Source organism: Streptomyces sp. NPDC036813, assembly GCF_055609245.1.
Map to the genome: position 1 here is coordinate 337,418 of NZ_JBVJPV010000003.1, position 55,056 is coordinate 392,473.

At 71.8% G+C, this 55,056-nt stretch carries 55 protein-coding genes and 1 pseudogene (1 of these 56 running past the window's edge); 20 read left to right on the forward strand and 36 right to left on the reverse strand.

The window, feature by feature from the left end; genetic code table 11:
- Positions 1 to 595 (forward strand): annotated as a pseudogene (locus tag ACZ67Q_RS09070) (DEAD/DEAH box helicase); the annotation flags it as partial.
- A 332-nt stretch (positions 596 to 927) separates the two neighbouring features.
- Positions 928 to 1,749, forward strand: coding sequence for an alpha/beta fold hydrolase (locus tag ACZ67Q_RS09075; protein ID WP_471178944.1), 822 nt, complete (start codon positions 928 to 930; stop codon positions 1,747 to 1,749).
- On the opposite strand, the gene ACZ67Q_RS09080 is transcribed toward ACZ67Q_RS09075, so the two are convergent.
- The gene (locus tag ACZ67Q_RS09080; RefSeq protein ID WP_471178947.1) at positions 1,746 to 2,642 is read right to left on the reverse strand and encodes an NYN domain-containing protein; all 897 of its coding nucleotides are present in this window, start codon (positions 2,640 to 2,642) and stop codon (positions 1,746 to 1,748) included. The genes ACZ67Q_RS09075 and ACZ67Q_RS09080 overlap by 4 nt on opposite strands.
- 231 nt (positions 2,643 to 2,873) lie before the next feature.
- Between ACZ67Q_RS09080 and ACZ67Q_RS09085 the strand changes: the two genes are divergently transcribed.
- Positions 2,874 to 3,026: a hypothetical protein gene (locus ACZ67Q_RS09085; RefSeq protein ID WP_155060754.1), complete on the forward strand. Its 153-nt coding sequence runs from the start codon at positions 2,874 to 2,876 to the stop codon at positions 3,024 to 3,026.
- 94 nt (positions 3,027 to 3,120) lie between these two features.
- Here the strand turns inward: ACZ67Q_RS09085 and ACZ67Q_RS09090 are convergent, their stop codons facing one another.
- The 3 genes from ACZ67Q_RS09090 to ACZ67Q_RS09100 form a co-directional block, all read right to left on the reverse strand.
- Positions 3,121 to 3,726 carry a MarC family protein gene (locus ACZ67Q_RS09090; RefSeq protein ID WP_471178428.1) on the reverse strand — a complete coding sequence of 202 codons (606 nt, stop codon included), beginning with the start codon at positions 3,724 to 3,726 and terminating at the stop codon, positions 3,121 to 3,123.
- A 58-nt stretch (positions 3,727 to 3,784) separates the two neighbouring features.
- Positions 3,785 to 4,642, reverse strand: coding sequence for a PHP domain-containing protein (locus ACZ67Q_RS09095; protein ID WP_471178432.1), 858 nt, complete (start codon positions 4,640 to 4,642; stop codon positions 3,785 to 3,787).
- A gap of 187 nt (positions 4,643 to 4,829) precedes the next feature.
- The gene (locus ACZ67Q_RS09100) at positions 4,830 to 5,471 is read right to left on the reverse strand and encodes a DUF6758 family protein (RefSeq protein WP_471178435.1); all 642 of its coding nucleotides are present in this window, start codon (positions 5,469 to 5,471) and stop codon (positions 4,830 to 4,832) included.
- Positions 5,472 to 5,651: 180 nt separating this feature from the next.
- On the opposite strand from ACZ67Q_RS09100, the gene ACZ67Q_RS09105 reads away from it, so the two are divergent.
- Positions 5,652 to 6,875 (forward strand): MFS transporter, encoded by a 1,224-nt coding sequence (locus ACZ67Q_RS09105; protein WP_471178438.1) that lies wholly within the window; start codon positions 5,652 to 5,654, stop codon positions 6,873 to 6,875.
- A gap of 53 nt (positions 6,876 to 6,928) precedes the next feature.
- Here the strand turns inward: ACZ67Q_RS09105 and ACZ67Q_RS09110 are convergent, their stop codons facing one another.
- A complete protein-coding gene (locus ACZ67Q_RS09110) occupies positions 6,929 to 7,513 on the reverse strand; it encodes a suppressor of fused domain protein (protein ID WP_471178440.1) in 585 nt (194 codons plus the stop codon).
- Between the two features lie 455 nt (positions 7,514 to 7,968).
- Between ACZ67Q_RS09110 and ACZ67Q_RS09115 the strand changes: the two genes are divergently transcribed.
- Together ACZ67Q_RS09115 and ACZ67Q_RS09120 are read left to right on the forward strand one after the other, a co-directional pair.
- Positions 7,969 to 9,093, forward strand: coding sequence for a magnesium and cobalt transport protein CorA (locus tag ACZ67Q_RS09115; protein ID WP_471178443.1), 1,125 nt, complete (start codon positions 7,969 to 7,971; stop codon positions 9,091 to 9,093).
- A gap of 34 nt (positions 9,094 to 9,127) precedes the next feature.
- Positions 9,128 to 9,640, forward strand: coding sequence for a hypothetical protein (locus tag ACZ67Q_RS09120; RefSeq protein ID WP_471178446.1), 513 nt, complete (start codon positions 9,128 to 9,130; stop codon positions 9,638 to 9,640).
- Between the two features lie 114 nt (positions 9,641 to 9,754).
- Here ACZ67Q_RS09120 and ACZ67Q_RS09125 read toward each other — a convergent pair whose 3' ends face one another.
- Positions 9,755 to 10,504 (reverse strand): hypothetical protein, encoded by a 750-nt coding sequence (locus ACZ67Q_RS09125; protein ID WP_471178449.1) that lies wholly within the window; start codon positions 10,502 to 10,504, stop codon positions 9,755 to 9,757.
- 202 nt (positions 10,505 to 10,706) lie between these two features.
- Between ACZ67Q_RS09125 and ACZ67Q_RS09130 the strand changes: the two genes are divergently transcribed.
- The 3 genes from ACZ67Q_RS09130 to ACZ67Q_RS09140 are packed head-to-tail and all read left to right on the forward strand — an operon-like array spanning position 10,707 to position 13,753.
- Positions 10,707 to 11,990 carry a magnesium transporter MgtE N-terminal domain-containing protein gene (locus ACZ67Q_RS09130; protein WP_471178451.1) on the forward strand — a complete coding sequence of 428 codons (1,284 nt, stop codon included), beginning with the start codon at positions 10,707 to 10,709 and terminating at the stop codon, positions 11,988 to 11,990.
- Positions 11,980 to 12,576, forward strand: a complete 597-nt coding sequence (locus ACZ67Q_RS09135) for a DUF1003 domain-containing protein (RefSeq protein WP_363262683.1) — start codon at positions 11,980 to 11,982, stop codon at positions 12,574 to 12,576. Before ACZ67Q_RS09130 ends, ACZ67Q_RS09135 begins: the two co-directional genes overlap by 11 nt.
- A 43-nt stretch (positions 12,577 to 12,619) precedes the next feature.
- Positions 12,620 to 13,753, forward strand: a complete 1,134-nt coding sequence (locus ACZ67Q_RS09140) for an Mrp/NBP35 family ATP-binding protein (RefSeq protein ID WP_471178453.1) — start codon at positions 12,620 to 12,622, stop codon at positions 13,751 to 13,753.
- A 24-nt stretch (positions 13,754 to 13,777) separates the two neighbouring features.
- Here the strand turns inward: ACZ67Q_RS09140 and ACZ67Q_RS09145 are convergent, their stop codons facing one another.
- The 6 genes from ACZ67Q_RS09145 to sigE all read right to left on the reverse strand — a co-directional run bounded on the left by ACZ67Q_RS09145 (position 13,778) and on the right by sigE (position 20,476).
- Positions 13,778 to 14,650, reverse strand: a complete 873-nt coding sequence (locus tag ACZ67Q_RS09145) for a DMT family transporter (RefSeq protein ID WP_471178456.1) — start codon at positions 14,648 to 14,650, stop codon at positions 13,778 to 13,780.
- A gap of 714 nt (positions 14,651 to 15,364) precedes the next feature.
- Entirely contained in the window at positions 15,365 to 16,030 is a 666-nt protein-coding gene (locus ACZ67Q_RS09150; RefSeq protein ID WP_471178459.1) for a hypothetical protein, read from the reverse strand.
- Between the two features lie 151 nt (positions 16,031 to 16,181).
- On the reverse strand, positions 16,182 to 16,628 hold the full coding sequence (locus ACZ67Q_RS09155; protein ID WP_471178462.1) for a sec-independent translocase: 447 nt from the start codon (positions 16,626 to 16,628) through the stop codon (positions 16,182 to 16,184).
- Positions 16,629 to 16,732: 104 nt separating this feature from the next.
- The gene (locus ACZ67Q_RS09160; protein ID WP_471178465.1) at positions 16,733 to 18,655 is read right to left on the reverse strand and encodes a S1C family serine protease; all 1,923 of its coding nucleotides are present in this window, start codon (positions 18,653 to 18,655) and stop codon (positions 16,733 to 16,735) included.
- A 130-nt stretch (positions 18,656 to 18,785) separates the two neighbouring features.
- Positions 18,786 to 19,772 (reverse strand): anti-sigma factor family protein, encoded by a 987-nt coding sequence (locus tag ACZ67Q_RS09165; protein WP_471178467.1) that lies wholly within the window; start codon positions 19,770 to 19,772, stop codon positions 18,786 to 18,788.
- The gene (gene sigE / locus ACZ67Q_RS09170) at positions 19,769 to 20,476 is read right to left on the reverse strand and encodes an RNA polymerase sigma factor SigE (protein ID WP_471178470.1); all 708 of its coding nucleotides are present in this window, start codon (positions 20,474 to 20,476) and stop codon (positions 19,769 to 19,771) included. Before sigE ends, ACZ67Q_RS09165 begins: the two co-directional genes overlap by 4 nt.
- A 235-nt stretch (positions 20,477 to 20,711) precedes the next feature.
- Here sigE and ACZ67Q_RS09175 point away from each other — a divergent pair, with 235 nt between their 5' ends.
- Positions 20,712 to 21,410 (forward strand): O-methyltransferase, encoded by a 699-nt coding sequence (locus ACZ67Q_RS09175; protein ID WP_471178950.1) that lies wholly within the window; start codon positions 20,712 to 20,714, stop codon positions 21,408 to 21,410.
- Positions 21,411 to 21,538: 128 nt separating this feature from the next.
- Here the strand turns inward: ACZ67Q_RS09175 and ACZ67Q_RS09180 are convergent, their stop codons facing one another.
- Both ACZ67Q_RS09180 and ACZ67Q_RS09185 read right to left on the reverse strand, forming a co-directional pair.
- Positions 21,539 to 21,706, reverse strand: a complete 168-nt coding sequence (locus ACZ67Q_RS09180; RefSeq protein ID WP_003966491.1) for a DUF3117 domain-containing protein — start codon at positions 21,704 to 21,706, stop codon at positions 21,539 to 21,541.
- A gap of 159 nt (positions 21,707 to 21,865) precedes the next feature.
- The gene (locus ACZ67Q_RS09185; protein WP_361631335.1) at positions 21,866 to 22,030 is read right to left on the reverse strand and encodes a hypothetical protein; all 165 of its coding nucleotides are present in this window, start codon (positions 22,028 to 22,030) and stop codon (positions 21,866 to 21,868) included.
- Positions 22,031 to 22,093: 63 nt separating this feature from the next.
- On the opposite strand from ACZ67Q_RS09185, the gene chcB reads away from it, so the two are divergent.
- Positions 22,094 to 22,897: a 2-cyclohexenylcarbonyl CoA isomerase gene (chcB, locus tag ACZ67Q_RS09190; RefSeq protein ID WP_471178473.1), complete on the forward strand. Its 804-nt coding sequence runs from the start codon at positions 22,094 to 22,096 to the stop codon at positions 22,895 to 22,897.
- Positions 22,898 to 22,980: 83 nt separating this feature from the next.
- Here chcB and ACZ67Q_RS09195 read toward each other — a convergent pair whose 3' ends face one another.
- The gene (locus tag ACZ67Q_RS09195; protein ID WP_471178475.1) at positions 22,981 to 23,565 is read right to left on the reverse strand and encodes a DNA-3-methyladenine glycosylase I; all 585 of its coding nucleotides are present in this window, start codon (positions 23,563 to 23,565) and stop codon (positions 22,981 to 22,983) included.
- Positions 23,562 to 23,918: a DivIVA domain-containing protein gene (locus tag ACZ67Q_RS09200; RefSeq protein WP_471178477.1), complete on the reverse strand. Its 357-nt coding sequence runs from the start codon at positions 23,916 to 23,918 to the stop codon at positions 23,562 to 23,564. Before ACZ67Q_RS09200 ends, ACZ67Q_RS09195 begins: the two co-directional genes overlap by 4 nt.
- Positions 23,919 to 24,046: 128 nt before the next feature.
- Here ACZ67Q_RS09200 and folP point away from each other — a divergent pair, with 128 nt between their 5' ends.
- The gene (gene folP, locus ACZ67Q_RS09205; protein WP_361631371.1) at positions 24,047 to 24,907 is read left to right on the forward strand and encodes a dihydropteroate synthase; all 861 of its coding nucleotides are present in this window, start codon (positions 24,047 to 24,049) and stop codon (positions 24,905 to 24,907) included.
- A 7-nt stretch (positions 24,908 to 24,914) separates the two neighbouring features.
- Here folP and ACZ67Q_RS09210 read toward each other — a convergent pair whose 3' ends face one another.
- The 4 genes from ACZ67Q_RS09210 to dapE all read right to left on the reverse strand — a co-directional run bounded on the left by ACZ67Q_RS09210 (position 24,915) and on the right by dapE (position 27,434).
- Positions 24,915 to 25,166 (reverse strand): type II toxin-antitoxin system RelE family toxin, encoded by a 252-nt coding sequence (locus tag ACZ67Q_RS09210; RefSeq protein ID WP_471178480.1) that lies wholly within the window; start codon positions 25,164 to 25,166, stop codon positions 24,915 to 24,917.
- Positions 25,163 to 25,429 carry a type II toxin-antitoxin system prevent-host-death family antitoxin gene (locus ACZ67Q_RS09215; RefSeq protein WP_471178483.1) on the reverse strand — a complete coding sequence of 89 codons (267 nt, stop codon included), beginning with the start codon at positions 25,427 to 25,429 and terminating at the stop codon, positions 25,163 to 25,165. The genes ACZ67Q_RS09210 and ACZ67Q_RS09215 overlap by 4 nt, the downstream gene beginning before the upstream one ends.
- 55 nt (positions 25,430 to 25,484) lie before the next feature.
- A complete protein-coding gene (locus ACZ67Q_RS09220) occupies positions 25,485 to 26,243 on the reverse strand; it encodes an LOG family protein (protein WP_471178486.1) in 759 nt (252 codons plus the stop codon).
- A gap of 111 nt (positions 26,244 to 26,354) precedes the next feature.
- Positions 26,355 to 27,434, reverse strand: coding sequence for a succinyl-diaminopimelate desuccinylase (gene dapE / locus ACZ67Q_RS09225; protein WP_471178488.1), 1,080 nt, complete (start codon positions 27,432 to 27,434; stop codon positions 26,355 to 26,357).
- Positions 27,435 to 27,530: 96 nt separating this feature from the next.
- Here dapE and ACZ67Q_RS09230 point away from each other — a divergent pair, with 96 nt between their 5' ends.
- Complete coding sequence (locus ACZ67Q_RS09230) at positions 27,531 to 28,514, forward strand: VldE C-terminal domain-containing protein (RefSeq protein ID WP_471178491.1); 984 nt, start codon at positions 27,531 to 27,533, stop codon at positions 28,512 to 28,514.
- Positions 28,515 to 28,850: 336 nt separating this feature from the next.
- On the forward strand, positions 28,851 to 29,291 hold the full coding sequence (locus ACZ67Q_RS09235; protein WP_471178493.1) for an ATP-binding protein: 441 nt from the start codon (positions 28,851 to 28,853) through the stop codon (positions 29,289 to 29,291).
- A 196-nt stretch (positions 29,292 to 29,487) separates the two neighbouring features.
- On the opposite strand, the gene ACZ67Q_RS09240 is transcribed toward ACZ67Q_RS09235, so the two are convergent.
- A complete protein-coding gene (locus ACZ67Q_RS09240; protein WP_471178496.1) occupies positions 29,488 to 30,588 on the reverse strand; it encodes a bifunctional succinyldiaminopimelate transaminase/glutamate-prephenate aminotransferase in 1,101 nt (366 codons plus the stop codon).
- A 109-nt stretch (positions 30,589 to 30,697) separates the two neighbouring features.
- Positions 30,698 to 31,018, reverse strand: a complete 321-nt coding sequence (gene fdxA / locus ACZ67Q_RS09245) for a ferredoxin (RefSeq protein WP_361628689.1) — start codon at positions 31,016 to 31,018, stop codon at positions 30,698 to 30,700.
- A 140-nt stretch (positions 31,019 to 31,158) separates the two neighbouring features.
- Between fdxA and ACZ67Q_RS09250 the strand changes: the two genes are divergently transcribed.
- The 3 genes from ACZ67Q_RS09250 to ACZ67Q_RS09260 all read left to right on the forward strand — a co-directional run bounded on the left by ACZ67Q_RS09250 (position 31,159) and on the right by ACZ67Q_RS09260 (position 34,512).
- Positions 31,159 to 32,244, forward strand: coding sequence for a GNAT family N-acetyltransferase (locus tag ACZ67Q_RS09250; RefSeq protein WP_471178499.1), 1,086 nt, complete (start codon positions 31,159 to 31,161; stop codon positions 32,242 to 32,244).
- 7 nt (positions 32,245 to 32,251) lie between these two features.
- Positions 32,252 to 33,115 (forward strand): transglutaminase family protein, encoded by an 864-nt coding sequence (locus ACZ67Q_RS09255; protein WP_471178501.1) that lies wholly within the window; start codon positions 32,252 to 32,254, stop codon positions 33,113 to 33,115.
- A 161-nt stretch (positions 33,116 to 33,276) separates the two neighbouring features.
- Positions 33,277 to 34,512, forward strand: a complete 1,236-nt coding sequence (locus ACZ67Q_RS09260) for an acyltransferase family protein (RefSeq protein ID WP_471178504.1) — start codon at positions 33,277 to 33,279, stop codon at positions 34,510 to 34,512.
- An 85-nt stretch (positions 34,513 to 34,597) separates the two neighbouring features.
- Here ACZ67Q_RS09260 and ACZ67Q_RS09265 read toward each other — a convergent pair whose 3' ends face one another.
- The 9 genes from ACZ67Q_RS09265 to ACZ67Q_RS09305 form a co-directional block, all read right to left on the reverse strand.
- Entirely contained in the window at positions 34,598 to 36,103 is a 1,506-nt protein-coding gene (locus ACZ67Q_RS09265; protein WP_471178954.1) for an MFS transporter, read from the reverse strand.
- A 275-nt stretch (positions 36,104 to 36,378) separates the two neighbouring features.
- Positions 36,379 to 36,993, reverse strand: coding sequence for a response regulator transcription factor (locus tag ACZ67Q_RS09270; RefSeq protein WP_363262704.1), 615 nt, complete (start codon positions 36,991 to 36,993; stop codon positions 36,379 to 36,381).
- A complete protein-coding gene (locus tag ACZ67Q_RS09275) occupies positions 36,990 to 38,180 on the reverse strand; it encodes a sensor histidine kinase (protein WP_471178957.1) in 1,191 nt (396 codons plus the stop codon). Before ACZ67Q_RS09275 ends, ACZ67Q_RS09270 begins: the two co-directional genes overlap by 4 nt.
- A gap of 5 nt (positions 38,181 to 38,185) precedes the next feature.
- Entirely contained in the window at positions 38,186 to 38,926 is a 741-nt protein-coding gene (locus ACZ67Q_RS09280) for an ABC transporter permease (RefSeq protein ID WP_469810379.1), read from the reverse strand.
- A complete protein-coding gene (locus tag ACZ67Q_RS09285; RefSeq protein WP_471178508.1) occupies positions 38,923 to 39,849 on the reverse strand; it encodes an ABC transporter ATP-binding protein in 927 nt (308 codons plus the stop codon). The genes ACZ67Q_RS09280 and ACZ67Q_RS09285 overlap by 4 nt, the downstream gene beginning before the upstream one ends.
- Before the next feature lie 163 nt (positions 39,850 to 40,012).
- Positions 40,013 to 42,235 carry a peptidoglycan binding domain-containing protein gene (locus tag ACZ67Q_RS09290; protein WP_471178511.1) on the reverse strand — a complete coding sequence of 741 codons (2,223 nt, stop codon included), beginning with the start codon at positions 42,233 to 42,235 and terminating at the stop codon, positions 40,013 to 40,015.
- 188 nt (positions 42,236 to 42,423) lie between these two features.
- Entirely contained in the window at positions 42,424 to 42,840 is a 417-nt protein-coding gene (locus ACZ67Q_RS09295; RefSeq protein ID WP_471178514.1) for a DUF6113 family protein, read from the reverse strand.
- Complete coding sequence (gene mshB, locus ACZ67Q_RS09300) at positions 42,840 to 43,709, reverse strand: N-acetyl-1-D-myo-inositol-2-amino-2-deoxy-alpha-D-glucopyranoside deacetylase (RefSeq protein WP_471178517.1); 870 nt, start codon at positions 43,707 to 43,709, stop codon at positions 42,840 to 42,842. The genes ACZ67Q_RS09295 and mshB overlap by 1 nt, the downstream gene beginning before the upstream one ends.
- 186 nt (positions 43,710 to 43,895) lie before the next feature.
- Entirely contained in the window at positions 43,896 to 44,090 is a 195-nt protein-coding gene (locus ACZ67Q_RS09305; protein ID WP_361628725.1) for a hypothetical protein, read from the reverse strand.
- A 156-nt stretch (positions 44,091 to 44,246) separates the two neighbouring features.
- Here ACZ67Q_RS09305 and ACZ67Q_RS09310 point away from each other — a divergent pair, with 156 nt between their 5' ends.
- A complete protein-coding gene (locus ACZ67Q_RS09310) occupies positions 44,247 to 46,358 on the forward strand; it encodes a S9 family peptidase (RefSeq protein WP_471178519.1) in 2,112 nt (703 codons plus the stop codon).
- Positions 46,359 to 46,488: 130 nt separating this feature from the next.
- Here the strand turns inward: ACZ67Q_RS09310 and ACZ67Q_RS09315 are convergent, their stop codons facing one another.
- Genes ACZ67Q_RS09315 through ACZ67Q_RS09335 form a run of 5 tightly spaced genes read right to left on the reverse strand, consistent with a single transcriptional unit; the run spans position 46,489 to position 52,092 of the window.
- Entirely contained in the window at positions 46,489 to 47,580 is a 1,092-nt protein-coding gene (locus ACZ67Q_RS09315) for an ABC transporter ATP-binding protein (protein ID WP_471178521.1), read from the reverse strand.
- Entirely contained in the window at positions 47,573 to 48,547 is a 975-nt protein-coding gene (locus ACZ67Q_RS09320) for an ABC transporter ATP-binding protein (RefSeq protein ID WP_471178524.1), read from the reverse strand. The genes ACZ67Q_RS09315 and ACZ67Q_RS09320 overlap by 8 nt, the downstream gene beginning before the upstream one ends.
- Before the next feature lie 7 nt (positions 48,548 to 48,554).
- The gene (locus ACZ67Q_RS09325) at positions 48,555 to 49,535 is read right to left on the reverse strand and encodes an ABC transporter permease (protein WP_471178526.1); all 981 of its coding nucleotides are present in this window, start codon (positions 49,533 to 49,535) and stop codon (positions 48,555 to 48,557) included.
- Positions 49,528 to 50,451: an ABC transporter permease gene (locus tag ACZ67Q_RS09330; RefSeq protein ID WP_471178529.1), complete on the reverse strand. Its 924-nt coding sequence runs from the start codon at positions 50,449 to 50,451 to the stop codon at positions 49,528 to 49,530. Before ACZ67Q_RS09330 ends, ACZ67Q_RS09325 begins: the two co-directional genes overlap by 8 nt.
- A 6-nt stretch (positions 50,452 to 50,457) precedes the next feature.
- Positions 50,458 to 52,092 carry a peptide ABC transporter substrate-binding protein gene (locus ACZ67Q_RS09335; RefSeq protein WP_471178531.1) on the reverse strand — a complete coding sequence of 545 codons (1,635 nt, stop codon included), beginning with the start codon at positions 52,090 to 52,092 and terminating at the stop codon, positions 50,458 to 50,460.
- A gap of 389 nt (positions 52,093 to 52,481) precedes the next feature.
- On the opposite strand from ACZ67Q_RS09335, the gene ACZ67Q_RS09340 reads away from it, so the two are divergent.
- Positions 52,482 to 53,018, forward strand: coding sequence for a hypothetical protein (locus tag ACZ67Q_RS09340; protein WP_471178533.1), 537 nt, complete (start codon positions 52,482 to 52,484; stop codon positions 53,016 to 53,018).
- Positions 53,019 to 53,379: 361 nt separating this feature from the next.
- Positions 53,380 to 55,056: the 5' portion of an ABC transporter substrate-binding protein gene (locus ACZ67Q_RS09345; protein ID WP_471178535.1), read on the forward strand. 210 nt of this gene lie beyond the right edge of the window; the window shows 1,677 of its 1,887 coding nt (coding positions 1-1,677); its start codon is at positions 53,380 to 53,382; its stop codon lies beyond the right edge, outside the window.

A 55,056-nucleotide genomic window follows, 5' to 3' on the forward strand; every position in this document is an offset into this window, starting at 1 on the left:
CAAGACCCGCCGCACCCGCAAGACCGCGGCGAGCAAGGCCACCGAGGCGACCGCCGAGATCCCCGCCCAGGCCACCGCCGAGCCGGAGACCGACGCCAAGCCCAAGACCGTGCGCCGCACCCGCAAGACCGCGGCCGCGACGGGGACGACCGCCACGGAGACGGCCGCCGAGGCAGCCGTCGACACGGCGGAAGCGACCGAGGCCAAGCCGAAGGCGCGCCGCACCCGCAAGACGGCAGCCGCCGCTCCCGCGGAGCCGGAGGCGACGGTGACGGCGGAGACCGCCGAGGCCAAGCCGCGCCGTACCCGCAAGGCCGCGGCGACCGCCGAGGCGGCCGTCGACACGGCCGAGGGCACGGAGGCCGAGCCCAAGGCCCGCCGCACCCGCAAGACCGCGGCGAGCAAGGCCACCGAAGCGACCGCCGAGATCCCGGCCCAGGCCACCGCCGAGCCGGAGACCGACGCCAAGCCCAAGACGGTCCGCCGCACCCGCAAGACCGCGGCCACCGCAGCGGAGTCGGAGCCGGAGGCCAAGCCGAAGGCACGCCGCACGCGGAAGGCAACGGCAGCGGCGCCGGAGTCGGCCGAAAGCTGACCCTCGCCAACGCGTAACCCGGCGGCCCGGTTCACCTCGAGTGGACCGGGCCGCCGGTGTGAGGGGTGACCGTCGGAGGTTGCGCAGCCCGGCGTTACGGGGTCCCCCCCGGCTGTGCGAAGCCGACCGCAGGGCCGCCGGCCCGGGGCCGCGGGCAACTGCGCGACCAGCCACGGGCCACCCGCAGACGCACGACACACCGTCATGCATATCCTCGGCTCGTGACCGATCCCCGTTCGCCCGAGTCCGCCGAAGTCCAGCCCCGGCCCCAGCGCCCGTCCCCCGCCGCCCCCTTCCCACCGCCCCCCGGTGCTCGCGCCTACTCCCTTCGCATCCCGCGAGGGGAGTTCGCCGTCGTCGACATGCCCGTGGCGCCCGGCGTCGCTCAGCGGGGCGTCGCGCTGCTGGTGCCCGGATACACCGGCAGCAAGGAGGACTTCGCGCTGCTGCACGCGCCGCTCGCCGAGCGCGGGTACCGGACGGTCGCCGTGGACGGCCGCGGGCAGAACGAGTCCGGCGGCCCGGCGGACGACGAGTCGGCCTACGCCCAGGGCGAGTTGGCGCGGGACGTGCTGGCGCAGGCGGCGGCCCTCGGGGAGCCGGTGCATCTGCTCGGGCACTCGCTCGGCGGTCAGCTGTGCCGGGCGGCCGTACTGCTCGACCACACGCCGTTCCGCTCCTTCACCCTCATGTCCTCGGGTCCGGCGCAGATCTCCGTCTCCCAGGAGCAGCGGGTGAAGCTGCTGCGGGACGCGCTGGCGGTGATGACGATGGCCGAGGTGTGGGACGTCATGCAGACGATGGGCCCGCCGGAGGAGGTCGGCGGCCCGGCGCGCGGCCCGGTGAGCCCGGAGCAGCTGCGACAGCGCTGGCTGAACACCCGGCCGGCGCAACTGCTCGCCACGGGACGGCAGTTGTGCGCCGAACCGGACCGGGTCGCCGAACTGGCCGCCCTCCCGCTGCCGTTCCACGTACTGTCCGGTGCCCACGACGACACCTGGCCGGTGCCGCTGCTGGACGACATGGCCGCACGCCTGCACGCCCGCCGCACGGTCATCGAGGGCGCCGAGCACTCCCCCAACGCCGACCAGCCGGCGGCGACGGCCCGGGCGCTCGCCGACTTCTGGGACACGGTCCCCGGCGTGGGCGGCTAGTACTGCGTCCGCAGATGCTCCCAGAACCCGTCCCGCAGGGCGCGCCGCAGGTCCGCCTGGCCGCGCAGGGAGTACTGGAGCAGGCCCTCGGCCTCGACGAGCAGGTCCTGGTCGACCGAGCCCGGCAGATAGGGATGGCCGGGCAGCAGCTCCACCAGGGCCTCGCGTCCCCGCGCCGCGAACCACTTCGCCGCGATCTGCGCGCCGACGAAGCGGACGTCCTCGCGGGTGGGCCGGGCGGCCTGCGCGCCTTCGTAGGTGGCGGCGGTGCGGCGGGAGACGTACGGCTTGAAGAAGTCGAGGTCGAGGGTGCGCTGGCTGTCGACCTCCCACAGCAGGGGTTCCGCCTGGTTGCGGCCCTCGGGTGCCTCGATGCCCCACAGGTGCACCCGGGCTCCGTAGCCCTGGGCCGCCTCGACCGCCGAGACCAGGTCCTCGTCGCCGCCGAGCAGGGCGGCGTCACTGATGGCGCGGTGCCGGGCGAGGGACTCCAGATCGCTGCGGATCAGCGAATCGACGCCCTTTTGCTGGTTGTTGGCGTTCAGGTTGCCCAGGCGGACCTTGACGTCGGGGAGTTCCGCGATGGACTGCTGCTCGGCGGTGTGGATACGGCGCCGGGCGCCGTCGTACCAGTAGACGCGCAGCAGGCGGCTGTCGGCGAAGACGGAGCGGGCGCGGTCGATGAGCGCCTCGATGAGACCTTCGGCGTCGAGGTCGAAGGCGCGGCGGTCCTCGGTGCCCGCGACCAGGCGTCCGGCGGCCGCGTAGAGGTAGCCCGCGTCCACGAAGATCGCATGGGTGGAGGGCGTCTTGGCCACCTCGGCGAGCATGCGCTGCAGCAGCTCGTTCGTGCGGTCGATGCGGGCGGCCAGGGCCGCCAGGTCGTCGTTCATCGTCTCCATTGTCCTGTTGGTCACGCTGTGAACACAACCGGTCCCGTTCGGTCCCGCAACGGACGTCTTACTCGTCAGTAATTAGTCGTTCGAAAAATTTCTTTAGCGTAGGGAATGTTCGTAACACGCAACGGGTTGACTAAGACGTACGGATCGCGGGCACCGACGCCCAGTGGTCCACTGATCAGTAGTTCTCCCCAGGAGGATGACCAGACGAAGGGGGAAGCCACCATGCGCTTCGAAATCATGCGACTCGACGACGTCGACGGTACGCCCGTGGACACGACTGTCGTGGACGCCGCCTCCGTCAACAGGATCGTTCAGCAGGCCGCCGCCATCGGGCAGCGCCTGTGGATCCGCCCGGCCGACACCACGGCCTCATAACAGGGCGGCTCCCCCACAAGAAGCTTCAGGGCCCCGCACGGCACATCGCCGCGCGGGGCCCTGCTGCGTGTACGGCCCCGCGCGTACGGCGGGGTCAGCCGCCCCGGATCACCTGGGTGACACCGTTGATGATCTGCTGCACCGCGATGGCGGAGAGCATCATGCCGGCGAGCCGGGTCACCAGGACCACGCCGCCGTCCTTGATGACCTTGATGATCAGCAGCGAGTAGCGCATCACCAGCCACAGCACGACGTGGATGGCGAGGATCGCCGCCCACACCGACACCTGCGAGGAGACACTGTCGGCCTTCTGCACGGCCAGGATGACCGACACGATCGCGCCGGGCCCGGCGAGCAGCGGCATGCCCAGCGGGACCAGGGCGACGTTGACGTCCTTGGTCTGCTTGGGCTCGTCGGTCTTGCCGGTGAGCAGGTCGAGCGCGATGAGCAGCAGGAGCAGGCCGCCCGCGATCATCAGCGCGGGCACGGAGACATGCAGGTAGTTCAGGATCTGGTGGCCGAGCAGACCGAAGACGGTGATCACGCCGCCGGCCACGCAGACGGCCTGCAGTGCCATCCGCTTCTGCACCCGTGCGGGCCGGCCGCCGGTCAGCGCGATGAAGATCGGGGTGATCCCGGGGGGATCCATGATGACAAAAAGGGTCAGAAAGAGAGAACCGAAGACAGCGACGTCGAACATGAGTGTGGTGCAAGCCTTGCGAAGAGTGAGAAAGAGAGAGGGGGCGTGAGCGGACGGCTCACGCTCCGCCGGCGCCGGGCACCGGGAACGCGCCGGTCGCGCGCCGCGTGATCTCGCCGTAGACCTCGGGGTCGGTGGTGTACGTCCCGAGCTCGACCGTCTTACGGCTGCCGTGGTAGTCGGAGGAGCCGGTGACCAGCAGGCCGAGGTCCTTCGCCAGGCCGCGCAGCCGGGCCCGGGTCTCCTCGTCGTGGTCCATGTGGTCGACCTCGATGCCGTCGAGACCGGCGGCCGCCATCTTGGCGATCGCGGACTCCGGCACGGTCCGCCCGCGCTTGCTCGCGGCCGGGTGCGCGAAGACCGTGACCCCGCCCGCGCCCTTGACCAGCCGGATGGCCTCGAAGGGGTCGGTCTCGTGCTTCTCGACGTACGCCCGGCCCCCGTCGGCGAGCCAGTCGGCGGTGAAGGCGTCGCTCACGGTGGGGACGACGCCCAGCTCGACCAGCGCGGTCGCCACGTGCGGCCGCCCGACCGATCCCTCGCCGGCGATCCGGGCCACCTGCTCCCAGGTGACCGGCACGCCCAGCGCGTTCAGCCTGGCGACCATGCCCTGGGCCCGCGGCACCCGGTCGTCCCGCACCAGCTCGCGCTCGGCGAGCAGCTCCGGCTCCTCGGGGTCGAAAAGGTAGGCCAGCATGTGCATCGAGACGCCGTCGACACGGCAGGACAGCTCGGCGCCGGTGACCAGCGTGAGCCCCTCGGGCAGCGCGGCGATCGCCTCGGCGTACCCACGGGTGGTGTCGTGATCGGTCAGCGCCACGACGTCAAGACCGGCCGCGGCGGCGTTGCGCACCAGCTCGGCCGGGGTGTCCGTACCGTCGGACGCGGTGGAGTGGCAGTGCAGATCAATACGCACGACGCGAACTCCAGCCGGTGCCGACACAGAAGGGGACGCTTCAGCATACCGGGATTCCGCTGCCGCATGTCACACCCCGAAGCGGGCGGCGTCTCTTACATTCCGGGCGCCGACAACGCCCTCGAAGGGCGCGGGGAACTGCGCGAGCGGCCGCGACGCACCCGCAGAGGACCACGCACCCCAAGCCCTACGGTTTGAGCAAGCGCGGCGACAGCGCCCCGCAGGGCACCAGCTCGACCTCCGCCCCCGCCTCCCGCACATCCGCCAGCACCAGCTCGTCGTACATCAGCAGCCCCGACTGCTCCGGCCACACCACCGCCCACAGCCACAACCCGAGCGCCTCCCCCGCGAAGGTGGCCCGGTCGGCCGGTCCGCCGGACACGTGCCACAGCGGGGTGGGCCGGCCGGCGGCCAGCACCTTGACCTCGGCGGGTTTCTCGACGTTCAGATACGGCCCCGGGTCGGGCCCCTCCAGACCGGCGTACCGCGCACCGAGCCCCACGCCCATCTCCTCGGCGACGAGGATCAGCTCGCCCATGCCGCCGAGCGGACCGGGACCCGTACACGCCACCGCGGTCGCGCGACCGCCGCTGCGGTCGTCGCCGGCGCAGGCCACACCCGTGAACAGCCAGCCGACCGGCAGCGGCCACGGCATCCACACCGGCACCTGGGTGCGGCGCACCACCGCATTGAGGGCCTCGACGCTGGGCGGGATCACAGGCTGCAACGGATACACCGTCCCGTGGACATCGCACTGCCAGGAATCGGCGAAGAGGCCGGGAGCCCTGACCCGGCCACCACACTTCGGGCAACTGGGTTCGCCCCTCATAGGGCTCCACGGTCCTACCCCGACCGCGCCACGTCAAGGACGATCACCCGTCCGGACTCCCCCCGCCCGCCGCCCCCACCAGCCAAAACTAGATGTCACTTGCATTAATTAGATCGCCTAACTTACTGTATGCATATTGCAACCATCTCTCGCCGGGCACTCGCCGGGATTGGAGAAGACATGGACCCCTTCGACGCGGGAGCCGGCGGCATCCTGCGGCAGCCCAAGGCGGTCTGGGCGACCGCGGGCGCGTCCGTCGTCGCCTTCATGGGCATCGGACTGGTCGACCCGATCCTGCCCTCCATCGCCCAGGGGCTGCGGGCCACCCCGAGCCAGGTCTCCCTGCTGTTCACCTCGTACTTCCTGATCACCGCGATCGCCATGCTGGTCACCGGCTTCGTCTCCAGCCGCATCGGCGGCCGCAAGACGCTGCTGGCCGGTCTCGCGCTGGTCGTGGTCTTCGCCGGCCTGGCCGGCACCTCCGGCTCGGTCGGCCAGCTGGTCGGCTTCCGCGCGGGCTGGGGCCTCGGCAACGCCCTCTTCGTCTCGACCGCGCTCGCGGTGATCGTCGGCGCTGCCGCCGGCGGCAGCGCGGCGGCGATCCTGCTGTACGAGTCGGCGCTCGGCCTCGGCATGGCCTGCGGCCCGCTGCTGGGCGCCCTGCTCGGTGACGCCAGCTGGCGCTACCCGTTCTTCGGCACCGCGTTCCTGATGGCGGTGGGCTTCCTGTGCATCACGGTGTTCCTGAAGGAGCAGCCGAGGCCCGCCCGCAAGACGTCACTCCTGGACCCGCTCAAGGCGCTCGGCCACGGCGGCCTCGCCTCCGCCGCCGTCTCGGCGTTCTTCTACAACTACACGTTCTTCACGGTCCTGGCCTTCACGCCGTTCGTGCTGAACATGACGCCGTACAAGTCGGGCGCGGTCTTCTTCGCCTGGGGCGTGCTGCTGGCCGTGTTCTCGGTGATCGTGGCACCACGGATGCAGGCCCGGTTCGGCTCGCTGAAGGTGCTGGGCGGCTCGCTGGTGCTGCTCGCGGCCGACGTGGCCGTCCTCGGCTACGGCGACCACACCACGGCGATCGTCTGCACGATCCTGTCGGGCGCGTTCATCGGCGTGAACAACACCGTCTACACCGAGCTGGCCCTCGGCGTCTCGGACGCCCCGCGCCCGGTGGCCAGCGCCGGCTACAACTTCGTGCGGTGGTTCGCGGCGGCGGCCGCGCCCTACCTGGCGCCGAAGATCGAGGAGTGGAGCGACCTCCACATCCCGTTCGTGGTGGCGGCGGTCACCGCGGTTCTGGGCGCGCTCGTGGTCCTCGTACGGCGCAACGCCCTCACCCACGACGCGCAGGAGCTGGAGCCGAAGCACGCCACCGAGGACGGCGTCACGGTCTTCGCCAACTGACCTCAGCGGCTCGGGGGTTGGTGACATCGGTCACTGCCCCGGGGCGCCCTCGGTCACTCCAGAGGGACGGACCTGCGGGACGGATCCCGCAGGTCCGTTCCCTGCGTCAGCCACTTCTCCTGGAGGGCCTGGGCGCCGTGCACACGCTTCCAGGCGGCCTCGTTCGCAGTCATCGGCAGCAACGGCAGGAAGCGGACCGGGTCCATCGGGTCGTCCAGCTCCAGGTCCTCCACCAGGCCGCCGGGCTCGGCGACGAGGACGGAGGTGAAGGGGGCGCCGGGCCACAGCGGCTCGCCGACGTCCAGCGACGCGCCCGGGGACACGACCAACCCCTCGACCTGCGGGGACGCGGCCAGCACGGCGAGCGGGCGGAGCACCTTGTCGGTCTCGGTGACACCCGCGCGCACCGACAGCACCAGCTCGGCGCGTGGGCCCTTGACGGGGTCGGCGAGCATCGCGGTGGGGTCGGTCATGGGCTGCGCGGACATGCCGAGGGTGGCGTAGCGCACGATGTCCCCCTCGTGGAAACGCAGCACCTCGATCCGTTCCGTGCCGAGGAAGGTGACCGCCGCGCGCGCGTCCGGCTCACCCAGCGCGGTGCGCAGGCGGGCCTCGACCAGAGGAAGAACATCTGCCATGCCGCGAGCATAGAACTCGTCAGCAGCGGGCAAAGCGGCGCCTTGACACACCGGTCGGCTGATACTCTTGGCCGGTCGGGCAGCACGCAGAAGCGTCGCGCATCCAGCCCGACGCCGAAGGAACTCCCTTACGAGGGACCGACCGGAGGAGGTGGGGCTGTCATGGATCGAAGTCGACCGTGCAGTACCACTCGCTCTTCCGGCCGCTGATGCGGTTGCCCTGATCCGGCCTGCTGCCGCCTTTCGCGCTCACGCCTTCACTCGGAAGAGCACTTCGTTTCGTTTTGCCTGATCTGTCTGATCTGAATCAGCAGCGAAGCTCGCCACCGCGACGGTGCGGTGCTCCCCGCTTTGTGGATGTGCCAAACATGCGCACCCAGGACGTCCTCATTCCGGGTAGTTCCACCCGCTGCGGGTGACGGGGTCTTCGCTGCCCGATGCGAAGGAGCCCGCCCATGTCGATGATCCGCGACCTGCGCGCAGTGGTCCGCCCCTCCCGTGTCTCCCTGCGCAAGGAACTGCCCAGGACCGGCGGCTACGACACCTCCCCCCGCCCCGCCCGCCCGTCGGCCGTCGTCGACTGCGCCGTGTACCGCGACGGCGCCCGGCTGCCCAGCGACCACCCGATCACCCCGCAGGAGGCCATGCGCCAGGTGCGGCGCGACGGCGGCTTCGCGTGGATCGGGCTGCACGAGCCGACCGAGGACGAATTCGCCGGTATCGCCACGGAGTTCGGGCTGCACCCACTGGCCGTGGAGGACGCGGTGCAGGCCCACCAGCGGCCCAAGCTGGAGCGGTACGACGACTCGCTGTTCACCGTCTTCAAGACGGTCCACTACGTCGAGCACGCCGAACTCACCGCCAACAGCGAGGTCGTCGAGACCGGCGAGGTGATGTGCTTCACCGGGCGGGACTTCGTCATCACCGTCCGGCACGGCGGCCAGGGCAGCCTGCGCGCGCTGCGCCACCGCCTCCAGGACGACCCCGAACTGCTCGGCAAGGGCCCCTCGGCGGTGCTGCACGCGATCGCCGACCACGTGGTGGACGGTTACATCGCGGTCGCCGACGCGCTCCAGGACGACATCGACGCCGTCGAGACGGACGTCTTCTCACCCGGCCGCAAGGGCACCCCGCGCGGCACGGACGCCGGCCGGATCTACCAACTCAAGCGCGAGATCCTGGAGTTCAAGCGGGCGGTGTCGCCGCTGCTGCGTCCCATGCAGCTGCTGAGCGAGCGGCCGATGCGGCTCATCGACCCCGACATCCAGAAGTACTTCCGGGACGTCGCCGACCACCTCGCCCGCGTCCAGGAACAGGTCGTCGGCTTCGACGAGCTGCTGAACTCCATCCTGCAGGCCAACCTCGCGCAGGCGTCCGTGGCGCAGAACGAGGACATGCGCAAGATCACCTCGTGGGCCGCGATCATCGCCGTACCGACGATGGTGTGCGGGGTGTACGGGATGAACTTCCAGTACATGCCGGAGCTGCACTGGCGCTACGGCTACCCGGTGATCATGGCGATCACGGGCGTGATCTGTCTGGGCATCCACCGCACGCTCAAGCGCAACGGCTGGCTGTGACGGACGCGGCAAAGGCGCTGGTTAGGCTGGGCGCATGACAAGCGAGCTGCTCGACCAGGCCCTCGTCGAGGAGGCCACGAAGAAGTCCGGCCTCATCTGGGTCAAGGCCGCCGGTGCCCCGGCCGCGCGTGCGGTGTGGCATGTGTGGCACGAGGGGGCGGTGTGCCTGGTCGGCGACGGTCCCGGGGAGCAGCCGCTGACCGGGCTCGCCGAGGGCGGCACCGCCGAGGTGACCGTCCGCAGCAAGGACAAGGGCGGTCGGCTGGTGAGCTTCCCCGCGAAGGTCGTCGAGCTGGCGCCGGGGTCACAGGCGTGGGAGGCGGCTGTCGCCGAGCTGAAGGGTAAGCGGCTCAACGCGCCGGACGGTGAGGCGATGGCGGAGCGGTGGGCGCGGGAGTGCAAGGTGCTCCGCCTCGAGCCTTCCGGTTCCGTGCTGCCGTTGCCGGACGGGTCGCTGGCCGCGGTGCCGGTTGCCTCGTCGGCGACTACGCGGGAAGCCGTCCCGGCGGGATTGCCTCGGTTGCTCTTCAAGAAGCGTAAGCGGTAGCGCTGCGCGGCTGGGGTGCCTGGTTCTGTCGTTTCGCGGCTGCAGCGCCGTCCTGGCCGGGCGCGCAGTTCCCCGCGCCCCTTTCGGGGCGCTCCTGCGGGCCCGCGTTCAAAGCTACGACGTCGGCAGTTGCTTGCCGTAGTCCACCGTGTCGCCCTTGGCCGGCTCGCTGAGGGCGAAGTCCTTGCCCCACTCCGAGAAGACCAGGGTGCCTGCGCCGCCCGCGCGGACCAGGCGCAGGGGATACGGCTTGCCTTCCAGGGAGACGTCGAGGGTGCCGCCGGAGCCCTTGTCGCCGGTGATGCGGATGGTGCGCACGCCGGACTGTTCGTGGTGGCCGTCCGTGGCGAGCGCGCCGTGCAGGGTCAGGACACTGTCGAGGAGGACGTCCTTGTCCGTGAAGCCGCTGAACCGCTGGTACGCGGGGTCGCGCTGCGGCACCTTCACGTACTTGCCGCCGAGCTTGTCCGCGGCCGCGGTGTCCGCCACCTTCGGCCCGCCCTTGGAGTCCTCGTGGTCCCAGAAGTCCGAGCCCGCCTTCAGGAACAGCTGCTTGTCCACGCGCAGCAGCTGGAAGGTGCCCGCCTCGGAGGTGACCGAGCCGGTGCCGCCGTCGCCCTTGAGGCGCATGTCCAGCTTGTACGTGTGGCCGCCCGCCACCACGTTCCCCGCGAGGTGGACGGCGTCGACGGAGTCCGCGGCCTGCTGGGTACGGCTCTGGATCTGCGCGGCCGGCAGCTTGCCGACCCCGTTGGTGTTCGCGTCCGGATCGTCGGAGCACGCCGCGAGCCCTGTCACGGCCAGCACGGTGAGCGCGCCGGCGAGCGCGTTCCGGCGGGTGAGGCCCAGGGCAGTCGCAGTCACGGAAGCAGGTGCCTTTCCGTCGGGGTCCACAGCGGCGTACGGCAGCGTACCGGGGCTCGGCCCACCGGGCGGAGCCAGTCCGTCCGGACCGTCCGCCGGGACGTATCCGAACGGGACGGGCTAGCCTGAAGCCCGACTGAGCGGGCAATTGGGGAAAGACTCACTGATACCGTCACGCACCCATGTAAAGGAGGCCCCGGTCATGGCAGGGGGCGCCCCCCGGATCTTCGTCTCGCACCTCGCCGCCGTCGCCGTGTTCGATCCGACCGGCGACCAGGTGGGGCGCGTGCGCGATCTGGTCGTCATGCTGCGCGTGGGACGCCGTCCGCCGCGGCTGCTCGGCCTGGTCGTCGAGCTGGCGACCCGGCGCCGCATCTTCCTGCCCATGACCCGGGTGACCAGCGTCGAGTCCGGCCAGGTCATCACCACCGGCGTGCTCAACGTGCGCCGCTTCGAGCAGCGGCCCACCGAGCGGCTCGTCTTCGGCGAGCTGCTGGACAAGCGCGTCACCCTCGTCGAGACCGGCGAGGAGGTCACCGTGCTCGATCTGTCGGTGCAGCAGCTGCCGGCCCGCCGGGACTGGGAGATCGACCGCGTCTTCGTCCGCAAGGGCAAGAAGTCCAGCGCCTTCCGCCGCGCCAAGGGCGAAACGCTGACCGTCGAGTGGTCCCAGGTCACCGGCTTCTCCCTGGAGGAGCACGGGCAGGGCGCCGAGAGTCTGCTCGCCACCTTCGAGCAGCTGCGGCCCGCCGACCTCGCCAACGTGCTGCACCACCTCTCCCCCAAGCGACGCTCCGAGGTCGCCGCCGCCCTCGACGACGACCGGCTCGCCGACGTGCTGGAGGAGCTGCCGGAGGACGACCAGATCGAGATCCTCGGCAAGCTCGCCGAGGAACGCGCCGCCGACGTGCTGGAGGCCATGGACCCCGACGACGCCGCCGACCTGCTCTCCGAGCTGCCGGAGGCGGACACCGAGCGGCTGCTGAGCCTGATGCAGCCCGCCGACGCGGCCGAGATGCGCCGCCTGATGTCGTACGAGGAGCACACCGCCGGCGGACTGATGACCACCGAGCCGATCGTGCTGCGCCCCGACGCCACCGTCGCCGACGCGCTCGCCCGGGTGCGCAACCCCGACCTGTCCCCGGCGCTCGCCGCGCAGGTGTACGTGTGCCGGCCGCCCGACGAGACGCCGACCGGCAAGTACCTGGGCACCGTCCACTTCCAGCGCCTCCTGCGCGACCCGCCGTACACCCTGGTCAGCTCACTGCTCGACCAGGATCTGCAACCACTGGCGCCGGACGCGGCGCTGCCCGTCGTCGCCGGGTTCTTCGCCACGTACGACATGGTCGCGGCGCCCGTGGTCGACGAGTCGGGGTCACTGCTGGGCGTGGTGACCGTGGACGACGTCCTGGACCACATGCTGCCCGAGGACTGGCGCGAGACCGAGTTCCACCTGGGAGAGGGGGCGAACGCACATGGCACCTGACCGCGACACCACCCGCGACCGCATGCCCGCCGGGGCGACCGCGACCAGCCGCCCGCGCGCCCGGCTCGACCAGCCGCGACCGCCGCGGCGGCGGCTGCTGCCGGAATGGGACCCGGAGGCCTTCGGACGGTTGTCGGAGCGGATCGCCCGGTTCCTGGGGACAGGACGGTTCATCGTCTGGATGACCGTCGTCATCATCCTGTGGGTGGTGTGGAACGTGGCGGCGCCGGTCCATCTGCGCTTCGACCGCTACCCGTTCATCTTCCTGACGCTGATGCTGTCGCTGCAGGCCTCCTACGCGGCGCCGCTGATCCTGCTCGCGCAGAACCGGCAGGACGACCGCGACCGGGTCAATCTGGAACAGGACCGTAAGCAGAACGAGCGGTCCATCGCCGACACGGAGTACCTGACCCGGGAGATCGCGGCGCTGCGGATGGGCCTCGGCGAGGTCGCCACCCGCGACTGGATCCGCTCCGAGTTGCAGGACGTGATCAAGGAGCTGGAGCACCGGCAGAACGGCCACCACGCGGAGGCGGTGGTATTCCCGGCAGAACGGCCGCACGGACGTGACGTAGACGACCGCTGACGGGCATCCCGGGTGATGGCTACCGGGCCGTACCATCGTCCTTATGGTTACGGAAGACGCGGTGCGCGAAGCGCTGGCGACGGTGAACGACCCCGAGATCAACCGGCCCATCACCGAGCTCGGGATGGTCAAATCGGTGGAGATCGGCGCCGACGGTGCGGTCGCGGTCACCGTGTACCTGACGGTGTCCGGCTGTCCGATGCGCGACACCATCACCCAGCGCGTCACGGACGCGGTCTCCCGCGTCGAGGGCGTCACGCGCGTCGACGTCACGCTCGACGTGATGAGCGACGAGCAGCGCAAGGAGCTGGCGGCGGCCCTGCGCGGCGGCCAGACCGAGCGCGAGGTGCCCTTCGCCAAGCCCGGCAGCCTCACCCGCGTCTACGCGGTCGCCTCGGGCAAGGGCGGCGTCGGCAAGTCCTCGGTGACGGTGAACCTGGCGGCTGCCCTGGCGGCCGACGGTCTGAAGGTCGGTGTCGTCGACGCCGACATCTACGGCCACAGCGTGCCCCGCATGCTCGGCGCGGACGGCCGTCCCACCCAGGTCGAGAACATGATCATGCCGCCGTCGGCGAACGGCGTGAAGGTCATCTCCATCGGCATGTTCACCCCGGGCAACGCCCCCGTCGTGTGGCGCGGCCCGATGCTGCACCGCGCGCTCCAGCAGTTCCTCGCGGACGTCTACTGGGGCGACCTCGACGTCCTCCTGCTGGACCTCCCGCCAGGCACCGGTGACATCGCGATCTCCGTGGCGCAGCTGGTCCCGAACGCCGAGATCCTGGTCGTGACGACCCCGCAGCAGGCCGCGGCGGAGGTCGCCGAGCGCGCCGGTTCCATCGCGGTGCAGACCCACCAGAAGATCGTCGGCGTCGTCGAGAACATGTCCGGCCTGCCTTGCCCGCACTGCGGCGAGATGGTCGACGTCTTCGGCACGGGCGGCGGCCAGACGGTCGCCGACGGCCTCACCCGTACGACGGGTACGACGGTGCCGGTGCTGGGGTCCATCCCGATCGACGTCCGCCTGCGCGAGGGCGGCGACGAGGGCAAGCCGGTCGTGCTGTCCGACCCGGACTCCCCGGCGGGCTCGGCCCTGCGCGCCATCGCGGGCAAGCTGGGCGGTCGCCAGCGGGGCCTGTCGGGTCTGTCGCTGGGCATCACGCCGCGCAACAAGTTCTGACGTTCACCTGGGCGGCGGCGGCCTCTACGGGCTGTCGTCGCCCACGAGTGTCTGCTGCGCGTTCGGCACGACCTGGGTGAGCCGCAGGACGCCCCAGACGATGCAACCGATGCCCAGCGCCTCGGGCAGCAGCCACCAGCCGGTGCGGATGTGCTCGCCGAACAGCGTGACGCCGAGCGCCAGGCTGACCGTGGCGTCCCCGATCGTCAGCGCGGGCTGGGACGCGGCCAGCGAGCCGGCCTGCAGCGAGTTCTCCAGAAGCAGCAGCGAAGCGCTTCCGACCAGCGCGAAGCCGTACGTCTGCCAGGTACTCAGGAAGACCGGCAGGCCGCCCTCGGAGAAGCTGTCGCTCGCGGTCTTCAGCAGGGCCGCGGTGAGGGCGTTGCCGGTGGCGGCCGCCGCCGCGAGCGCCGCGGCGCGGAAGAGGGGCGGGCGGCCCGGGCGGGCGACGACCACGACGGTCCCCATGAGCCCCAGACACAGCACGAGCACGGGCACCCAGCGGGTCATCGGCGCCTCGTTGCCGCCGCCGGAGGGCGCCGCGGAGGCCAGGATCAAGGCCAGTCCGACGACCACCGCGGCCACCGCCCGCCAGCCCGCGGCCGGCATCCTGCGGCCCATCAGCCGGGCGGCGATCAGCAGGGCGAACGGCAGCTCCAGGATGAACAGGGGCTGCACCAGCGCCATCGGCCCGTTCAGCAGCGCGAGCGCCTGACAGGTGGCGGACGCAAGCACGCCGCCGATGCCGATCAGCCAGACGGGACGCCGCGCCAGGGCCAGCAGCAGCCGCAGTCCTCCACCGCTCGGCACGGACGAGGCCGCCTTGCGCTGGAACGCCGTCCCCACGGCATTGCACGCCGCTCCCGCCACGGCGAAGGAGACGGCCACGAGGATCACACCTCCACCATGCCCGACCCCAGCCACGACGTCCTGCGGGAACCCTTACGCGAGCGAGCCCACCACGGGGACCACGACGCCGGGGCGCGCGGCGTCCTCGTCGGCGGGGCGCGGCCCAGCACCGGGAACGGCCCCGGCTCGGGGCACCTGCCCCGAGTCCCGCGATGGTCCCGGTGCACCACGCGGCCGATGGGCGCGCGGGAATCCCGTGGAGTGTGAGCGTCCGGGAACGGTCCGCAGCGGCGGGGCGCGCCGTACCGGGGACGGTCCCCGCCGGGGCGCCGGCCGAGTCCCCGCTCCTCGTCCTGGTGCGCCGCACGGTCGGCTGGCGCCACCGGGCCGGCCGACGCCGGCCGCAGCCGCCGGCCGCGGGGAGCGGCGGGTGGTGCGGCCGCCGCCGTAGCGCCGTCGGCGAGACAGCGCGCCGCTTGCCGGGCGAGGCGCGGAGGGGCCACGCGGCCCGTGCGCGCGCCGTCGGCGAGACAGCGCGCCGCCTGCCGGGCGAGGCGCGGAGGGGCCACGCGGCCCGTGCACGCGCCGTCGGCGAGACAGCGCGCCGTCGGCCGGCGGGGCGCGGAGGGGCCGCGTGGCCCGTGCGCGCGCCGGCGGGCGGGTGAGGGGCCCTGCGGGCCCGTGTGCGCGGTGTCGGCCGGGCGGGAGGGGCCGCTTTGCGCAGAGGGGTGCCGGTGGCTACCCCCGCAGACCCCCGGAGGGTCACGCGTAGGTGGCGATGTCCTTGATCATGGCGAAGCCGAGGCCGTACGCGCTCATGCCGCGGCCGTACGCGCCCACGTGCACGCCCTGCTGGGTGGTGCCGGCGAGGACCCAGCCGAACTCGGACTCCCGGTAGTGGAACGGCGTCGGCACGCCGTCCACCGGCAGGGACAGCGTGGACCAGTCCTCGCCGTCGAGGTCGTCGGCCAGCACCCAGGCCGTCTCCGTCTGCTGCTCCAGCCAGTCGTCGCGCAGGGTGTGGTCCATCTGCCCGGGCCAGGTGAACGACAGCAGCCCGACCCCGGCGAGCCATGCCGCCGAGGAGACGGACGTCGCCTCCAGCAGCCCCGTGCCGTCGGCGCTGCGCCGGGAGGGGTGCGCGGCGACGGTGACCACCACGGCGAACTTCTCGCGCGGCTCACCGGCCGCACCGGTCTCGCCCCGCACGGAGGGCTCGTCACCGTGCCCGATCGAACCGTGCTCGACGGCCCCGTCGGCCGCCGTACCGACCTGCATCAGCCAGCGCGGCCCGGTGAACGCCTCGTCGAGGCCGTACCACGGGAAGGGCGCGCGCAGGTAGCCGTCGACCGTGCGCCGTGCGGTGGGGACCTGCTGTCCACCCTCCGCGGCCGGCGCCTGTGCGACTGCCCGACTCGTCGTCTCCATCTGCCCGGACGCCTCCTCGCTCTCGTCGGACCGAACGGCCCGCCCCCCTTCGGGCGTACTCGTCCGATCCGCACAACAACTCGGCAGCATATCCATCTCGCCGCGGGCAGCCGGGAATCCGCCCGGCGCGTGGGTCGCGCGGGCCGCGCTTTCAGGTCGCGTCGGCGTCGAACGGCGGGCGGTCGTCCTTGCCGCCGTCCTCGGGCTTCTTCGTCATGTCGATGCGGCCGGAGGCGGTGGCGGCCGGGGAGCCGTTGGCAGCGGCGATCTCGGTGTCGCGGCTGTGCACCGCGTCCGTGACCTCGGCCATCTCCTTCTTCAGGTCGAAGCCGTTGCGGATCTCCTTCAGCCCGAGGTCCTCGTTCTCCATCTGCTTGCGGATGAACGTCTTGGGGTTGAGGTCCTCGAACTCGAAGTCCTTGAACTCCGGGCCCAGTTCCTGCCGGATGTCCTGCTTGGCGCTCTCCGAGAACTCGCGGATCTTCCGGATCGTCCGCATGACGTCCTGGATGACCTTGGGGAGCTTGTCCGGACCGAAGACGAGCACACCGAGCACGATGATGGTCACCAGCTCGAGTGGTCCTATGTCATTGAACACCTGTAGCTCCTCGCGATGTCCTCGGCCGGGTCCACGGTACCTGTCCGACCTGTCCGACCGGTACCGTCCCGGGGTGAGGTTTACGTCAGTCGCCCGGCCGGGCCTCAGTCGCCGCCGGCCGAGCCCAGGACCAGCGAAACCCTCTGTTCATGTCCCCCTCGCTCGACCGTCAGGTCCAGACGGTCGCCGGGGCGGTGCGCGCGGGTCTTGACGATCAGCTCCTCGCCGGAGTGGACGATCTGGCCGTCGACCGCGGTGATCACGTCACCGGGCCTGATCCCCGCCTTGGCGCCGGGCCCGCCCGGAGTGACGGAGGGTCCGCCGCCGTCGCCCTGCGCGCCGACGCGGGCGCCCTCGCCGGTGTAGTCCATGTCGAGGGTGATGCCGATGACCGGGTGTGTGGCGTGGCCGGTGTTGATCAACTCCTCGGCGACGCGTCTGCCCTGGTTGATCGGGATGGAGAAGCCGAGGCCGATCGACCCGGCCTGTCCGCCGCCCTCGGTGTCGCCGGCGCTGTCGGCGGAACGGATGGCGGAGTTGATGCCGACGACCCGGCCACGGGAGTCCAGGAGCGGACCGCCGGAGTTGCCGGGGTTGATCGGAGCGTCGGTCTGCAGCGCGTCGACGTACGACACGTCGCTCCCGTCGCCCTTCTCCCCTCCGGCGGTGATCGGCCGCTCCTTGGCGCTGATGATGCCGGAGGTCACGGTGCCGGCCAGGTCGAAGGGCGCGCCGATGGCGACGACGGGATCCCCGACGCGGACGTTGTCGGAATTGCCGAGGGGCAGGGGCTTCAGGCCCTTGACGCCGCTGACCTGCACGACGGCGAGGTCGTAACCGCTGTCCCGGCCGACCACCTTGGCCTTGGCGGTCTGTCCGCCGTTGAACACGACGGTTATCTCACCGCCGGTGCCGGCCGGCTGCACGACGTGGTTGTTGGTGAGGATGTGCCCGCGGGTGTCCAGCACGAAGCCGGTGCCGGTGCCCTGCTCCTCGCTGCCGGTGACATGCAGGGTGACCACGCTCGGCAGCGCGCGGGCGGCGATCCCGGCGACGCTGTCCGGGGCGCGGCCGGCGGGCTCGTCCCCGGCCTGCGGCAGCTCGACGGTCGTCCCGACGCCGCCGTTGCGCTCCAGATACGCGCCGACGAGCCCGCCGACGCCACCGGAGACCAGCGCGACCGCGAGCACGAAGACCACGGCCGCCCGACGCTGCTTACGACGCCGCTGCTGCTCGGTGTCGACCGCGGCGCCGGTCTGCTGCAGGGGCGCGTGCCCGCCGGGCGCGGCCTGCGGGGACGCACCGGTCGCGGCCCACGGGTCGTAACGGTGCCACGGGTCGGCGGGAAGAGCGGCCTCTTGCAGGGCGGGGACGCCGGGGGCCGTGACCGCGGAGACGGGGGAAGGGGCGGCGAGGGGGGCGGGGACGGGGGCATCCTCGGGTACGGCCACGGCGGAGGCCGGGGCCGCCATGGACGCCGGGGCGCCCGGAACGACAGTGTGCGGCGGCGCGGTGGTCTGGGGCGCGGGGGTATGCGGCGGCACGGTGGGAGACGCTGCGGGGGCCTGCGGCGGTGCCGTGGGATGTGGGGCGGGGACCTGCGGCGGTGCCGTGGGCTGTGGTGCCGGTGCGGTCGGCGTGCCGTGTGCGGGAGTCGCCGCCGGTGCCGCCGGGTGCTGGACCGGCGGTGCCGGTGCCCACGGGCCGGGTTCGCCGTAGGGCGGGGTGCTGTAGGGGTCGGGATCGTGCAGTGGCGTGGGCCGCTCGGCCGGAGCGGCGGCCTCCGGCGCCGCGCCGGAGCCCGCGGGGACCGGCTCGCTCAGCTCGTAGTCCCCGTCGGCCGCCGCCGGACGCCGGCCGTCGGCCGGTCCCTCGTCGCCGTCGGTCTGCTGGGCCTGCGGCCGGGCCAGGGCGAAGTCGGTGCCGGGATCCTGGGACCCGTCGTCCTTCGCGTCGGCGGTCATGGCCGCCTCTGCCCCGGTGTTCCGTTCGTCGGACGGACCCTGCGTGGGCTTCCCCTCGTTCATGCTCTCCCCACGGGTGGCCGCGGCCCGGCTCGTCGGCGGCCGCGGATGGTCGAACTCCGCGCCGACGGCATGCCGGGGGCGCGGCTGATCTGGATTCAACCAGGTTCGCGGGCCCGCCGCGCAGAGGCCGTCAGGGGGAGGACGTGGCGGAAGGCGATGGGGAGGGGGATGTGGGGCCGCCGGAGGCCGACAGGGACAGCACGCCGGGAGTCGTCACCGCCGGCGCCGGGGACAGCGTGGTCAGCGCGACGGGCGCCGTGACGCTGAGCGGGCGTATCAGCGGTGACATGGCGGCCGCACCGGCCATGACGGGCGTGGTCAGCGTGCGCGCCACGTCCTGCAGGGTGGCGGGAGTGGGCAGGCCGGGCAGCAGGGGCGCGGACAGGGTCGTGGGCGCCACCGGGGTGCCCGCGAACGTGCTCTGGCCGCTCTGTGCCATCAGCGGTGTCCCACTGCGGCGGCGCTGGGACTCCGGGGCCGTCGCCGCGCCCGCGGTCGGGGCGCCGGCCGGGGTGACATTGCTGCCGGAACCGGCTCGGGTGTCCGTGGCGGCCGGGCTGCCGGTGGTGACGCCGCCCAGTGCGATCGCGGCCAGCGACACGGCCCCGGCCGCGACGAACGCGAACCGCAGCCCCCGGGAGGGTCCGGCCTCACCACGGCTGACGGGGTGGATACGGAAACCCGGCTCGGCGGGCACCGGCACCGCGGCGGCGTGCCCGTGTCCGGGCCCGCGGCCCGGCGCGTAGTCGAAGTCGAACGGCGCGCCGCCGCCCCGCTTCATGCCGAAGACCCCGGACGCCCCGGAGCGTCCCGGGAAGCCCCCGGAGAATCCGCCGAATCCTCCCGCGCCGAACGGCGGGCCGCCGCCGTCGAGGTCGTCTCCCCCCGGCAGCCCCTGGAGACGGGCCAGGAAGCTCTCGGACGGGGGTGGCGGCGCCACCTCAGCGAAGACGTTCTTCAGACGGCGCTGCGCGTCGACCTCCGCCTTGCATTTCGGGCAGGTCGCCACGTGCGCCAGGACGCGCTCACGCGTCTCATGACCGAGTTCGCCGTCCACCAGGGCGGAGAGTCGGTCTCCCAGGTGCTGCTCTGCCGGATTGGGACGTGATCCACTCACGCGGTCGCGCCCCCTCCCCCCAGCACGGGCACGCGGGGCATCAGGGAGCGGCGCTCCCGGGCCTCGGGCGAGCGGTGGGCGAGCGCCTTGCGCAGCTGGGAGCGGCCGCGGTGGATGCGCGAGCGGACCGTGCCGAGCTTGACGCCGAGGGTCGCGGCGATCTCCTCGTAGCTCAGTCCCTCGATGTCGCACAGGACGACCGCGGCGCGGAACTCCGGCGCGAGCGTGTCCAGGGCCTGCTGGATGTCTGCGTCGAAGTGGGCGTCGTTGAATACCTGTTGCGGGGTGGGCTCCTTGCTGGCCAGCCGCTCGGCCGCGTCCTCGCCGAGGGCGTCGAAGCGGATGCGCTGCTTGCGGCGCACCATGTCCAGGAAGAGGTTGGTGGTGATGCGGTGGAGCCAGCCCTCGAAGGTGCCCGGCGAGTACGTCGACAGGGAGCGGAAGACGCGGACGAAGACCTCCTGGGTGAGGTCCTCGGCGTCGTGCTGATTGCCCGTGAGGCGGTAGGCGAGGCGGTAGACCCGCCCGCTGTGCGTGCTGACGATCTCCTCCCAGGTGGGCGGAGTCCACGCCTGGCCGTCCGCGTCGGTGGAGAAGGTCGCGGTCTGGGCCGGGCCGGCGGCAAAGGCCGCGGCGTGGCTGGTGTCAGCGGTGTCGGTCACGGATTTCGGCCTGCCCGCCGATCCGAGGAAGCGCCGCAGCACTCCTCCCCGGTCCTCAGGCGCGGCCGCACCTCCCCTGTCAGCTCTGGTGGTGTCCAGTGGAGCCCCTACCATAGCCACCTCGCCCGTTAGGACCGGATAAGCGGTTTTACGAGAATTTGATCTGTGCTGATACGGCTCATGCGGCTGCGTCAGCACTTGCTCGGCGCCCCGCGCCCCGTCGTGATCCAACTGTGTCCCCCCGGTGCGTCTCCCACCCTTCTAAACGCCCGGTCCCATCTGCGGGTTCCCGGCCCCAACGGATACAGTCACGCCGAGGCAACCATGGGGACAGGAGAGGGTCATTACCGGCAACCGGCAGACGGACTGGGCGTTCGCCGACGCCTTTGTCGCCGAGGACGACGCGCTGCTGTGGGCCCGCGACCGGGCCCGTGAGGCGGGGCTGCGTTCGGTGTCGCCCGGCACGGGCGCGGCGCTGCGGTTGCTGGCCGCCACCGTGGACGCCAAGGCGGTCGCGGAGATCGGCACCGGTTGCGGCGTCTCCGGCATCCATCTGCTGCACGGCATGCGTCCCGACGGGGTGCTGACCACCGTCGACCCCGAGCCGGAGCACCAGCAGTTCGCGCGGCAGGCCTTCCGTGCCGCCGGGTTCGCCAGCAACCGGGCGCGCTTCATCCCCGGCCCCGCCCTCGACGTCCTGCCGCGCCTCGCGGACGCCGGCTACGACCTCGTCTTCTGTGACGGCGACCGGCTGGAGTTCCTCGACTACCTCGCTGAATCGTTGCGCCTGCTGCGCCCCGGCGGCCTGGTGGTGTTCGAGGGCGTCTTCGCGGCCGGGCGCACGGTGGACTCCGGTCCGCAGCCGACCGAGGTCATACGGATCCGGGAGCTGCTGCGCGCGGTGCGCGAGAGCCAGGATCTGGTGCCGTCGCTGCTGCCGGTCGGGGACGGCCTGCTGTGCGCGGTCAAGCGCTGATCCGCTGCCCCGCCGCCCTCGAACACATGGGTCCTCACCTGCCCAAACGGGCCCTCACCTGCGCAAACGGCCGCCCCGGCACCCACCTGGGGCGCCGGGGCGGCCGAAAGGATATGGTCGCTTGCGCGTCAGCCGACGACCTTCTTGAGGGCGTCGCCGAGGGCGTCGGCCTCGTCCGGGGTCAGCTCGACGACGAGCCGACCGCCGCCTTCGAGCGGAACGCGCATGACGATGCCCCGCCCCTCCTTGGTCACCTCGAGCGGGCCGTCGCCCGTCCGCGGCTTCATGGCCGCCATGCTCGTTCCCCTTCCTGAAACCAGCTCATCGTCAAGGCCGACGGCCCATGAAGGGCAGGCGCGGGCCCACCGCCCGGAAGGGCCCAGGACACGCGTCACCGGCATCGAACACATTGCTTCCAGGCCATTATCCCGCATCTCCGGACCCGATGACCAACATCAGTCCGCATCGCTTGGGCAACGCGCGCGAGCAAAACCACTCAATTCGGCGATGTGCCTGCGATACTGCTCGACCGCACGGACGGCATCCGAGTGCGCCGTGCGTGGAATTGTTTGACGCACCTCACATGTCCGGCCCGGTTCGCCGCCGGTGATCTCCGCCATGCTGTCCTTCGTACATCGGCGTACCGAGCGGTACGCCGTGCCTCGACACCGGAGGGATACGCCATGGCCGACACCGTGCTCTACGAGGTGAGCGACGGGCTCGCGACGATCACGCTGAACCGCCCGGAGGCGATGAACGCGCTGAACATCGCGACCAAGGTCGCCCTCCGGGACGCGGCCGAGTCCGCGGCGGGCGACAGCGCCGTACGGGCGATCCTGCTCACCGCGGCCGGGGACCGGGCGTTCTGTGTGGGCCAGGACCTCAAGGAGCACATCGGGCTGCTGGCCGCCGACCGGGAGTCCGGGGCGGGGCAGACGATGAGCACGGTGAAGGAGCACTACAACCCGATCGTGAGGGCGCTGGCCGGTGCCCCGAAGCCGGTGGTGGCCGCGGTGAACGGCGTCGCGGCCGGCGCGGGCTTCGGCTTCGCGCTCACCGCGGACTACCGGATCGTCGCGGAGACGGCCTCGTTCAACACATCCTTCGCGGGCGTCGCGCTCACCGCGGACTCCGGCATCTCCTGGACGCTGCCGCGCGTGGTCGGGCCCGGCCGCGCCGCCGACCTGCTGCTCTTCCCGCGCAGCATCACCGCCCAGGAGGCGTACGAGCTGGGCATCGCCAACCGGCTGGTGCCGGCGGCCGAGCTGCGCGCGGAGGCGGAGAAGCTGGCGCGGCAGCTGGCCGAGGGGCCGACGGTGGCGTACGCGGCGCTGAAGGAGTCGGTGGCGTACGGCCTGACGCACTCCCTGGCCGAGACGCTGGAGAAGGAGGACGAACTGCAGGCCCGCGCGGGGCAGTCCGAGGACCACGCGATCGCGGTGCAGGCCTTCGTCAACAAGGAGAAGCCGAAGTACCTGGGGCGGTAGGGAGCGTCTCGTCGATCAGGACGGGCTCGCGGCGCCTGGCACCGCTCCCTGGTCCGGCCCGTTCGACGAGACCCCCCAAGGACTCACGTGCGGCGGGCGACGCAGTCGGTCAGGTGGTCGTCGACCAGCCCGCACGCCTGCATCAGGGCGTACGCCGTCGTCGGGCCGACGAAGCGCAGGCCGCGCTTCTTCAGCGCCTTGGACAGGGCCGTCGACTCGGGGGTGATCGCGGGCACGTCCGCGAGCGTTCTGGGGGCCGGACGGGTGCCCGCGTCCGGGGCGTGGGACCAGATGAGGTCGTCCAGCTCGCCGGGCTGCCACTCGGCGAGCACGCGCGCGTTGGCGAGCGTGGCGTCGATCTTGGCGCGGTTGCGGATGATGCCGGCGTCGGCGAGCAGCCGTTCGCGGTCGCCGTCGTCGAAGGCGGCGACCTTGGCGATCTCGAAGCCGGCGAAGGCCGCGCGGAAGCCGGGGCGGCGGCGCAGGATGGTGATCCAGGACAGGCCGGACTGGAAGGCCTCCAGGGCGAGCCGTTCGAAGAGGGCGTCGTCGCCGTGGACCGGGCGGCCCCACTCCTCGTCGTGGTACGGCACGTAGTCCGGTGCGGACAGGGCCCACGGGCAGCGCAGGGCGCCGTCCGGGCCGGCGAGCGCGGTAGCCGTGGTCACTGCTCCTCCTGCTGCTCGGGCTTGTCCATCGGCACCCGGGTGGCCGCGGCCCGCGCCCCGGCCAGCGCGGACTCCAGGTCGGCGATGCGGGCGTCCCGCTCGGCGAGTTCGGCGGCGACGCGGTTCAGGGCGTCGTCCACGTCGGCCATGCGGTAGCCGCGGGCGGCGAGCGGGAAGCGCAGGCCGTCGATGTCGTCGCGGGTGAGGGGGCGGTCAGGGGGCAGCGGGTCGTGGAGCCGCTCGGGGGCGGCCTCCGGCAGCGGGCCGGTGCCCTCGCCGCCGCCCAGCACGGCGAGCGTCACCGCGGCGACCACGACGGCGAGCGCGATGACCAGGAACAGGAACATAACCATCGCCGGCTACCCCACGTTCGGTGTCTTCAGTGTCAGGGTCCGATCGTGCCATGCGACGCTGACAGTTAGGGTCACAGGCGGCGCAAGACCAGGAAGAACCCAGGATGTACGAGGAGAGGTCGCAGCGGATGCTCAGGCTGGGCAGGCGGGAATTCGGCGCGCACGAGCCGGTGATCATGGCGATCGTGAACCGGACGCCGGACTCCTTCTACGACCAGGGGGCGACGTTCCGCGACGAGCCGGCCCTCGCGCGCGTGGAGCAGGCGGTGGCCGAGGGCGCGGCGATCATCGACATCGGCGGGGTGAAGGCCGGTCCGGGCGAGGAGGTCGGCGCCGAGGAGGAGGCGCGGCGGACGGTCGGCTTCGTGGCCGAGGTGCGCCGGCGGTTCCCGGACGTGGTCATCAGCGTCGACACCTGGCGCGCGGAGGTCGGCGAGGCGGTCTGCGAGGCGGGGGCCGACCTGCTGAACGACGCGTGGGGCGGGGTCGATCCGGGCCTCGCGGAGGTCGCGGCGCGGTACGGCGTGGGGCTGGTGTGCACGCACGCGGGCGGGGTGGAGCCGCGGACGCGGCCCCACCGGGTGGCGTACGACGACGTCATGGCCGACATCCTGGACGTGACGGTGGGGCTCGCCGAGCGGGCGGCCGCGCTGGGCGTGCCGCGGGAGTCGATCCTGATCGACCCGGGGCACGACTTCGGCAAGAACACCCGGCACAGCCTGGAGGCCACACGGCGGCTGGACGAGATGGTCGCGACGGGGTGGCCGGTGCTGGTGTCGCTGTCCAACAAGGACTTCGTGGGCGAGACGCTGGACAAGCCGGTGAAGGAACGGCTGCTGGGGACTCTGGCGACGACGGCGGTGTCGGCGTGGCTGGGGGCGCAGGTGTACCGGGTGCACGAGGTCGCCGAGACCCGGCAGATCCTGGACATGGTGGCGTCCATCGCGGGGTGGCGTCCGCCGGCGGTGGCGCGGCGGGGGCTGGCGTAGGAGTGCATCACTCGCCGGTGCGGCCGATGTGCTCGATGTGCAGCGTCCGAGCCTCCTCGTCGATGCGGTACAGGATGCGCCACGGACCGCGGTGGAGACGACGGTGGTGCACCCCCCACGCTCGTGACCCCTCCGGCCTCGGGTTCTCCGTGAGTCCGTCGGTCGCCTGAAGAAGGGTGTCCACGCCCTGGGGATCGTCCTTGAGGAAGCCGGTGGCCTCGTTGAGCGCCGCCGGCTCCCACTGGACCTCCCACGTCACGCCGTGCTCCTCCCAGCGGCCTCAAGGAGTATCCGCCGCGCCTCGGCGTGTGGAACAGGCGTCTCCGTGCGACCGAGCGCCCGGTCACGCTCCAGCCGAGCCAGCGCGAGGGCGTCCTCCAGATCTTCCAGCTCCGCAGGGGAGATGAGGACCGCGGTGGGGATGCCTCGGTCGGTGAGAGTGATGTGCTCATGCTGGGCAGCCCGTCGGGCCAGCTCTCCTAGCCTGCCCCGCGCCTCAGCAATGGGATAGGTGTCAGCCATGCACGTAGTGTACAGCTGGATGACACTTGTGTTCAGTGGCTGAGCAGACCGAGCGTTACCGGCCCGCCTCCTTCGACACCAGGGCCACCGCCTCCTCCACGTCGTCCGTGACGTGGAACAGCAGCAGGTCCGCCTCGGACGCCTTGCCCTGGGCGACCAGGGTGTTCTTCAGCCAGTCGACCAGGCCGCCCCAGTACTCCGTGCCGAACAGGACGATCGGGAACTGCGTGACCTTCTGGGTCTGGACCAGGGTCAGCGCCTCGAAGAGTTCGTCCAGCGTGCCGAGGCCGCCGGGCAGGACCACGAACCCCTGCGCGTACTTGACGAACATCATCTTGCGCACGAAGAAGTAGCGGAAGTTGAGCCCGATGTCGACGTACGGGTTCAGCCCCTGCTCGAAGGGCAGCTCGATGCCCAGCCCCACCGAGGTGCCGCCCGCCTCGCACGCGCCCTTGTTCGCGGCCTCCATGGCGCCGGGGCCGCCGCCCGTGATCACCGCCCAGCCGGCTTCCACCAGCGCGCGTCCCAGCCGTACGCCGGCCTCGTACTCCGGCGAGCCCGCCAGCGTACGGGCGGAGCCGAAGACGCTGATCGCGGGCGGGAGTTCGGCCAGCGTGCCGAAGCCCTCGATGAACTCCGACTGGATGCGCAGGACCCGCCAGGGATCGGTGTGCACCCAGTCGGAGGGGGCCCGCTCGTCCAGCAGCCGCTGGTCCGTGGTGCTGGTCTCCACCTTGTCCCGTCGCCGGAGGACCGGTCCGAGTCGCTTCTCGTCCGGCGGGATCTTCTTCCCCTCGGGGTTCCCGGTCGGCATGTGCGCTCCCTCCGTCGTGCGGTCCGTACACCTCAGCGTAGATCTGCGCGGGTTACGTCTGAGGGACCTGAATATGTCCGCCGCGCTGCGCCGTAAACACGGCCGAACGGGTCATGACGTCAGCCAGGACCGCAGGCGCTCCTCCCCGGCGAGGATCTTCGCGGTCTCCACGCGCTCGTCCCGCTTGTGCGCCAGGAGCGGATTGCCGGGGCCGTAGTTGACCGCCGGGACGCCCAGCGCGCTGAAGCGGGCGACGTCCGTCCAGCCGAACTTGGGCTTCGGGGTGCCGCCCACCGCGTCGATGAAGGCCCGCGCGGCCGGGTGGGACAGGCCGGGCAGCGCGCCGCCGCTGTGGTCGTCGATCACGAACTCCTCCACCCCGCAGTCCGCGAAGACCTCCCGCACATGGGCGACGGCCTCCTCCTCGCTGCGGTCGGGCGCGTAACGGAAGTTGACCGTGACCACACACGCATCGGGGATCACATTGCCCGCGACCCCGCCGGAGATCGCCACCGCGTTCAGGCCCTCGTGGTACCGCAGGCCGTCGATGACCGGCCGGCGCGGCTCGTAGGCGGCCAGCCTGGCGAGGATCGGCGCCGCCGCGTGGATGGCGTTGGAGCCCATCCAGCTGCGCGCGGAGTGCGCGCGCTCGCCGCTCGTCTTCAGCAGCACCCGCAGGGTGCCCTGGCAGCCGCCCTCGACCTCGCCGTCGGACGGCTCCAGCAGCACCGCGAAGTCGCCCTCGAGCCACTCGGGGCGCGCCTCGGCGACGTGCTTGAGGCCGTTGAGGTCGGCGGCGACCTCCTCGTTGTCGTAGAAGACGAAGGTCAGGTCGCGGTTCGGCGCGGGCACGGTGGCCGCGATGCGCAGCTGTACCGCGACGCCCGCCTTCATGTCGCAGGTGCCGCAGCCCCACAGCACGCCGTCCTCGTCCAGCCGGGAGGGGACGTTGTCGGCGATCGGCACGGTGTCGATGTGGCCGGCGAGGACCACGCGTTCCGCGCGGCCCAGGTCCGTGCGCGCCACCACGTTGTTGCCGAGGCGGTCCACCGTCAGGTGCGGCAGGGCGCGCAGCGCGGCCTCGATCGCGTCCGCGAGCGGCTTCTCCGTACCGCTCTCGGAGGGGAAGTCGACGAGCTGCGCGGTGAGAGCCGCGGCGTCCAGCGTGAGGTCAAGCGGGGTTTCGGCCATGGCTCCGACCCTATCCCGCGCTCTCGTGCGCCCGCCGTTTCCGCGGTGTGCGAACCCCTGGCGACGCCCACGGCGCCCTCCAGTAACTTGTACGACGTGCCAGAGCCGTCCCCCACCTCTCCCAGGCGTCGCAGCCGTCTCCTGCGTCTCGGCGCGGCCGTCGTGGTGCTGTGTGCGGTCGCCGGTTACCTGCTGGTTCAGTACGTCACCGGAGGCGCCGGCGCCCCGGGCTGCAAGGTGGTCTCGGGCAAGGACGACGGAGCGACGTACACGTTCTCGCCGGAGCAGGCGGTGAACGCGGCGACGATCGCGGCCGTCGGCACCAACCGGGACCTGCCCGAACGCGCCGTGACGATCGCGCTCGCCACCGCGCTGCAGGAGTCCGGGCTGCGCAACATCGACCACGGCGACCGCGACTCCCTCGGCCTGTTCCAGCAGCGGCCCTCGCAGGGCTGGGGCACCGAGCGGCAGATCATGGACCCGACGTACGCGGCGGGCATCTTCTACGAGCACCTGGTCAAGGTCCGCGACTACACCGAGCTCCCGCTCACGGTGGCCGCGCAGCGCGTGCAGCGCAGCGGCTACCCGGAGGCGTACGCCAAGCACGAGCCGGACGCGGCCCTGCTCGCCGCGGCCCTGACGGGGCACTCCGCGGCCACGCTGACCTGCACCGGCCGCCCCGGCGCGGACGCCACGGCCGGCCCGGACGCGGTGCGGGCCGCGCTCGTGCGGGACTTCGGGCGGGGCGCGTTCCAGGAGACCGGCGCGGAGGTCGGCGCCAAGGGCCGGCCCGCCCCGTCGCCGTCCGTGAGCGCCGAGGCCGACGGGCAGGCGGTGAGCGTGCCGGTGCCCGCCGGGGACGGCAGGCGCGGGGTGCGCGAGCGCGGCTGGCAGCTGGCGCACTGGGCGGTGGCCAACGCCTCCGCGCTGCACATCCGGCGTGTGACGTACGCCGGGCGGGAGTGGAGCGCCGGGAACACCGACAGCGCGTGGCGCGAGACCGGCCGGGACACGGGTACGGCCGCCACGGACACGGCTGTCACGGACACCGGTGCGGTCCGGATCGTCACTGCGCAGTAGTGCGGGTATTCACTCGCAGGAGTTACCCGGCAGGGGTTCGGCGGGTGCGGTGCGCAGGTTTTCGCGCCGTCACCCACGTACGCGCGAAAACCCTTGGAAACACAGGGGCGGAAGGATTCGGCACACTTTCGCACCGGGCTCTCTTTGCCCGTGTTTATCCGCAGCCGATAATGCGACGCATTGCCAACTCTTTACGTTGCCGATCCGCAACCTTCGGGGGCTTCGAGCGGTAGTCACTGCGTCCGAGCCCGGACGATCACAGCCAGTCGATCGCCAACTCACGGGCCCGGACGGACAGTTCAGCGTTTCACCGATCTCTCCCGTCGAAGGAGCATCATGTCCCTCCCCCTGACCCGCCGGATCGCCCGTGCCGCGCTGCTCGTCGCTGCAGGAGCGGCCGCCGGGGTCGGTGCGGCCGGCTCCGCCAGCGCGGCCCCTTCCCTGCCCGCGACCCCCAACCTGGGCGGGCTGACGGCCCTGGACGGGGCGAGCGTCGCCAACCAGGCCGACAGCGCGCTGCAGCACTCCTCCGCCGCCGCCGGCGAGACCAGCGGCAAGGCGGTCCAGCAGGCGGTGCCGGCCGCGGGCAAGAGCGGTGGCAGCGCGGTGAAGAAGCTGACGCCGGTCGCGCAGAAGGCTGCCGGTGAGGCCGCCGGTTCGGCGGGCGGCCTCCTCGGCGACACGGCCAAGACCGCGACGCAGGGCGGCCTGCCGACGGACGCGCTCACCAAGGGCGCGCCGTCCCTGCCGGTGGGCGGCCTGCCGCTGGGCGGCTGACGGTTCGCTGCGCTTGCCTGCACGGCTGATACGGCCTTGAACGGCTGACACGACGACGGGGCCCGGGGATGTTCCCCGGGCCCCGTCGCTGTGCAGACTCACGTCGGCAGGGGCCGGCCCCTGTCCAGCGGCACCCGGCACTGCAGACCGTGCCCACCCGTTCCGCCCTGCGGAACACCTGCCCACGGCGGGACGGTCAGAGGCGGGCCACCGCCGCGGCCACGCGCTCGTCCGTCGCCGTGAAGGCCACACGGACGTACGTCTGGCCGGCCGTGCCGTAGAAGTCGCCAGGGGCGACCAGGATGCCCAGGTCGGCGAGGTGGGCGACCGTGTCCCAGCAGGACTCGTCGCGGGTGGCCCACAGGTAGAGGCTGGCCTCGCTGTGCTCGATACGGAAGCCGTGCTTCAGCAGCGCGGTGCGCAGGGCCTCGCGGCGGGCCGCGTAGCGCTCGCGCTGCACGCGTACGTGCTCGTCGTCGCCGAGGGCGGCCACCACGGCCGCCTGGGTCGGGGCCGACGTCATCATGCCGCCGTGCTTGCGGATCTCCAGCAGCGGGGCGAGGACGGCCGGGTCGCCTGCGAGGAACGCGGCGCGGTAGCCGGCCAGGTTGGAGCGCTTGGACAGCGAGTGGACGGCGACGATGCCGTCGTAGGAGCCGCCGTTGACGTCCGGGTGCAGGACGGAGACCGGGTCGGCCTCCCAGCCCAGCTCCAGATAGCACTCGTCGGAGAAGACCAGGACGCCGTGCTCGCGGGCCCAGGCCACGATCGTGGTCAGCTCGTCCTTGGAGAGCACCTTGCCGGTCGGGTTGGACGGCGAGTTCAGCCAGAGCAGCTTCAGCCCGGTGGGGTCCAGCTCGGTCGGGTCGTCGTAGACCTCGTACTCGGCGCGGGCCAGGCGGGCGCCCACCTCGTACGTCGGGTAGGCGAGGCGGGGGTAGGCGACCCGGTCGCCGGGGCCGAGGCCCAGCTGGGTCGGCAGCCAGGCGACCAGTTCCTTCGAACCGACGATGGGCAGCACGTGCCGGTGCGTCACCTCGCGGGCGCCCAGGCGCCGCTCGACCCAGCCGGTGATCGCGTCGCGCAGCGCCGGCGTGCCCCAGACCGTCGGGTAGCCCGGCGAGTCGGCGGCGTCGATCAGGGCCTTCTGGATCAGCTCGGGCACCGGGTCGACCGGCGTGCCGACGGAGAGGTCGACGATGCCGTCCGGGTGGGCCGCGGCCGTCTTCTTGTAGGGCTCCAGCTTGTCCCAGGGGAAGGTGGGGAGTCGGCCGGAAAGTGCCGAGACTGCGGACACGGATCTTGCTCGCTTTCGTCGGTTCGGCAAACGCCTCGGTCCCGTACGGCGATCACGACGGTGATCGGGCCGTACGGGACCGAGGCGGCGCTTCAGAGGCGGCCGGGTGTCAGCCGTTCTGCGGCGGGAGCGCGGCGATGACGGGGTGGTCCCGCTCGATCAGCCCCAGCTTGCTCGCACCGCCCGGGGAGCCGAGCTCGTCGAAGAACTCGACGTTCGCCTTGTAGTAGTCCTTCCACTCCTCCGGAGTGTCGTCCTCGTAGAAGATCGCCTCGACCGGGCAGACCGGCTCACAGGCACCACAGTCGACGCATTCGTCCGGGTGGATGTACAAGGACCGCTGGCCCTCGTAGATGCAGTCGACCGGGCACTCCTCGATGCACGCCTTGTCCTTGACGTCGACACAAGGCTGCGCGATGACGTAGGTCACGCTGTCGTTCCTCCTCGATAGGGCGCTGGCGGGCCTCCTCAGGCTCCGCCGCCTGGCGCGCGGGAGCGCGGCGTCGTCGATGCCCGCCCCTAGTATCTCCGTTCCTGGGCATGATCCGAACAGGAGGGGTGAACTGACCAGTGGAAATCTCCGCCATCGGGCGCCTCGAGGTCCGTATCACCACTGCTGACGTGGGCAAACGGGTCTCGGTGCGCCGCTTGAACGACGCTGGTGCCGCAGAGGAGAAATTCACCGACACGGTGGGTGTTCTCACAACATGGGACAACGGTGTGCTGCTGATCACACGCAAGGACGGGACGTCTGTCCGGATCGCGGAATCCTCGCTGGTCGCGGGGAAGGTGATCCCGGCCGCCCCGGCGCGTCGCCGCGGCCCCGCCGCCTCCTACGAGGAGCTGGGGCACGTCTCCACGCGTGCGTGGCGGCCGCTGGAGAGCGAGCGGCTCGGTGAGTGGGAGCTGCGGGCGGCCGCCGGATTCACCCGGCGGGCCAACTCCGCGCTGCCGCTCGGCGACCCGGGCCTGCCCCTCGACGAGGCCCTGACGGCCGTACGGCGCTGGTACGGCGAACGCGGCCTGCCCGCCTACGTACAGACCGCGACCGGCGCCGAGGGCACCCAGGAACTGCTGTGCGCGGAGCTGGACCGGCGCGGCTGGGTGCGCGAGGTGAGCGCCGAGCTGTGGATCGGGGGGCCGGCCCCGGTCGCCGATCTCGCCGAGCCGGCCGGGGTCGTGCTGTCCCGCCGGGCCGACGAGGCGTGGCTGGCCCGCTACCAGCGCAAGGGGGTGAGCGAGGTGGCGCTGAAGGTGCTGCACAGCGGCCCGTCGGTGTGGTTCGCGACCGTCCCCGGCGAGGCGGGCGAGCCGCCGGCCGCCATCGGCCGCTGTGTGGTGGACGGCCGCTGGGCCGGCTTCGCCGCCGTCGAGGTCGACCCGGCGCGGCGGCGGCAGGGTCTTGCGACCGCCGTCATGGCCGCGCTGGCCCAGCGGGCGCTCGACGAGGGCGCGTCGGCCGCGTGGCTCCAGGTCGAGACGGACAACGCGGGCGCGCGGGCGCTGTACGCGGGCATGGGCTTCACGGCGCACCATGCGTACCACCACTACCGCGAGCCCGGGGCCGGGGGCGGGGCCGGGTCAGGGCCTGCGCCCGAGTCCGGCTCCGGGTCTGCGCCCGGGGCCGGGGGCGGGGCGGGGGCCGGGAAGGCGTGATGCGCTGATGGGCCCCCTGTTCCCTCCTCCGTTCCCTCCGCCGCCCGACCGTGCCGCCGAGCTGCATCGCCGGTTCGCCGCCGAGGCGCGTGCCGAGCGGCCCGACCTGGCCGCGCTGTGCCTGCTGATCGGCGCGGTGGCGGACGGCTCGCTGGACGAGGCCGGCATGGACGCGGCGCAGATGGAACTGGACCGGCTCGCCGGGCAGCTGCCGTTCCGCCCCGGCGGTCCCGCGGACTGGGCGGACGCCCTGCACCGCGTACTCGGCGAACGCCTGGCCTTCCACGGCACGCCCGGCGACTACCACCACCTGGAGTCGTCGTTGCTGCACGAGGTGCTCCGCCGCCGCCGGGGCCTGCCCATCCTGCTGTCCGTGGTGTGGATGGAGGTCGCGCGCCGCGCCGGAGCGCCGGTGTACGGCGTGGCCCTGCCGGGTCACTTCGTGGTCGGCTTCGGCCCCGAGGCGGACCAGGTGCTCGCCGACCCCTTCGACCGGGGGCGGGTCCTGACGGGCCCGGACGCGGAACTCCTGGTCGTCGGCGCGACAGGCGCCACCCCGGACCCGTCCCACTTCACCCCCGCCGACCCCCTGGACGTCATTCTGCGCATCCTGAACAACATCCGTGCCTGGGCGGCGGCCCGCCCGGAACGCGCGGACGTCTCCCTGTGGGCGGTCGACCTCTCCCTCCTCCTCCCCTCCCACCCGGCCCGCCTGCGCCAGGAACGCGCCGAGATCCTGATCCGCCGCGGCCGGTTCACCGAGGGCGCGGAGGAACTGGAGGCGTACGCCGAGGTGGTGGCAGCAGTGGACGAGACCGCGGCGGAACGGCTGCGGGGGGAAGCGCGGGCGGCGCGGGCGCTGCTGAACTGACGGGTCCCGCGGCCGGGCCGGCCCGGAACGGGAACCTCCCCCGATCTTCGCCACTCTTACGCCGCGGCTCCGGCTCGCACGCACTCGACCGGTGACGCACCTGCGCGAGCCCGGGGATCTGTCGACCCATCATCGCCCACACGCACAAAAACGGGGAGAGCATGCATCGCGGTTTCGCGCTTCGGTGGTCGCACGGCACCGTCGCGGAGCTCCTGACCGGCCGCAACAACAGCCTGGGCCTGCTGCGGCTGTGCCTGGCTCTGGCGGTGGTCGTCTCACACGCGCGCGTCCTGGGGTACGGCGGCCAGGAGTACCTGCACCACTTCAGCGGCGGCCAGGTCGACCTCGGCAAACTCGCCGTCTACGGCTTCTTCGTCCTGTCCGGGATTCTCGTCACCCGCAGCGGGGCGCGGCTGACGGTCGGCCGTTTCCTCTGGCACCGGATGCTGCGCATACTCCCGGGTTTCTGGGTGTGCCTGGGCGTCACGGCCTTCGTCCTGGCGCCCCTGCTGTACTGGCGCCTGCACTCCACCCTCCACGGCCTCGACGGCCCCCACGGGCCGCTGGAGTACCTGCGCGCCGACTGGGGCCTGTCGACGGACGAGCAGGACATCTCGCACGTCATGACCGACGCCCGCTCGGCGGGCCGCACCCACGCCATCTCCTTCAACGGCGCGCTGTGGAGCCTGCATTACGAGGTGTTGTGCTACGTCGGTGTGGCCGTCCTCGCCGTCACCGGCATCCTCACCCGCGCCCGCCGTGCCGTCCTGGTCGTCACGGCGGTGCTCGGCTGGCTGGTCGTACGGCACGCGAGCCGGGATCCCCTCTGGGCAGGCCAGTACGCCTCCCACTACCTGCACAGCGTCCGGCTGCCCCTCGTGGGGCAGGTCGATCCGAGCTTCATGATCTACCTCGGCTTCGCCTTCGGCCTCGGCGCGCTCATCGAGGTCGCCCGCCACCGCATACCCGTGAGCGACCCGCTGGGCGTCGCGTCCCTCATCGTCCTGGCCGGCAGCCTCCACTACGGCTATCTCTTCACCGTCGGCATACCGGCCTTCGCCTACCTGCTGGTGTGGCTCGCCGTCCGCCTCCCGGCGCCGTTCCACCGCATCGGTGCCCGCAACGACTACTCCTACGGCATCTACATCTACGGCTTCCCCGTGCAGCAGACGCTCGCCCTGCTCGGCTGGACCCGGTGGGGCATCGGCGCCTATCTCGCGCTCACCCTGACCTTCACCCTGCTGCTCGCGGCGGCCTCCTGGCACTTCGTCGAACGCCCCGCCCTGCGGTGGAAGGACCTCGGCAAGGGCCGCCGCGGCGGGCCCGCCTTCTCCCGGCCCGTCCGCAGGCACGTGCCGCAGCAGCGCACCGCCGAGGTGACGGCAGGCCGGCGGTGACTCCCCGCTCAGCCGACGAGAGAGAGGACGTCGCCATCGCCGGATGGACCCTCTCCACGGCGGGGCTGCCGCTGTGCAGGAACGGCTAGCGCGGCCTCCTCCTGATCCGTACCCACACGTCCCTCGCCCAGCGGCCGGCCTCCGTGCGGCTGGTGGCGACCACGCGGCGGGCCTGTTCCGGGGTTTCGACCATGGGGCCCGAGCCGCGCAGGGGGCGGCCGGCCGTCTCGTACAGGACCAGGGACGACAGCAGGCCGATGACGCCCGCTCCCATCAGGTAGTACGCCGGGATCATCTTGTCGTCCAGGCCGGTCACCAGGGCCGAGGTGAACAGGGGCGTCGTGCCGCCGAAGAGGGAGACGGAGACGTTGAAGGCGATCGACAGGGCGCCGTAGCGGATGCGGGTCGGGAAGAGGGCGGGGAGCGTTGCGGCCGAGGTGCCCGCGAAGCAGACCAGGAGCAGGCCGAGGATCAGGCAGCCGATCGCCGGGGCGAGGATGCCGCCCTGCCGGATCAGCAGGAACGCCGGGATCGACAACACGATCAGGGCGGCACTGCCGGCCATGAAGACCGGGCGGCGGCCCCAGCGGTCCGTGGAGCGGCCGACCGTGGTGATGGTGAGGGCGACGACGACCATCGTGCCGAGGACCAGCAGCTGCGCGGTGTTCTCGTCCTGACCGAGCGTCGCCGTCATATAGGTGGGGAGGTAGGACGTCACCATGTAGTTGGTGACGTTGTAGAGCAGGACCAGGCCCATGCAGATCAGGACCGCCTGCCAGTGGTGGACGAAGATGTCCTTCAGCCGGCCGTGGCCGGACTGGCGGGCCCCCTCCACCGGGTCCTCGCCGTCGGCGGCACGGTGGGCCGCCCGCTCCTGGTCCGCCAGTTCGGCCTCGCGCCGGAAGGCGGGGGTCTCCTCCAGCTTCAGCCGCACGTACAGGCCGATCATGCCGATGGGGCCGGCGACCAGGAACGGGATGCGCCAGCCGTAGTCCTGCATGCCGCCGCTGCCGAGGGCCGCGGTGAGGCCGGTGACCAGGGCGGAACCGAGGGCGTAACCGACGAAGGTGCCGAAGTCGAGCCAGCTGCCGAGGAAGCCGCGCCGGGTGTCGGGGGCGTACTCGGCGATATAGGTGGTCGCGCCCGCGTACTCGCCGCCCGTGGAGAAGCCCTGGACCAGGCGGCAGACCAGCAGCAGCAGCGGTGCCACGAAGCCCACCGCGGCGTACGAGGGCAGGAAGCCGACCGCGAACGTGCTGATCGCCATCATCACCATGGTGGCCGCGAGCACGCGCTGGCGGCCGATGCGGTCGCCGAGCGGGCCGAAGACGATGCCGCCGAGGGGGCGGACCACGAACGCGGCGGCGAAGGTCGCGAAGGTGGACACCACCTGGGCGCCGGGTGAGCTGGAGGGGAAGAAGACCTTGCCGAGGACGGGGGCGACATAGGCGTACACGCCGAAGTCGAACCACTCCATCATGTTACCCATCGCCGCCGCCGAGACCGCGCGGCGCACGGCCGGGCGGTCGGTGACGGTGACGTCGGAGGGGGTCAGCACCTGCTTGCGCCGGCGTAGCAGGGTCCGCAGCATCCGGTCCGTGGCCGGGTGGCCGCCACGGCCTGGGACGGGACGGTTCCGGTCGGGCGGCGGGGCAGAGCCGTTACGCATCAGATCACCGCAAACACCACTTGGGGGACGATTTCGGGCCATTATCCACCCGTGATCGTCTGCTGCCCGCCGGACGCCTCGTCACACCTCCCCGAAGCGGCTCGAACGGCCGTCGCCTGCGGCAGGCCCGGCAACCAGCCCGTCTCCCGCCCTGCGACCAGCCCTCCTCGCGGCTGACGACCGGCCCTCCTCCCGGCCTACAGCCAGCCCTTCTCCCGCGCGATCCGTACCGCCTCCGCCCTGTTGCGGACCGCCAGTTTCTGGATCGCCGTCGAGAGGTAGTTGCGGACCGTGCCCTGGGACAGATGCAGGGCGGCGGCCAGTTCGGCGTTGGTGGAGCCGTCGGCCGCGGCGCGCAGCACCTCGCGTTCGCGGTCGGTCAGCGGGTTCGCGCCCTCGGCGAGCGCGGCGGCCGCGAGCGTCGGGTCGATGACCCGCTCGCCGGCCAGCACCTTGCGTACCGCGGCGGCGAGTTGGGCGGCCGGCGCGTCCTTGACCAGGAAGGCGTCGGCGCCGGCCTCCATCGCGCTGCGCAGATAGCCCGGGCGGCCGAAGGTGGTGAGGACCACCAGCTTGAGCGCCGGGAACTCCCGGTGCAGCAGGCCCGCCGCCTCGATGCCGGTCATGCCGGGCATCTCGATGTCGAGGAGGGCCACGTCGAGGTCGTGCTCGCGGGCGGCCGGGAGCACCTCGTCACCCCGGGCGACCTGCGCGACGACCTCGATGTCCTCCTCCAGGCCGAGCAGCGCGGCCAGGGCCTCGCGGACCATCGACTGGTCCTCCGCCAGCAGGACCTTGATCGTGGGGCTCATGCCCCGGATCCTACGTCCCGGGCGGTACCGGCCGGTACGCGGGCGACGAGCCGGAAACCGTGCTTGAACCGGCCCGCGTCCAGCGTGCCGCCCGCCTTCTGCAGACGCTCCGTCAGGCCGGTGAGCCCGTTGCCGGGACCCGCGCCGGAGCCGCCGCCGCCGTTGTCCTCGACGGTGAGCTGGAGGACCGGCCCGTCCAGGGTCTGGTGCCGGGTCAGCTCCACCGCGCAGCGGCGGGCGCCGCTGTGCCGGACGACGTTGGTGATCGCCTCGCGCAACGCCCAGGCGAGCGCCGCCTCGCTCTCCTCGGGCAGGCCGGTGAGGTCGGGTTCGGCAGGCAGTTCGGCGCTCACCCCGGCCGCCGTCAGCGCGACCTGCGCGCCGGCGATCTCGGCGGCCAGGCGCGGGCGGCGGTAGCCCGTGACGGCCTCGCGGACGTCCACCAGCGCCTGGCGGCTGACCTGTTCGATGTCGGCGACCTGCTGGGCCGCCTTGTCGGGCTGTCCGGGGAGCATCCGGCCGGCCAGCTCGCTCTTCAGCGTGATCAGGGACAGCGAGTGCCCCAGCAGGTCGTGCAGGTCGCGGGCGAGACGCAGCCGCTCCTCGTTGGCGGCGAGCTGGGCGACGGTGGCCCGTGCCTTGCGCAACTCGATCGTGGTCCGGACCAGTTGGCCGACGCCGCTCATCGCGAACCCGATGAGCAGCACCAGCAGGAACAGGCCGCGCGCCTCCTTCTCGTCAGAGTGCAGGCCGACCAGGTACATGACCACAGCCACCGCGGGGATGGCCCAGTACGCCGCGCGCAGCGGCAGGGTGGCCCCGCAGGCGACCGACACGTAGACGAACAGGCCCAGCCAGGCGCTGCCGAGCGTGTAGGACAGCAGGGGGGCGAGAAGGCCGAGGGTCACCGTCAGCGAGACGACGACCGGCGCCGCGAACGGGCGGCCCATGTTCCGGAAGACCAGGGTCAGATAGGCCCCGACGAAGGCGGCGAGCCCCACCGCACCGGCGGCGGTCGCCCCGCCGGTGTGATGGCCGGCCACGAGGTCGCCGACCGGTGAGGCCAGGAACACGAGCCAGACGCCGATCCACATGATCTTGACGTACATCTCGCGCCGGTTGCGCGGGGGCCAGCCCAGCCGCACGGTGCGTTCGGAATCGTCCCCGCCCTGGTGGTCCGCCGTCATGGTGCTCACGCCTTCAGCGTGTCCTTCCGGTACAGCCACGCCGCTCCACCCGCGAAGAGGAGGAAGAAGACGGCGAGGATGGCGATGTCCTGGCTCTGCGGGGCCTGGCTCTGTTCGATGGACCGCCCCAGGGCAGCGTACGCGTGCGTGGGCAGCCACTTGGCGATGTCCTGCAGCCACTGCGGGAAGGTGGTCGTCGGCATCCACAGGCCGCCCAGCATGGACAGGCCGAAGTAGGTGATCATCGTGATCGGCCGCACCGCGTCCCCGCTGGCCAGGTAGCCGAGGGCGACACCGAGCGCGGCGAACACCAGGCTGCCGGCCCAGATGGCGCCGGTCAGGGCGAGCCACTGCCAGGCGTCGAGGCGGACGTCCTTCACGACCGCGGCGACGACGAACACGATGATGATGGACGGCAGGCTCACCACGGCCGCGCTCGCCGTCTTGGCGAGAACGTAGCCGCGCCCGGGCAGGGTGGTCAGCCGCAACTGCCGCACCCAGCCGCTCTCGCGCTCCTTGGCGATGCGCTCGCTGTTGCCCATCAGCACGGCCGTCAGGGCACCGAAGGAGGCCATGGAGACCATCATGTAGGTCGGCAGGGTCAGCCCGCTGCCGTCGACCTTGGTGGTGCTGTCGGCGCTTCCCGCGATGATCAGGAACAGCAGCGACGGGTAGAGCACGGAGAAGAACAGGAACTTGCGGTTGCGCAGGGCGCGGGTGAGTTCCAGCTTGATCAGGCTGTTCACTTGGTCTTCGCCTCCTCGGCTGCGGTGATGGCGACGAAGGCCTGCTCGAGGCCGAGCCCGGCGACTTCGAGGTTGCGGGGGTAGAGGCCGAGGCCGTACAGGGCGTGCACGGTGGCGTCGGCGTCGGTGGACTGGATGCGCACGGTCTGTCCGGACACGTCCAGCGAGGTGAGGAACGGCAGCCCGCGCAGGGCGGTCTCGTCGATGGGGCCCTCCAGGTCGAACGCGACCCGGCGCGCCCCGGCCTTCGCCTTGATCTCGGCGGCGGTGCCGTCGGCCAGCAGGCGGCCGCGGTGCAGTACGAGCACCCGGTCGGCGATGGCGTCCGCCTCCTCCAGGTAGTGCGTGGCGAACAGCACCGTGCGGCCCTGGTCGGCCTGCTCGCGCATGGTGGCCCAGAACGCCTGCCGGGTGGTGACGTCCATGCCGGTGGTCGGCTCGTCCAGGACGATCAGGTCGCTGTCGCCGGCGGTGGCGAGGGCGAAGCGCACCCGCTGCTCCTGACCGCCGGAGAGCTTGTTGACCTTGCGGTCGGCGATGTTCGCGACCCCCGCGCGGGCCAGCACGTCCGAGACCCGGTACGGCCGCGGGTGCAGGTCGCAGGCGAGGCGGACCAGTTCGGCGACGGTGACCTCGTCCATCAGGCCGCCGCTCTGCAGCATCGCGCCGACCTTCCCGGCGACGATGGCGTCGCGCGGGCTGGTGCCGAAGACGCGGACCGTGCCGGCGTCGGGCTGCTTGAGGCCGAGCAGCAGGTCGAGGGTGGTCGACTTGCCGGCGCCGTTGGGGCCGAGCAGGGCCACGGTCTCGCCGGGGTGCAGCGCGAGGGTCAGCCCGTCCACCGCCCGTACGTCCCCGTATGCCTTGCTCACCTGGTCGAAACCCACCACCGGTGTGGCGGTGGCCGTCACTGTCGTCGTCATGCCCCCATCGTCGCCGCGCGGGCGGCGGCCCCGGCAGTGTCGGCCGTCCGCAGTGCCGGATGACAGATGTCATGCGGAGCGGGTGACAGCGGCTGCCCAGCCGGGTCGCATACGACGGAGGGGGCGCCCGGCGGTGTGCCGTGCGCCCCCTCGTCGTGGACCGTCAGCTGGGGTCGGTCGAGATGACGGCGACCCGGTTGGTGGTGCTCTTCAGTGCCAGCCGCAGGGCGCCGTAGACGTCCTGGACGGTGACCGGGGTCTTCTGGCCGTTCGCGCGGGCGATCAGCACCCCGTCGAAGGTCTTGCCGTACAGCTCCGTGAGAGCGGCCTCGTCGTAGGAGTCGACGAGCTTGCCGCCCACGGCCTTGACCTTCAGGAACTTCCACAGCGACTTCTGCGGGCTGAAGGCGACCTTGTGTGCCGCGTCCGTCATGACGGTGACCTTGGCGGACATCGCCGGCTCGGCGAACTCCTTCATCATCCGGTCGACCTCGGCGTTGGACACCGTGGGCTGCCGGTTCGTCGTCGCCACCCGCACGGGCGTGGTCGCGCCGGTCTCCACCTGCGTGCGGTACGCCTGCTCGACCGCCTGCTTGGAGCGCTCGACGTCGATGCCCTTGCCGGGCTTGCCGTAGACGGCGACGGCCTTGCCGGCCTCGAAGCGGATGGTGCCGTCGGTCATCGAACCGGAGCCGCCCGCGGCGTTCTCCAGGGCGGCCTGGAGCTTCTCCTCGTCGACCGGCATGACCGGGTCGACCTGGCGCTGCTGGCCGAACAGGGAGCCGATCACGGAGACCGGGTTGTAGTCGCTCCGCGCGGCCGCGCCGACCGTGGCGTCCTCGTCGAAGTGGAGCCCGGCCTGGTCCGGCTTCAGGGTGACCGTGGTGCCGTCGACCGACAGCTTCAGCGGCTCGTTCACCCCCTTGCCGAGCGCCTCGTCGAGCTTCTTGACGGCCTCGTCGCGGGTGCCGCCGCCGATGTCGACGCCGAGCACGGTGGTGCCCTTGGGCACGTCGGAGTGGTTCATCAGCAGCCCGGCGCCGTAGAGGCCGGCGGCCAGCACGACCACGCCGCCGACGAGCAGCGGGAGCTTCCTGCGGCCCTTCTTCTTCGGCGGGCGCGAAGCGGGCACGTTCTGCGCGACGGGCTCGGGCAGCTTCGGCGGGACCGGCGACAGCGCGGTGTCGGGCCCCGCGCCGAACGGTCCGTTGCCGCGGTCGCCCGACGGCACCACGGGGATGCCGCTGGTGACGGTGTGGCCGGAGACGTTGTCGTGGGGCGGCCCGCCGTAGCCGCCGCCGTCGGGCGGTTCGGGGGCGGGCTTCTGCGGGGTGAGGATCGCGGTGTCGTCGCTCAGCCCGACGCCGGGGGTGGTTCCGGGCGCCCAGACTCCGGGCACGCCCGGCGGGGTGTTCGCGGGGCCGGGACCGGCCTCGCCGGGGACTGGCGGCAGGACGGGGCCGTCGCCGGTGACCGGGCCGCTGGTCGGACCCGAGGGACCCTGCGGGCCGCGGCCGCCGGGCGCTGCTGGACCGTTCGGGCCGTTGAAGCCGGTGCTGCCGCCGGGACCGCCGCCCGGGCCGCCGGGGGTGTCGAAGTCGGCGCGGTCGTCCCCGGGCTCGGCGAAGTACGGCAGGTCGTCGCGCGTGGGCGCGTCGGTGCCGGGGCGGGCCGAACCGCCCAGCGGACCCGCGGCGAGCGCCTCGGTGACGTCGAAGGAGCCGGTGCCGCCGCCGTGTCCGGGCGCGACCGGGCCACCGGTGGCGCCGGACAGACCGGAGCCCGGCCCCGGGCGGCCCGCGCCCGGCAGACCGGAACCGTTGGTCCCGCCGGGACGCGCGGAGCCGTTGGCGCCGGGACGCGCGGAGCCGTTGGCGCCGGGGCCGCCGGGCACGCTCATGGAGCCGACCACACCGCCGGGGCGCCCCGCGCCCGTGGGGGCGCCGGAACCGCCGGGAGCGGACGCCGCGTTGCCGGCCGGTGCGCCCTGGCCGCCCTTGGGGGCCGCGGACTTGCGGGGCGCGAACCAGTCGCTGGTCTTCTCCTCCGCCTGCGGCGCGGACTCGGCGGGCGCCTCGACGGTACCGGTGGACGGGGCGGCGGCCGCGGACCGCGGCTCGGCGCTCTCGCCCTCGGCGGCGTCCCCGTCGCCGACGGGCTTGCGCACGACGACGGGCGGAATCGGCCGGGACCCGGGGATGTTGATCCGGATCCGGGTCGTCAGCGTCGTCTCGGTCTTCTTCTCCTCCGGTTGCGTGCCTGCTCGGCCCGCATCCGTACCGTCGCCGGAAGCCGTCGGGGTTCCGTACGGCGGAGTCCCCGAGGGGTAGGCGGCTCCGCCGCGCCCCTTGGGACCGGAGGACGGAGTGTCAGTTTCACGACTCAAGGCAGGTTCTCCCGGTTGGCTCCGCCGCCCGCGTCATCGTCCTTCGCTGGGGTGTCCCCCCGGCTCGGAAGAGCTTGGGGGAGGCTCGGCGGCGCGCACCACCATACTGGCCACTTCTGACCCGTATCCCACGACCGCTGGGGAAACCCACACGGGACTCGCACGAGGACGCGGTGGCGAAGGGGACGTCACTTGCCAAGTCGGGCGGGGTGCGCCCCGGGTTGCCGCCCCGCACCCAGGGTGGCGCAGATCACAGCCACGGCCATGCCGCCGAGCAGGAAGAGATACGACCCGCCGCCGGCGCCGAACAGGAAGTCACCTTCCGGACGGCTGGCGGTGAGGAGGACGACGGTGACCATCCAGCCGGCGACGGGCGCGACGGCCCCGGCCCGGCTGCCGACGGCGCGCGCCCCGCCGAGGAAGAGTCCCGCCGCTCCGGCGAGCGCCAGCAGCAGCCCGCCCGGGAACCAGCCGGCCTGCACCAGCGCCCCGGCCACGGCGACGACCCCGCCGAGCACGAACAGGCCCAGGTAGGCGGCGGCCCGCCCGGGGGACGGCGGCCGCAGCGGCTGGGCGAGGGGGGAACCCGATCCACGCTGCTCCATCACGCCTCCCCGACCCCGGCGAACAGGTCGCTCTCGAAGGCGCCCCCGCGCTCTCCCGGCTCGCCCTGCACCAACTCGTAGTACTCGGTGGTGAACAGCGGCTGCGCCAGCTCATTGGAGAGCACGAAGTACGGCTGCCCGGAGGCGACCTCGATCTGGGTGGCGTGCGCGGTCATCGCGGCGGCCTTGGCGGCCGAGTGGGCGCTGCCGTCGACGGCGGTGGTCACCCGGTCGTCGGCGACGACACCGGGTACGTCGTCGACCGTGGCCGTCTTGGTGAACGGCAGCCCCGGCAGTTCCTGCTGGAGGCGGGCGAAGGCGTCGTCGGCGACCGTGCGCGGCACCCGGTTCCAGTAGATCTTGGGGATGCGCCAGCCGGCGTCGGCGGCGAGTTCGGCGGCACGCATGGCGACGCGGTGGGCCTGGATGTGGTCGGGGTGGCCGTAGCCGCCGTCGGCGTCGTAGGTGACGAGGACCTGGGGCCGCACCTCGAGGATCACCTCGACGAGGTGTCCGGCGGCCTCGTCGACGTCGGCCTGCCAGAAGCAGGCGGGGTCGTCGTTGTCGGGCAGGCCCATCATCCCGGAGTCGGCGTAGCGCCCGGGGCCGCCGAGCAGCCGGTGGTCCTCGACGCCGAGTTCGCGTATGGCGGCGGCCAGCTCGCCCAGCCGGTGCCGGCCCAGCGCGGCGCCGGTCAGATCCCGCAGCTCGGGCGGGATGACCTCGCCGCGCTCACCGAGGGTGCAGGTCACCAGCGTGACACGGGCGCCCTCGGCGGCGTACTTGGCCATGGTGGCGCCGTTGTTGATCGACTCGTCGTCAGGGTGCGCGTGCACCAGCAGCAGGCGTCGGGAGGGCAGAGCGGTCATGGGGCCACCCTAGGCCCTGTCGTCACATTCGCGTCGTCCGCCCGGAGGGCGGGCCCGGTGGCGTCTGGTGCGTGTGATCGCAAGGCGCCGGGCAGACGGGAAGGTGACGGCAGGGCCTTGCGGGTGGCGGCCCATGACGGCCCGCGAAACCCCCGGGCAGGGCGGCCCGGGGGGTGGTACGGCGGCTCAGAACTTGATGCTGCCGATCATTCCCGCGATGTTCGAGGTCAGGTCGCTGATGGTGGGCGCGACCGTGGAGGATGCGAGATAGAAGCCGAGCAGCATGCAGACGATCGCGTGCCCCGCCTTCAGCCCGGACTTCTTGATCAGCAGAAAGACGATGATCGCCAGCAGCACCACCGCCGAAATCGAGAGTGCCACGGCGGTTCACCTCCAGACAGAGCAGGGCACCTTGTAATTCCATGCAATCGCCGACAGGTTCATACCCACACAGCGTTAGTGATCATAGCTATACGTACTCGCGCATGGCTCGGCGCACGGGCGCACAAGGGGGCTCATGGCCAATATGGTCGGGGCATGACGAGCGAGCCTGACTCCTTCCCGCGGCGGCATGCCCGCACCCAGCGCTTCACCCTCGGCGCGCCGCGTTCGTTCACCGTCGCGCCCGACGGTTCCCGTGTCGTGTTCCTGCGGTCGTCCTCCGGTACCGATCGGGCCGGCGCGCTGTGGGTCCTCGACGTGGCCGACGGCGCCGAGCGCCTGGCGGCCGACCCGTACGCCCTGCTCGGCGGGGCCCTGGAGGACCTGTCGCCCGAGGAACGGGCGCGCCGCGAGCGCAGCCGGGAGGGCGGCGCCGGCATCGTCGGCTACGCCACCGACGCGGCCGTCGAGCTGGCCTCTTTCGCGTTGTCGGGGCGGCTTTTCACGGCCGAGCTGCGGGCCGGCACGGCACGTGAACTGCCCGTTCCGGGGCCGGTGGTCGACCCGCGTCCCTCCCCCGACGGGCGCCATGTCGCCTACGCCGCGGGCGGCGCCCTGCGGGTGGTCGGCGCGGAGGGCGAGGGCGACCGGGCGCTGGCGGAAGCGGAATCCGAGGGGGTGAGCTGGGGGCTGGCCGAGTTCATCGCCGCCGAGGAGATGTCACGTTCGCGGGGTTTTTGGTGGTCGCCGCAGTCGGACCGGCTGTTGGTGGCGCGCGTGGACGACACGCCGGTGAGGCGCTGGTGGATCGCCGACCCGGCCCATCCGGAACGTGAGCCACATCATGTCGGCTATCCGGCGGCGGGGACGGCGAACGCCGAGGTGCGGCTGTTCGTGGTCGGGCTCGACGGGGTGCGCACGGAGGTCTCCTGGGACCGGGCGCGCTACCCGTATCTGGCGCGAGTGCACTGGTCAGCGGCGGGGGCGCCGCTGCTGCTGGTGCAGGCGCGGGACCAGCGCAGCCAGCTGTATCTGGCGGTGGACCCGGACACCGGGGCGACCCGGATGGTGCACGCGGATGAAGATCCGATTTGGCTGGAACTTTTCGCCGGAGTGCCGGCCTGGTCGCCCTCCGGACGCCTGGTCCGGATCGCGGACGAGGGCGGGGCGCGGGTCCTCGCGGTCGGCGAACGCCCGCTGACCAACGCGCAGTTGCACGTCCGCGCGGTACTCGACGTCGCCGACGAGGACGTCCTGGTCTCCGCGTCCGCGGGCGAGGAGGCGCAGGCGCCGGAGACCGGCGAGGTGCACGTCTACCGGGTGAACGAGCTGGGCTGCGAGCGCCTCTCGCAGGAGCCCGGCGTGCACTCGGCGGTGCGCGCCGGGGGTGTGACCGTCCTGGTGTCGGCGACGCTCGACCGGCCCGGCGCACGGGTGCAGGTGCTGCGGGACGGCAAGCCGGTGGCGACTGTCCCCTCTTTCGCAGAAGATCCCGGTCTGTCCCCGCGTGTGACGCTCACCGAGGGGGGCGCACGAAGGATCCCGTGCGCCGTGCTTATGCCTACGGACTACCCCGGTGACACCCCCCTGCCGGTGCTCCTCGACCCCTATGGTGGCCCGCACGGTCAGCGGGTGGCCGCCGCGCACAACGCGCATCTGACCTCGCAGTGGTTCGCCGACCAGGGCTTCGCCGTCGTCGTGGCGGACGGCCGGGGCACACCGGGGCGCTCGCCGGCCTGGGAGAAGGCAGTCCACCGCGACTTCACGGTGACCCTGGACGACCAGATCGAGGCGCTGCACGACCTGGCACAGCGCTACCCGCTGGACCTGACCCGGGTCGCCATCCGCGGCTGGTCCTACGGCGGTTACCTCTCGGCCCTCGCCGTACTGCGCCGCCCGGACGTCTTCCGGGCCGGCATCGCGGGCGCCCCGGTCACCGACTGGCGGCTGTATGACACGCACTACACCGAGCGCTACCTGGGCGACCCGGGCGCCGACCCGGCGCCGTACGCGCACAGCTCCCTGGTGGACGAAGCCGGCCTGGTCTCCCCCGCCGAGCCGCACCGTCCGCTGATGCTGATCCACGGCCTCGCCGACGACAACGTCGTGGTCGCCCACTCGCTGCGCCTGTCCTCGGCGCTGCTGGCGGCGGGCCGCCCGCACGAGGTGCTCCCCCTGTCGGGGGTGACCCATATGACCCCGCAGGAACAGGTCGCGGAAAACCTGCTCCTGCTCCAGGTGGACTTCCTGCGCCGGGCGCTCGCATAGGGGTACAAACATCCGCGAACTCCGTTAACACACCGGCAACTTCGCGGAAGCGGCACCGATATACGGACGCGGGAGACTGATCAGCGTACGGCCGTGCGGGTGCCGTGAGCGGGCCGGGGTGGCAGTCATGTCACCCCGGCCCGTCTCCCTGTTGCGGCGGGCGCCGCTCGGTGGGCACCTCGGGCGGCCGGCCGGGGCGGTCCTCCGCGGGGACGACCTGTTTCTCCTCGGCGAAGTGGCAGGCCGAGGGGTGGGCGGCCCGGCCGCCGGGCAGATGGGGCGGGATCGTGAGGAGCGGCACCTCCAGGGCGCAGCGTTCGCGGGCCTTGAAGCAGCGGGTGCGGAAGCGGCAGCCGGAGGGGATGTTCGTCGGGGACGGGACGTCACCGGCGAGGATGATGCGCTCGCGGTACTCGCGGGCCTCCGGGTCCGGGACCGGGACCGCGGAGAGCAGCGCCTGGGTGTAGGGGTGCGTCGGGTGGTCGTAGATCTCCTCGTCCGTGCCGATCTCGACGATCCGGCCCAGGTACATCACGCCGACCCGGTCCGAGATGTGCCGGACGATCGACAGGTCGTGCGCGATGAAGACGTAGGAGAGGTCGAACTCGCTCTGCAGGCGGTCCATCAGGTTGATGACCTGCGCCTGCACCGACACGTCCAGCGCCGAGACCGGCTCGTCGGCGACGATCACCTCCGGGCGCAGCGCCAATCCCCGTGCGATGCCGATGCGCTGGCGCTGGCCGCCGGAGAACTGGTGCGGGTAGCGGTTGATGTACTCCGGGTTCAGACCGACGACGTCCAGCAGGTCCTGCACCTTGCGGCGCCGGTCGCCCTTGGGCGCGACCTCGGGGTGGATCTCGTACGGCTCACCGATGATGTCGCCCACCGTCATGCGGGGGTTGAGCGAGGTGTACGGGTCCTGGAACACCATCTGGATGTTGCGGCGGACCGCCTTCAGCGCGCGCCCGGACAGCTTGGTGACGTCCTCGCCCTTGTAGCGGATCCGCCCGGCCGTCGGCCGTTCCAGGTTGACCAGCATCTTGGCGACCGTGGACTTGCCGCAGCCGGACTCGCCGACGATGCCGAGGGTCTCGCCGCGGCCGAGCGTGAAGTCGACGCCGTCGACGGCCTTCACCGCGCCGACCTGCTTCTTGAACAGGATGCCCTGGGTGAGCGGGTAGTGCTTGACCAGCCCGCTCACCTCGAGGATCGGCTCAGCCATGCAGGCACTCCCTCCAGAAGTGGCAGGCGCTGCCGCGCTCTTCGGACACCTCGTACAGCGGCGGCACGTCCGTGCGGCACACGTCCCGGGCCATGGGGCAGCGCGGGTGGAAGGCGCAGCCGGGGGGGATGTTCATGAGGTTGGGCGGCAGGCCCTTGATGGCGTACAGCTCGTGGCCCTTCTGGTCCAGCCGCGGGATCGAGTCCAGCAGGCCGCGGGTGTACGGGTGGGCGGGCGCCTTGTAGATGTCGTGCACCGGCGCCGACTCCACGATGCGGCCGGCGTACATCACGGCGATCCGGTCGGCGACGTCGGCGACCACGCCGAGGTCGTGGGTGATGAGGATCAGGCCCATGTTGTACTCGCGCTGGAGGTCGGCGAGCAGTTCCATCACCTGGGCCTGGACCGTCACGTCGAGGGCCGTGGTGGGCTCGTCGGCGATGATGAGCGCGGGTTCCAGGGCCAGCGCCATGGCGATCATGATTCGCTGGCGCATGCCGCCGGAGAACTGGTGCGGGTACTGGCGCACGCGCTCCGCGGCGGCCGGGATGCGCACCCGTTCCATCAGCTCCACGGCCTTGGCGCGGGCGTCCTTGGTCGTCATCCCGCGGTGCACGACGAACATCTCGCCGAGCTGGTCGCCGACCGTCATCACCGGGTTGAGGGAGCTGAGGGCGTCCTGGAAGATCATCGCCATTCCGGCGCCGCGGATCTTGCGCCGCTCGTCCTCCTTCAGCTTCAGCAGGTCCTGGCCCTGGAAGAGGATCTCGCCGCCGGTGATCCGGCCCGGCGGCATGTCGAGGATGCCCATGACGGTCTGCGCGGTGACCGACTTGCCGGACCCGGACTCACCGAGCACGGCGAGCGTCTCCCCCGCTTCCACGCCGTAGGTGACCCCGTTGACGGCCTTGGCGACCCCGTCCCGCGTCCGGAACTCCACGTGCAGGTCACGCACTTCGAGCAGCACGGGCGACTCACCTCAGCTTCGGGTCGAGGGCGTCGCGGACCGCGTCGCCGAGCATGATGAAGGCCAGGACCGTGACGGCCAGGGCGCCGGAGGGCCACAGCAGGGCGTGCGGGGCGTTGCGGACGTAGGGCGCGGCGGCGGAGATGTCGATGCCCCAGGACACGCTGGGCGGTTTCAGGCCGACGCCGAGGAAGGACAGGGTGGCCTCCAGCGCGATGTACGTGCCGAGCGCGATGGTCGCCACGACGATCACCGGGGCGACCGCGTTGGGCGTGATGTGCCGCAGCAGGATGCGGGAGCTGGAGGCGCCGAGGGCGCGGGCGGCCTGTACGTAGTCGTTCTGCTTGGCGGTGATGACCGAGCCGCGGGCGATGCGGGAGATCTGCGGCCAGCCGAGCAGCACGATGAAGCCGACGACCGGCCAGACGGTGTTGCTGGTGACCACGGACAGCAGCACCAGGCCGCCGAGGACGACCGGGATCGCGAAGAAGATGTCGGTGATACGGGACAGGAACCCGTCCCAGGCGCCGCCGAAGTACCCGGCGAGCCCGCCCAGCACACTGCCGAGCAGCGCGACGCCGAGCGTGGCGCACACACCGACCGTCACCGACGTACGGGCGCCGTAGACGGTGCGTGTGTACACGTCGCAGCCCTGGCCGTCGTAGCCGAAGGGATGGCCGGCCGACGAGCCCTGCTGGGCCTTGGCCAGGTCGCACTTGAGGGGGGAACCGGAGGCGATGGCCGACGGCCACAGGGAGATGAAGACCAGGAAGAGGATGATGATCCCGGAGATCAGGAACACCGGGTTGCGGCGCAGGTCGCGCCACGCGTCGGACCACAGGGAACGCGGCTTGGCCTGCGGCCCGGTGCCCTCGGGACCGCCGGGTGTCTTCTCCAGCGTCGTGGCTTCGCTGGCCGCGAGGTCCATCGCACCGCCCATGCCGGTGCCGGCGATGGCGCCCTCGGGCTCGTACGGCTGCTCAGGCATAGCGGATCCTCGGGTCGAGTACGGCGTACAGCAGGTCGACGACCAGGTTGGCGACCAGGAAGACCAGCACGAGGACGGTCACGAACCCCACGACGGTCTGGGTGTTCTGCCGCAGGATGCCCTGGTAGAGCTGGTAGCCGACGCCGTGGATGTTGAAGATGCGCTCGGTGACGATCGCGCCGCCCATCAGGGCGCCGATGTCCGTGCCGATGAAGGTGACGACGGGGATGAGGGAGTTGCGCAGCAGGTGCCGGACGACGACCCGGCGCCGCGGCAGGCCCTTGGCGATGGCGGTGCGCACATAGTCCGAGCGCCGGTTCTCCGCGATGGAGGTGCGGGTGAGCCGGGTGACGTAGGCCAGGGACACCGACGCCAGCACCAGGCCGGGCACGATCAGCTCGTTGAAGGGTGCCTCGGACGACACCGAGGGGCGGATCCAGCCCCACTGCACGCCGAGCAGCAGCTGGAGCAGCAGACCGGTGACGAAGGTGGGCACGGAGATCACGACGAGCGTCGCGAGCAGCACCCCGGTGTCGACGGGCCGGCCGCGCCGCAAGCCGGTGACGACGCCGAGCGTGATGCCGATGACGATCTCGAAGAGGATCGCGACGACGGTGAGCCGGATGGTCACCGGGAACGCCGTGGCCATCAGCTCGGTGACCTCCTGGCCGTTGAACGCCGTACCGAAGTCGCCGGTGAAGACGTTCCCCATGTAGGTCAGGTATTGCTGCCACACCGGCTTGTCGAGCCCGAACTCCGCCTTCAGTTGGGCGGCGGTGGCCGGGTCGCACTGCCGCTCGCCGCACAGTCCCGCGATGGGGTCGCCCATCACGTTCACCATCAGGAAGATCAGCAGCGTCGCCCCGATGAACACCGGGATCATCTGGAGCAGGCGCCGGACGACGTAGCGTCCCATGACCGGTCAGCTCACCTTGATCTCGTTGTACACGGGCACGCTGAACGGGTTCAGCGTCACGTTGGACAGGCGGTCCGACCAGCCGGCGCTGCCGTTCTGGTACCACAGCGGGATCGCGGCCATGTTGTCCCGCACGACCCCCTCGGCCTGCTGGAACAGGCCGACGGCCTTGGCGGTGTCGGTCTCCTGGTTGGCCTTGTCGACCAGACCGTCGAACTGCTTGTTGGACCAGTGCCCGTCGTTGGACGAGGCGTTGGTGTAGTACAGCGGCTGCAGGAAATTCTGGATGAGCGGGTAGTCCATCTGCCAGCCGGCGCGGAAGGGGCCGCTCATCTTCTTCTGCGTGATCTGGTTGCGGAAGTCGGCGAAGGTGCCGACCGGGTTGCCGACGCACGCCTTGGTGTTGCCCAGCGCGTTGTTGATGGAGTTGCACACGGCGTCGACCCACTGCTTGTGGGAGCCGGTGTCGGCGTTGTAGCTGATCTTCACCTGGCCGCCGGGGAGGCCGCCGCCCTGCTGGACGTACTTCTTGGCCTCGGCCGGGTCGTAGTCGCAGAACTTGCCGCACAGGCCCGGCTTGTAGCCGCCCGCCGCGCCGAGGACGGGCGAGGTCCAGTCGGTGGCCGGGGTGCGGGTCTTCGCGAAGATCGTGTCGGTGATCTGCTTGCGGTTGATGGCCATCGACAGGCCCTGGCGCAGCTTTTCGGAGTTCGGCTTGTTCCACTTCGCGTCGTAGAAGGGGAACGACAGGGTCTGGATGATGCCGGCCGGGGTGTTGAGGTAGCGGTCGCCGAGGTCGCTCTTGACGTTCTTCAGCTGGGCGGCCGGGACGTCGTCGACCAGGTCGAGGTTGCCGGCCATCAGGTCGGTGTAGGCGGTGTTGTTGTCGGTGTAGACCTTCAGGTCGACGCCGCCGTTCTGCGCCTTGTCCGTACCCGGGTAGCCGTCCCACTTGCGCAGCGACATCTGCGAGCCCTTGGCGTACGACTGGATGGTGTACGGGCCGTTGCCGATCGGCTTCTTGATCCAGCCGGCGTGGTCGGTGAAGAACGCCTGCGGAAGCGGGGCGAAGGCCGGGTAGCCGAGGGTGTCGGGGAAGGTGGAGAACTTCTGGCTGAGCTTGACGGTGAAGGTCTTGTCGTCGACGACCTTCAGCCCGGACAGGGTGTCCGCGCTCTGCTTGCCGGCGTCGGGGTGGACCTTGTCGTAGCCGTCGATGTAGCCGAAGAAGTAGGCGTTCTTCTGGTTGTTCTTCAGGCTCGCGCCGTAGTTCCAGGCGTCGACGAAGGACTTGGCGGTGACCTTCTCGCCGTTGGAGAACGTCCACCCGGGCTTGATGGTGATCTTGAAGTTCTGGGAGTCGGAGGTCTGGATCGACTGGGCGAGCATGTCCTCGGCCTTGCCGGTGTGCGGGTTGTACCGCTTCAGGCCGCGGACGATCATGTCGAGGACCTTGCCGCCCTGCACCTCGTTGGTGTTGGCGGGCTCCAGCGGGTTCTGCGGGTCGCCCCAGGAGGAGCTGAGGACGCCGCCGCCGTTGCCGCCACCGCTGCCGCTGTCTCCCCCGCTTCCGCAGCCCGTCGCCGCGAGGACTACCGCGGCCGCGCAGGCGGCCCAGGTGGCGTGCGTGGCTCCGCGCATGGAGTGCCTCCTCGTCCCTGCGCCCCTGACCGGGCGACGCGGTGCCGCCGGCGCCGGGGCGCTGATCGTTACGGCCACTATCCGCTTGAATGCCACATACCTCACATTCACGCCATCCGTCCGGGGCACGGGTCGCCCGTCCGGGTGCATGCGCCGGACCGCGCGGGAAGGGGCGCAGCGGCTGGAGATCCGGAGCCTCGGCGCACCGGACGCCGAGGCGGATCCCGGGCGCGATGACGCGCCGGGCGCCGTGCGCGAAGCTCAAGAGTCACTCAGATCCCTTCCCTCCCAGTGGAGTTGGGAGAAGTATCTGGCGTGTTCTCTTCAAGTCGGCGCGCCGGGACACGACCGGTCCGACGGCCGGCCCGTATCTGCCTGAGAGGCGATCCATGAAGCGTGTGATGAGCGCGGCCCTGTCCACCGCGCTGCTCGGCTGCGGCGCGGTGGCGGTCTCCGCCCCGACGGCGGCCGCCGGCATCCGCTGCGACGACAACCCCATCTACAGCATCGGCGACAAGAAGACGGTGTGGGAACCGACCAACGTGCACAGCGACTGGGCGCGGCCGGGCGTGACCATCAGCTACGCCAAGAACAAGACGGGCAGCTGGACCGCCACCGGCACGGCCACGCTGGGCACCGAGGCCGGCGTCATCTTCGCCAAGGCGTCGACGTCCTTCAGCGTCTCCGTCGGCAAGACCTGGACGAAGTCGGACACCTGGACCTACTCGGCCACGGTGCAGAAGAAGGCCGGCAAGACCAAGGGCCGCCTGATGATGTACCACGAGGCCAAGGGCTTCAGCGTCACCAAGTACCACCTGGAGCCCAACGGGCAGCAGCAGTGCGTGAAGCACAAGATCTGGAAGAAGTCGGGCATCGTCGCCCCCGCCAAGCGCAACAACAACCTCTGGGGGATCCAGTACGGGTGAGCCCCGCCTCAGGAGCTCCTGAGGGAACCGGCACATACGGGAGGGCGCCGGTTCCACCCCCTGCCCCGTCGGACCGTGTCCGGCGGGGTTCTCGTTTGCCGGGAGTTCTCCCGAAGGACCGTCAGGGCTTCACCTGGGGGGCTTCAGTGGACTGGACCAATGGGGTGTTGCGGAGGTCGACCGAACGCTGTTTTCGCAGGCAGCAAGGGGTTTGACGGACCGTTGACGTGCGCAGACAGCCACTGATAGACACAGCCGTCCCCGGGCGAGCGGCCACGATCAGACACAGCTGTCCCTGAGCGAGCGGCCACTTCCGGACACTGCCGTCTCCCCAGCGAGCGACGACGCGAGGTCACGTTCCATGAAGCGAAACGATCAGCACGGACCCGTAAGAGCCCCGAACGGAATGGAAGTCCGATCAGCTCGCGGAGCGCGACCCGCCACCCGCCTCGCCGCCGCGGCGGGCACCGCCGCACTGGCCCTGACCGCCGCCCTCGCCACCCCGCTCGCTCCCGCGCCGGCGCAGGCCGCGGCGGCGGACGGCGGCCCCAAGGTGCTCACCGTCGCCGTCGCGCAGAGCGTCGACTCGCTCAGCCCCTTCCTCGCCACCCGCCTGCTCTCCACGAGCATCAACCGGCTGATGTACGAGTACCTCACCGACTACGACCCCGGCGACGCGCACGCGGTCCCGGGCCTCGCCACCCGGTGGGCGCCCTCGGCGGACAAGCTCACCTGGACCTACACCATCCGCTCCGACGCCACCTGGTCCGATGGGCAGAAGGTCACCGCCGAGGACGCGGCGTGGACGTTCACCAAGATGATGACCGACGAGTCCGCCGCCACCGCCAACGGCAGCTTCGTCACCAACTTCCGCAAGGTGACCGCCCCCAGCCCCACCCGACTGGTCATCGAGCTGAAGAAGCCGCAGGCCACCATGACGGCGCTGGACGTGCCGATCGTGCCCAAGCACATCTGGGAGAAGGTCGGCGACTTCTCCAAGTTCAACAACGACAAGACCTTCCCCGTCGTCGGCGACGGCCCGTTCGTGCTCGCCGACTACAAGCCCGACAGCTACGTACGGCTCAAGGCCAACAAGAAGTTCTGGCGCGGCGCCCCCAAGTTCGACGAGCTGGTCTTCAAGTACTACAAGGACGGTGACGCCGCCGTCGCCGCCCTGCAGAAGGGCGAGGTGTCCTTCGTCGGCAACCTCACCCCCGCCCAGGCCGCCGCCCTGAAGAACCAGCGGAACGTGAAGGTCAACGACGCCCCCGGCCGCCGCTTCTACGCCCTCGCCGTCAACCCCGGCGCCCGCGCCAAGGACGGCACCCGCTTCGGTGACGGCAACCCCTCGCTGCTGGACCAGCGGGTGCGGCAGGCGCTGTTCCTCGCCGTCGACCGCAAGACGCTCATCGACAAGGTCTTCCAGGGCCACGCCGTCGAGGGCGCCGGCTACATCCCGCCGCGCTTCGCGACGTACTTCTGGAAGCCGTCCGGCGCACAGGAACTGGCGTACGACCCGGCGAAGGCCGGCCAGCTCCTCGACCGGGCCGGCTACCGGAAGAACGGCTCCGGGCAGCGCGTCGGCAAGGACGGCAAGCCGCTCACCTACCGCCTGCTGTGCCATGCCACCGACCCCAACGACAAGGCCGTCGGCCAGTATCTGAAGGAGTGGTGGGGCAAGCTCGGCATCGGTGTCCGCCTGGACTGCCTGGACAACGTCAGCGACCCCTGGCTCGCCGGCACCTACGACCTCGCCTTCGACGGCTGGTCGGTCAACCCCGACCCGGACTTCGTGCTGTCCATCCACACCTGCGCCGCCCTGCCCGCCGACCCGAAGAAGACGGGCGCGACCGACAATTTCATCTGCGACAAGCAGTTCGACGACCTGTACGCCCGTCAGCTCGCCGAGTACGACGCGGCCAAGCGGGCGGACCTGGTCAAGCAGATGGAGTCGCGGCTGTACGACACCGGGTACATGAACGTCATGGCATACCCGAACGCGATGGAGGCCTACCGCACCGACCGGATCGCCTCGATC

Coding starts and splice junctions, on each gene's coding strand:
- ACZ67Q_RS09080 (WP_471178947.1), bottom strand. CDS start 2,642: ATGAACGACGACCTGGCGGCCCTGGCCGCCCGCATCGACCGCACGAAC.
- ACZ67Q_RS09085 (WP_155060754.1), top strand. CDS start 2,874: ATGCGCTTCGAAATCATGCGACTCGACGACGTCGACGGTACGCCCGTG.
- ACZ67Q_RS09090 (WP_471178428.1), bottom strand. CDS start 3,726: ATGTTCGACGTCGCTGTCTTCGGTTCTCTCTTTCTGACCCTTTTTGTC.
- ACZ67Q_RS09100 (WP_471178435.1), bottom strand. CDS start 5,471: ATGAGGGGCGAACCCAGTTGCCCGAAGTGTGGTGGCCGGGTCAGGGCT.
- ACZ67Q_RS09105 (WP_471178438.1), top strand. CDS start 5,652: ATGGACCCCTTCGACGCGGGAGCCGGCGGCATCCTGCGGCAGCCCAAG.
- ACZ67Q_RS09110 (WP_471178440.1), bottom strand. CDS start 7,513: ATGGCAGATGTTCTTCCTCTGGTCGAGGCCCGCCTGCGCACCGCGCTG.
- ACZ67Q_RS09115 (WP_471178443.1), top strand. CDS start 7,969: ATGTCGATGATCCGCGACCTGCGCGCAGTGGTCCGCCCCTCCCGTGTC.
- ACZ67Q_RS09120 (WP_471178446.1), top strand. CDS start 9,128: ATGACAAGCGAGCTGCTCGACCAGGCCCTCGTCGAGGAGGCCACGAAG.
- ACZ67Q_RS09130 (WP_471178451.1), top strand. CDS start 10,707: ATGGCAGGGGGCGCCCCCCGGATCTTCGTCTCGCACCTCGCCGCCGTC.
- ACZ67Q_RS09135 (WP_363262683.1), top strand. CDS start 11,980: ATGGCACCTGACCGCGACACCACCCGCGACCGCATGCCCGCCGGGGCG.
- ACZ67Q_RS09140 (WP_471178453.1), top strand. CDS start 12,620: ATGGTTACGGAAGACGCGGTGCGCGAAGCGCTGGCGACGGTGAACGAC.
- ACZ67Q_RS09150 (WP_471178459.1), bottom strand. CDS start 16,030: ATGGAGACGACGAGTCGGGCAGTCGCACAGGCGCCGGCCGCGGAGGGT.
- ACZ67Q_RS09160 (WP_471178465.1), bottom strand. CDS start 18,655: ATGAACGAGGGGAAGCCCACGCAGGGTCCGTCCGACGAACGGAACACC.
- ACZ67Q_RS09180 (WP_003966491.1), bottom strand. CDS start 21,706: ATGGCGGCCATGAAGCCGCGGACGGGCGACGGCCCGCTCGAGGTGACC.
- ACZ67Q_RS09185 (WP_361631335.1), bottom strand. CDS start 22,030: ATGGCGGAGATCACCGGCGGCGAACCGGGCCGGACATGTGAGGTGCGT.
- chcB (WP_471178473.1), top strand. CDS start 22,094: ATGGCCGACACCGTGCTCTACGAGGTGAGCGACGGGCTCGCGACGATC.
- ACZ67Q_RS09200 (WP_471178477.1), bottom strand. CDS start 23,918: ATGGTTATGTTCCTGTTCCTGGTCATCGCGCTCGCCGTCGTGGTCGCC.
- folP (WP_361631371.1), top strand. CDS start 24,047: ATGCTCAGGCTGGGCAGGCGGGAATTCGGCGCGCACGAGCCGGTGATC.
- ACZ67Q_RS09215 (WP_471178483.1), bottom strand. CDS start 25,429: ATGGCTGACACCTATCCCATTGCTGAGGCGCGGGGCAGGCTAGGAGAG.
- ACZ67Q_RS09220 (WP_471178486.1), bottom strand. CDS start 26,243: ATGCCGACCGGGAACCCCGAGGGGAAGAAGATCCCGCCGGACGAGAAG.
- dapE (WP_471178488.1), bottom strand. CDS start 27,434: ATGGCCGAAACCCCGCTTGACCTCACGCTGGACGCCGCGGCTCTCACC.
- ACZ67Q_RS09235 (WP_471178493.1), top strand. CDS start 28,851: ATGTCCCTCCCCCTGACCCGCCGGATCGCCCGTGCCGCGCTGCTCGTC.
- ACZ67Q_RS09255 (WP_471178501.1), top strand. CDS start 32,252: ATGGGCCCCCTGTTCCCTCCTCCGTTCCCTCCGCCGCCCGACCGTGCC.
- ACZ67Q_RS09260 (WP_471178504.1), top strand. CDS start 33,277: ATGCATCGCGGTTTCGCGCTTCGGTGGTCGCACGGCACCGTCGCGGAG.
- ACZ67Q_RS09265 (WP_471178954.1), bottom strand. CDS start 36,103: ATGCTGCGGACCCTGCTACGCCGGCGCAAGCAGGTGCTGACCCCCTCC.
- ACZ67Q_RS09270 (WP_363262704.1), bottom strand. CDS start 36,993: ATGAGCCCCACGATCAAGGTCCTGCTGGCGGAGGACCAGTCGATGGTC.
- ACZ67Q_RS09275 (WP_471178957.1), bottom strand. CDS start 38,180: ATGACGGCGGACCACCAGGGCGGGGACGATTCCGAACGCACCGTGCGG.
- ACZ67Q_RS09285 (WP_471178508.1), bottom strand. CDS start 39,849: ATGACGACGACAGTGACGGCCACCGCCACACCGGTGGTGGGTTTCGAC.
- ACZ67Q_RS09295 (WP_471178514.1), bottom strand. CDS start 42,840: ATGGAGCAGCGTGGATCGGGTTCCCCCCTCGCCCAGCCGCTGCGGCCG.
- mshB (WP_471178517.1), bottom strand. CDS start 43,709: ATGACCGCTCTGCCCTCCCGACGCCTGCTGCTGGTGCACGCGCACCCT.
- ACZ67Q_RS09310 (WP_471178519.1), top strand. CDS start 44,247: ATGACGAGCGAGCCTGACTCCTTCCCGCGGCGGCATGCCCGCACCCAG.
- ACZ67Q_RS09315 (WP_471178521.1), bottom strand. CDS start 47,580: ATGGCTGAGCCGATCCTCGAGGTGAGCGGGCTGGTCAAGCACTACCCG.
- ACZ67Q_RS09325 (WP_471178526.1), bottom strand. CDS start 49,535: ATGCCTGAGCAGCCGTACGAGCCCGAGGGCGCCATCGCCGGCACCGGC.
- ACZ67Q_RS09330 (WP_471178529.1), bottom strand. CDS start 50,451: ATGGGACGCTACGTCGTCCGGCGCCTGCTCCAGATGATCCCGGTGTTC.
- ACZ67Q_RS09335 (WP_471178531.1), bottom strand. CDS start 52,092: ATGCGCGGAGCCACGCACGCCACCTGGGCCGCCTGCGCGGCCGCGGTA.
- ACZ67Q_RS09340 (WP_471178533.1), top strand. CDS start 52,482: ATGAAGCGTGTGATGAGCGCGGCCCTGTCCACCGCGCTGCTCGGCTGC.